Below are 57,671 nucleotides of genomic sequence, written 5' to 3'. Positions count from 1 at the left end.
GAATGTTATCCGGGTTTGGTTGCCCAAAGGCGTCTTCAGGCGCCAGGGTAAAAGATTTTTTATCGCCTTTTTGCAACCCCAATAAACACGCCTCGAAGTTAGGAGTAAGACTTCCGTCCCCCATCACCAGTTTTGCCGGTTTTTTATTTACCCGGGTGCTGTCTGCAGCGGAGCCATCCTCAAGTTTGAGGTCAAAGTGCATTATTACCTCAGAGGCAGCGTTGATTGCAAATTCACTCATCTTATGTTCCTACTTCTTGTCTGTGTTTGATTCAGACCCTGCATCGTGGCCCTGTTTCGACGTGAGCATGTCCCAAATTAACAGTGCCGCACCAATAAATATCGCGCTGTCTGCGAGGTTAAAAGCAGGCCAGTGCCAGTCGCCAACATAAAAATCTAAAAAGTCGATAACGAAACCGTGCATCAACCGGTCATAAACATTACCCAGCGCACCACCGAGAATAAAACAAAAGGCTATGGGCAAGAGCTTTTGCTGTTTGTCTGATTGCTTTAGCCACCACAGAATCACAACACTTACTGTGATGGCAATAGCAGTAAAAAACCACCGTTGCCAACCAGATGCATCATGGAGAAAACTAAATGCTGCCCCGTAGTTTCTCACATAGGTAAAATTAAAAAACGGTAAAACCTGTACAGACTCTGACAAGGTCATACAGCCAATGACTTCATACTTTGACCACAGGTCAAGCACCACTACCACCGCACTGATCCACAAAAAACGCAAACCCGTTTCACTAAACAGTTTAGGCATACTGACGCGTTTCCCCTTCACCATCCACATTGGTCACACACCGACCACAGAGTTGCTCATGGCCTTTATGAGTGCCCACATCTTCACGGTGATGCCAGCAGCGCACACACTTGGTGCCCTTGCTCTTCGTTACTTCGATAAACAACCCGTCGATATCTGTAGCCGCCGCGGTTGCTGGCTTTTTACTTTCCGACACCACATCCACGCCAGACGTGATCAACACAAAGCGCAATTCATCACCCAGTTTTTCAAGGAGTGCTCGCAAGCCGTCGTCGGCATAGAGTTTGACATTCGCTTCCAAAGATCCACCCAACTGACCGTCTTTACGGGCTTGCTCCATTGCCTGGTTAACGGCGTCTTTGACCCGCATAACCTGTTGCCAGTATGCGTCATCAAAACCGTCTTTCGCTTCAAAGCCTGCCAAACCTGCATACCATGATTCAGTAAAGACAAAGGGGCTGCGCGACCCGGGAAGCGCTTCCCAGATTTCCTGAGCAGTAAAACTGGTGATAGGCGCCATCCACCGTACCAACGCCTCTACAATGTGATAGAGCGCCGTTTGACAGGAGCGACGTGCATTGCTATCCCCCTTTGCGGTATATTGACGATCTTTAATAATATCCAGGTAGAAGCTACCTAGCTCAATCGAACAGAAATGAGTTAACTTCTGTGAAACCACAAGCATGTCGTACTTGTTGTACGCATCAACGATTTCTTGTTGTAGTTTCTCCGTGCGTGACACAATCCAACGGTCCAGAGCCACCATATTATCAGGTGCCACGGCATCCTCTTCAGGATTAAAGCCATTCAGGTTGGCCAACAGGAATCGGGCAGTGTTGCGAAGACGACGATAAGCATCAGCTGCGCGTTTTAGGATTTCATCGCTTACCGCAATTTCACCGCGATAATCAGTAGACGCCACCCACAAACGCAGAATATCTGCCCCTAATTTATTGGTTACCTGTTGCGGTGCGACCACGTTACCTACCGACTTGGACATCTTGCGGCCATGGGCATCAACGGTAAATCCGTGGGTCAGCACTTCCTTGTAAGGAGCGTGACCATGCATGGCGGTAGACGTCATGAGAGACGACATAAACCACCCGCGATGTTGATCTGACCCTTCCAGGTACAAATCGGCACTGGCCGGGATATCATCACGACGGTCAACCACAAAATAATGCGTGACCCCTGAATCAAACCACACGTCAAGCGTATCTGTTACTTTGTCATATTGTTGTGCATCGTCACCCAAGATGGCAGCGTCGTCGATGTCCCACCAGGCCTGAATGCCTTTTTGCTCGACAGCCTCTGCAACAGATTCCATAATGCTCTTGGTATTCGGATGAAGTTCTCCTGAAATCCTGTGCACATACAATGGGATTGGCACTCCCCAGGTACGCTGACGGGAGATACACCAGTCCGGTCGGCCTTCCACCATTTTTTCGATACGGTTCTGGCCCCACTCAGGGATCCACGCCGTCTTTTCAATTTGCTCAAGGGAGGCTTTTCTCAACCCTTTTTTGTCCATGCTGATAAACCACTGAGGAGTCGCACGGAATATAATCGGGGTTTTGTGACGCCAGCAGTGGGGATAACTGTGCTCGTAGCTAATATTCAATAGCAAATTGCCCGTTTCTTCCAGCTTGTCAATGATGGTTTGATTCGCTTTGAATACAAATTGCCCGGCAAACAACGGGGTTTCTTCATTATAGACGCCGTTATTGCCGACGGGGTTATATACCTCGATGCCATATTTTTTGCATACGTTGAAATCGTCAACACCGTGGGCGGGCGCCGTATGTACTAAACCAGTACCAGATTCAGTGGTAACGTGCTCACCTAAAATAAGCGGTACGGATTTATCGAGAAAAGGATGGGACACTTTGAGGTTTTCAAGAGCCTGACCAACACAGGAAGCCACCACTCTATACGCGGAAATCTCATAGCGGGACATACAACTTTCCACTAAATCTTCAGCCAGAATAACCCAGTCAGTACCATTCAGTTCCACCAGCGAGTACGTTAGTTCAGGGTGAAGGCTAATGGCCAGGTTTGCTGGCAGCGTCCATGGCGTGGTTGTCCAGATAACCGCTGATGCTTTGTGCGCTGTCAGATCTTGGACAGTAACACCAAACGCCTCCGCGATGGCTGCTAAGTCGACCAAGGGAAAGGTAACATCGATGGCTGGCGATACTTTGTCCTTATATTCAACTTCCGCTTCTGCAAGGGCAGAGCCACAATCTGTACACCAGTGTACGGGTTTGAAGCCTTTTTCCAAATGGCCGGAGTCAACAATTTTACTCAACGCGCGGATGATGTCGGCTTCTGATTTGAAATCCATGGTTTTATAAGGATTATCCCACTCACCAAACACACCAAGACGTTTAAAATCAGCCATTTGGCCATCAATTTGCTTCTGCGCATACTCACGGCACTTCTGACGGAATTCGGCAGCGGTTACCTTTACACCGGGCTTACCTACCTTTTTTTCCACCATCAATTCGATGGGAAGACCGTGACAATCCCAGCCTGGTACATATGGCGCATCAAAATCTGACAGCGTTTTCGCTTTCACGATAATGTCTTTCAGAATTTTGTTTACAGCGTGACCGATATGAATATCACCATTTGCATACGGAGGGCCATCGTGCAAAATAAAAGGCTTTTTACCAGCTTTTGCTTCGCGAATTTGCTTGTACAAGCGCTTTTCCTGCCAGCTTTTAAGCATCGCCGGTTCTCTTTGCGCAAGGTTGCCACGCATAGGGAAAGGCGTTTCCGGTAAATTCAATGTCGGTTTGTAATCGCTCATAAACTCGTTCTTTCCGTCCACCTGCCGTTGTGCAAGATTACACAACGATTAATTAAAGAGTAATTCAGGATGCAAAGAACAAGGTCTTTGCTTCTCGTGCATCCTGTTTGATCTGTTCTTTCAATGCGTCAAATGACGCGAACTTTTTCTCGTCTCGCAGTTTCTTCACCGGCGCTACCGCAATAGGTTCACCATACAGCGAGCCGCTAAAATTGAAGATATGTACTTCCAGTTGCGTTCTCTTTCCGGCAACCGTAGGTCTGCACCCCACATTTGCCACACCAAAATAGCGCTCGCCCTTGACGTCTGCTGTTACTGCAAAAACGCCATTAATGGCGGGTTTGTCTCTTTTAAGCAAAACATTCGCCGTGGGAAAGCCAATGGTACGGCCTTTTTTGTCACCATGCACTACCCGCCCTTCAAATACAAAAGGTCGACCTAGCATATTAGCGGCGCGTTCAAAGTCGCCCTTAGCCAATGCGTCCCTTACAGCTGTTGAACTAATTCGACAATCGTCCACCATAAAGCTCTGGGTACTGGCCACTTCAAAACCCATAGATTCACCAGCGCGTTGCAACATTGAAAAATCGCCTAACCGCTGTCTGCCGAAGCGAAAGTCGTCACCCACAACCAAATAGCGAACTCCAAGGCGTTCTACCAACAAGTCTTCAATAAAAGTACTGGCCGACTGACTGGCAAAGTACTCGTCAAAACGCACACATAACAGGCGGTCGACCCCTTGCGCCTTTAGTAACTCATACTTTTCCCGCAGAGTACTTAGCCGTGCGGGCGCACTAGCCGGGCTAAATAGCTCCTCCGGCTGCGGTTCAAACACCATCACCGTTGACGGCAACGCGAGTTGACGCGTCTTTTCATGCACATTAGCCAATACAGCCTGATGCCCGCGATGTACGCCGTCGAACTTACCGATAGTGAGGACGCACCCCCTGTGTTCCGGGCGCAGATTGTGAAGACCGCGAATTAATTCCACTTGCTACTGTGTCCTGGTGCGTGATTTGCAAAGCTCGCGATTATAAACGACCCGCCACGTAATACCAATCGTTGTGCGAGGATTATCCGCCAATTGCTTTGAAGTGCCTGAGGCGAACGCCAAATAACACTAAAAGGCAACCAAATGTTGCTGCAGCAGCGGCAATGGTAACCGTTACGTGCCTGATTTGTGCCATCAGCGTCAGCTTGTAAAACTCGTCTGCTATATCAAAACAGGCAATAACCACTGCCATCACCGCACTGGCAAAAACAATGCGCAACAGGAACCACACTGTTTCCATCGATGCGCGATACACACCTTTTTTGTGTAGGGTAATGTAAAGCAGCGCAGCATTGAGGGTTGCCGACAAAGACGTGGCGATAGCAAGCCCAATGTAGCCATAAGGGACGGCGAAAATAAGATTGAACACCATGTTCGCTGCCATACACCAAATACCAAATTTCACGGGTGTTTTTGTGTCTTGTCGGGAATAAAACCCCGGTGCAAGAATTTTGACCAGCATAAAGCTCAGTAGACCACAGGCATAAGCGATGAGGGAATAGGAGGCCATTCTCGCTGTGTCTGCAGAAAACGCGCCGCGCTGAAAAATGACCGTAAGAATCGGCTCCGCCATAAAGGCTAGCCCAACCGCAGCAGGGATCCCGAGTACCGATACCATCCTTATCCCCCAATCCATATTGCTGCTGAAAGCCTTAGGATCCTTTGCTACGTGATTGCGCGACAGTGTCGGTAAAATAACTGTAGCGATAGCAATACCGAATAACCCTAGTGGAAACTCCAGAAGCCTGTCGGAATAATACAGCCAGCTGATCGAACCGGTTACCAGAAAGCTGGCGATTAGTGTATCGAGTAATAGATTAATTTGTCCTACAGATACCCCAAATAGCGCAGGGATCATCAGCGTGCGCACCTTCACTACGCTCGGATCATGCCATCCCCATCGGGGCTTGACCAACAACCCTGCACGAAATAAAAAAGGCAGTTGAAATGTCAGTTGTACGATACCGCCAATGAAGACTCCCCAGGCAAGGGCGTAAGCAGGCTGAGATAAAACAGGTGCAAGCAAATACGCACAAGCGATAATGCACACGTTCAACAACACGGGCGTAAACGCCGCCACGGCAAATTTGTTCAGGGTATTGAGAATTGCGCCGGCCAAGCCGGTAAGCGAAATAAATGCAATATAAGGGAAAGTAATTTTAAGCATACTTGACGCAAGCTCAAACTTAGCACCAGCGGGCTCGCCCTGCATCCAGGCAACAAACCAGCCTGTACCGAACAAGGCCGCTACCACCGGCGAAGCAATAACGCCGACGATGGCAACAATAAATACTATGGCGCCAAGTGTACCTGATACCCTGGCAACGAATGCCTTTAACTGTGTTTGATCGTCTTCGTGATGAACTTCCGTAAGCACAGGTATGAACGCTTGGGCAAAAGCCCCTTCTGCAAATAGCCGACGAAGAAAATTGGGGATTTTATTCGCAAAAAAGAACACATCTGCCGCTGCGCCGTCCCCCATGAGTTTGGCCACGACCACATCCCGAACAAGTCCAAGCACGCGGGACAACAATGTCATCACACTGACAATCATACCTGATTTTAAGAGTTTTCCTGACACAAACGTCCTTCAATTGCGACTGCTGTTTTGTGGCACACTATAGCGGAACGGAAGGTGTGGGGGAATCACTGAGAAAAATTTATGACAGATTGATGAATTCCCCTCCTTGGCCTGCTATAATCCGCGCACCTCACGAAGGGGCTGCATTTTATGTGCAATAACGCGCTATTTTCTGCATTTTAAAAGATAAAATAGTTTGACATCTGTTCGTTAGATAAGCATAATCCGCACCCTATTTTTTAGACATGAATTTATTTTGGGAGTTACACCTTGGCTAACATTAAGTCTGCTAAGAAACGTGCAATTCAAGCCGAAAAGCGTCGTCAGCATAATGCCAGCCGTCGCTCCATGACTCGTACAAGCATCAAAAAAGTAGTTGCTGCAATCGCTGCAGGTGATAAAGAAGGTGCGCAATCTGCACTGGCTGCTGCTACGCCGATCCTTGACAGAATGGCTACCAAAGGTTTGATTCACAAAAACAAAGCAGCTCGTCATAAGAGCCGCTTGTCAGCGCAAATTAAAGCGCTGTAAGAGAATCTTTAAAGTAAAAAGCGCCGACGGCGCTTTTTTTATACCTGAAATTTACGCAGGTTGAGCCACCCGGATTTTGTTGCTCCTGCTGTTTTCTCCGTTGTCATGATTCTGTCAAGCAAGTTTCACTAAGCTGTCAAAGGATAGTCACCTGACTGTCAAGTAGCCATTTTATCATTGCCTCCCAGAGTGATTACTTTGGAAACGGTTATGAAGCACACACATTATCGCACCTTGTGGTTATCTGATATCCACCTCGGTAACAAAGACTGCAAAGCGGAATACCTCCTTGATTTTCTCAACACCATTACTGTCGATACCTTATACCTTGTTGGTGATATCGTTGATATGTGGGAAATGTCTCGCCAGTTTCGCTGGCCTGAAGCACATAATCAGGTTCTCCACACCTTCATGCAGATGAGCCGCGACGGCACCAAGGTAATCTACCTGCCCGGAAATCACGACGAACCCCTTCAATCCTATTCCGGCATGCAGTTTGGTGATATTGATATCCAACGGGAATGTGTTCACACCACTGCCGAAGGCAAACAGTATCTGATTTTACACGGCGATCAGTTCGATGCTGATGTCACCATAGGTAAATTTCACGCGTGGATTGGTGATAAGGGCTACGACCTCCTGTTGTTTCTCAACCGCTGGTACAACCGTTTCCGCCAATGGCGAAACAACGACTACTGGTCATTAGCCGGATATATCAAAAAACACATCAAAGGTGCCAATGAAGCCATTGCCCGTTATCGGGAAGCAAGCTGTGCAAGAGCGAGAAAAATGGGGCTGGATGGTGTGATATGTGGGCACATTCATCACCCGGAAAGCGCAATGGTTAAGGGGATCCACTACCTCAATGACGGCGACTGGATCGAAAACTGCTCTGCGCTGTCTGAGGACAATGACGGTAATCTGGTGCTCATAAGTTGGATTGAACACATGAAATCGGCATCTACAATTACCGCACTACCCGCACGCGCGAAAGCGTCCAAAGCAGCCTAGCATGGCTGACCGCACAGATACGCCCCATAAGTAACTGTGCGCTTTTTGCAAAATGCTGTCACTTAACTGACATTAAAGTGTGTGAAAAACGTCATATAGCACTGGTATCTTTCGCACAAAACCTCGGGATTAATTATGTTTACTGTTGATGACGTTCTGGCTCGCCACTATCCGCAAGTTGTGGACAAACCGTGGCTGTTCAAGTCGCTGTCATTTGTACTGCGACACCTGCTTCACGAACAAGAAATGAAAGAATTCAGTGACACATATCCTCACTACGAAGATATCGACTTTGTCGAGCAGGTACTGGAATATTTCAATATCAGCTATTCCACTCGCGATGTAGAAAAAGAGCGCATTCCCACGGAAGGCCGTGTGGTTATCATCGCAAATCACCCCATCGGCACATTGGATGGTTTGGCGCTAATCAAACTGATTAGCGAAGTGCGTCACGACTTAAAAGTAGTTGCTAACGAAATGCTCATGGCAGTTAAACCACTCCACAACATGTTGCTGCCCGTGAACAATATGCACGGTGGAACCCCCAAACAACACCTAAGCGCGATACAAAAACACCTTAATAACGATGGCGCGTTAATTATTTTCCCCGCAGGAGAAGTCTCGCGGTTACGTCCCCAAGGAGTTAGAGACACCCGTTGGCATTCCGGCTTTTTACGCATTGCCCGCCAGACAAAATCTCCTATTTTGCCGGTGTATATCGATGGCAAAAATTCGCCATTATTTTACAGTGTGTCAATGATTTACAAACCTCTGGCCACAGCACTTCTGGTCAAAGAGATGTTTAAGCAGAGGAAAAAACACTTGCCGATGCGAATTGGCGAACTCGTCCCTTGTGAAGCGTATAATCAGCTTGCCTTGCCGCTCAAAGAACAAGTCAAACTATTCAAGCGACATCTTTACCGCATCGGCAACAATCGCAAGGGCGTTTTGGCAACGCAAGCACCTATAGCTATGCCAGAGGATCGCAAGGAACTTACCCGCGCCATTAAGCAATGTGAGCACCTGGGCCATACGACCGACGGCAAACATATTTATTTGTATCAACACAAAGGCTGTTCGCCCGTATTGCGTGAAATTGGCCGGCTTCGGGAAATTGCATTTCGCGCAGTAGGAGAAGGTACCAACCGTCGGCGTGATATTGATCAATACGACGCCCATTACTATCACCTCATTCTGTGGGACGAAAACGATCTTGAGATTGCCGGCGCTTACCGCTTTGGCGATGCGGCCCAACTGACACAAAGCAGTCACCCCACCGGGTTGTATTCTGCCACATTGTTTGACTATTCATCTGACAATACCGCGCTTTTCCAAGAAGGGTTAGAATTGGGTAGAAGCTTCGTACAGCCCCGATACTGGGGCAAACGTAGCTTAGACTACTTGTGGTTTGGTATTGGTGCTTTTTTATCCCGATACCCCAAATACCGCTATCTGTTTGGTGCAGTATCCATCAGTAACGCGTATCCGCAACCGGCTAAAGATCTGTTAGTGTCTTTCTATCGCACGTACTTCCCGGCGAAATTCGGCACAGCTGTATCCCGGATTCCGTACCCTGTGTCTGCTGATGTATCTGCTCTGTTTACCGGCAACGACTACAAAAAAGAATTTACCCAGCTTAAACATCTTCTGGCAAACATGGGGGTAAATGTGCCGACACTTTACAAACAGTATACCGAAGTGACCACAGCAGGCGGCGTTGCCTTCCTCGATTTCAACGTTGACCCCGACTTCGCCGACTGTATCGATGGGTTAGTGGTAGTAGACCTAAACTGCCTTACCGACAAAAAACGCAAACGTTACTTGCAAGAAACCGGTCTATGTAAATCGGCATAAATCGCAATATCGCCTTGCGGTTACTCGTAAGGCGATGTCCAGCGCAATATCGCCTTGCGGTTACTCGTAAGGCGATGTCCAGCGCCATAGCGTCATATCGGCCTTGTATTTTAGTGCCTCAACTCACTAACGAGCAAGCTGGACAAGCATATCGGCATAAATATCTTCTAACGTAAGCAAATCGGAAAGATGAATGGATTCGTTGATTTGGTGAATGGTGGTGTTTGGAACACCAAGCTCTACGACTTGCGTTTCCTCGGTAGCAAAAAAACGCCCGTCAGAAGTTCCGCCCGATGTACTCAACAACGGGTACCGACCAGTAGCGCGATAAATAGCGGCTTCTGCCATCGCAATCAAGCAATCACCTTCCCTAGCGTGACTTTGATAAGCCTCGCAGGGTCGTGACCAACGAATAGTCGCATCGTTGTCTGCGCTCAACACTCGTTCTAAAACCGCAGCTTTTAGTGTTGTGAGTGTATAAGTAGCATCAAAACGCACATTGAATTCAATTTGACATTTTCCGGGAGCAATATTGTCGGTAAATGTCCCCGAGTCTATATGGGTAATCTGCAACGACGTACCCGGGAAGTCAAGGTCACCGCCATCCCACCCCAAGTCCAGCAACCCTTGCACAATACGGCTCGCACGATGAATTGCATTGTCGCAACTATGAGGGTACGCGACATGCCCTTGCTTACCCGCTACGTCAATAGTACCTGACAACGCGCCCCGGCGACCTATCTTGATGGTGTCACCAGTAGCAGATGAAGCAGTCGGTTCACCTATTAAACACATATCAAGATGAACGCCGCGCTCGTCCAACACCTGCTTTATCCATTTTGACCCCCATTGAGCGTCACCTTCTTCGTCACTGGTGATAAGCCACCAAAACGTGAAATCATCCTGGTTTAGCCCGGGCAGCACGCGCTGACATGCCCCGAGCATGGCCGCAAGCCCGGTTTTCATATCCGCGGCCCCCCTACCGTATAACTGGCTATTTTCTATATGGGCCTCAAACGGCGGATAACGCCAGTGTGACAAGGGTCCCGGTGATACCACATCGGTGTGTCCACAAAATGCAACATGTCTTGCTCCCTGCCCCCACCGAGCGATTAGATTCGACACTCCGTGAATCACAACATGCTCGCAAGTGAATCCCAGCGCTTGCAAATATGTCGCCAGGTAATATTGACACCCGTTATCGTTTGGCGTCACGGTATGTTTGTTTATAAGGGCCTTAGCATGAGTAAGGCAATACGTCAGACTGGTGTTGGAAGGCAAAATAAAGGGGCGTATTGTCATCGGTCCACCAAAGGATCCACATCTGCTTTAACCTGCGGCTATTTAATCGTGCCACAATGACAAAACGATAACAGAATTGCTGCACAACGATGACACAGAGACACAACTTCTGCTTTGGTTACCCGCTAACGTCAGCGATCTCTCTGCTAGTAGATAAAACGCGAATAATCTTGCCGTCGATATCCATAGAAATTATTCCGGTATCGCCGTCGCCATGAAACACGTCTTCCTGCCTGAAAATCGCATAGTCTGGAAGGGTACCGGGTTTCACAGTCCGTAGCCACTTAACCGGCAACCCATTGAACTCTGTCTGAGCACTGCGAGACGACGTATCCGGTCCGTCATTGCGTTCAACGTTAATACCGTGCCCGCGATCTGCGGCAACGGTGAGGCCGATGGGAAATCCGAGGCAAACCACTATACTCAGGCTTTTTATTGTTCGTTTCACCAGTAATTACCACACTTGCTCTACTTTTGGGTAACATCGGATAAGCAATACTCAAACCATAAACAAAAAATACTTATTATTCATATTGATACAATTAACTAACGGGTTTAAGTAGACGTCATCGTGAAATTTTCGCATCATATTTGCGACAGTTAAGGAAAATTTATCGTGATCAAATTTATTGTTCTTATCCCTCTCGTCCTCTGTTTACTCTGGTTTGGATACCTGAAGATGAACAACTGGACTGCCGCAGAGGGAAAACAAGGCTTCATATATATACTGGTACTCTCAACAGCCCTCGCCCTGTTTTATTTCACCATGATGTTATTGCAATCGCTGTAGTGGCGATTAACGCCATTTTTAACCGGCCTTGGTAAAACGGTGAGTATAGGTGAGGGGAAAGCATTACCAGCAATATACTATCGGCGATAACCGACATTAGCACTTCCCAGATATAACACATTAAAAAAAACCGGAGTCATCGGACTCCGGTTTTTATAAAGACAAAGCAGCACGTTTAACGGACAGTTTTAATCTCGATATCAGCGCCTTCCCGAAGCCCTTCGACATAGGCTTGATAAGACATTTGACTGTTCATGGCGGCTAAGCGTTCGGCGATCGCATCGATGGCCGTTTCATTCGCTTCCTCAGCTGCATTTACGCCGGTCAATTCAACCAGGGCAACATCACCATTTAACAGCGTCACTACGTGTTTTGACCTGTCTCCCGATGGAGCTAGAGTAAACAGCGTATCTACAATTCCTCTTGGTAATTGTGCATCTGCGCGGTTCACATTTTCTGCTGTCTCCCAACTGACGTCACGAGACGCCAATTGATCGTCGATACTCTCACCTTGATTCAGTAAAGCAAGCTGTTCTTCTGCCCAGCTCTGGGCTGCTTGCTGGGCTTTTTCTGCGCGTAGAGAAACCGCAATGTCATCTTTTACTTCATCTAGCGCTTTAGTGCGTTGAGGCTCGTGTTCACTCACGCGCACTACGATCACTGTCTCGCCGTCTAGTTCGATAAGATCGCTATTGACACCTTCTTCAATAAGCTCAACAGAAAAAACACTACTTACCACCTGGGGGAAATCGATCTCGGAAGGTACATTACCTCTGGAAAACAACGCCGTGGTTTCGACAGGCTGTTCAGCAATAGCAGCAACCTCATCCAAGGTATCTGGCACTTCAAAAGCAACTTCCGCCATGCGGGACTGAATCTCGTAAAAACGCTCTGTCGCTTTATCAGCAACGAGGTTTTCGCTAATTTCGTCTGTGACTTCAGCCAAACTCTGCACCTTTTCAGGTTGTAAGTCAGTCAATTTAATAATGTGGTACCCATATTCAGACTGAATTACCTCAGATAATTCACCCACTGAAGAAAGCGCAAATGCTGCGCGTTCGAACGCATCATCCATCATACCCGGCGCAATATAATCAAGATCACCCCCGTTTTCTGCAGAGAACGTGTCATCTGAATTTTCTTCTGCCAATTCAGCAAAATCAGCGCCGCTGCGAAGCTCTGACAACAGCGCTTCAGCTTTACTCTTTGCTGCAGCATCGTCTTCACCACTTTCAATAAGTATATGGGATACCCGGCGCTGCTCTTCAGTAATAAATTGATCTTTATTCTCTTCGTACCACTGCGCAATATCTTCAGGTGTTACCGTAACGTCTGCTGTTAAATCGTCTACAGTCAGAGTTACATAGGAAACCGCCACTTTTTCTTCAGTATCGAAATCAGAAATATTCGCGTCATAATAACCTTGGATATCTGTATCACTTACCACTATATCATCCGCAAACTGCGCTGACTTTACCACGGCATACCGAGCATTTCGGGTTTGAGCCTGAAGTGCAAACACCGCTTTAGCCTCTCCGGGCAATGCAAAATCAGATACTCCGAGAGATCTGGCAAGTTGCTCACGGGTTAACTGTACTCGCAAATATTCTCGAAAATCACTTGGCTGAAAACCGTTTTGCCGTAAAATTGACAAGTAGCGTTCGTTGTTAAATTGGCCGCTGAGTTGAAACTCCTGCATATTTAAAATGGTTTCGCGAATCTGATTGTCACTTATCCGCAAACCCAGTTCCCGCGCTTTTTGTTCAACCAATGCTTCGTTGATTAGGTTGTCTAGTACACCCTGACGAAATTGTTTTAGATAGGCTTCGTCGGAAAACATAGCCGAAATGCTCTCGCCGTATTGCGCTTCCATTCTGCCGCGCTGTGCCTGATAAGCTCGCTCAAGTTCATTTAAACTAATTTCTTCACCATTCACGGTAGCCGCAACGGTTTGGCCTGAACTATTGAGGTAGCTGCCGACGCCGGCAAAAACGAAGCTCAGTACCACAAGCCCAATGATTATCATTGCCCAAGGGCCCTGAGAACCTTCTCTGATTCTTTCTAACATGACTTAATTTCAACTCCATTGCTTACTGCTTCCCCGTGAAGCGTTAACCGGACACGAGAAAATAAGGCAAGATTATATCGGCTCCGCTACCTAAACGCGACAGTTTGAATGGTGTTTTTCCGGTAAACAAACCCATGGCATGCAATGTTTGGTAGCGGACAGGTAAAATGAGCAGAAATAAAAAAGGCGATGGAAGCCCATCGCCTTTTTTTCGAATTTATAGCGCTTAGTTACACGCGTCTTTCAATGCTTTACCAGCTTTAAAAGATGGTACTTTAGCAGCTGCGATTTGGATCGTGTCACCAGTCTGAGGATTACGGCCACTGCGCGCAGAGCGCTCACGTACCGCAAATGTACCAAAACCTACCAGCGCAACCTGATCACCCTCTTTCAGTGCTTCAGTCACTGCACCTGTAAATGCATCGAGTGCGCGGCCTGCAGCAGCTTTAGAAATATCTGCTCCAGCAGCGATTTGGTCGATGAGTTGAGACTTGTTCACAATTATAATCCCCTTCGATTGTTATTATACTCTTGTCCAAAAACAAAACGTTGTCTTCAGAACGTTATAACAAGCTTGATTATCACAATCAAGCATCTGTCACAATTATTTAACGTTTAATGATTCGCTGCAATCCCTTTAGACACAAGGCTTCAAGCGAGTACGTATGTAAAGGTAACACAACTTCTGATACTTGAAAGCCCTATTTTAAAAAAAATTGATGAAATCAGGCTTTCTGCGACTACTTTTTGACCGAAAGCAACAAAAAAGGCTGTATCCCCCGAATTTACTGAGATCCAGCCTCTCCCATCCGTCACTAATTAGCGACGACTTCAAAAGACTCTACCGGCTCCTGAAGTGCAATATCCAATACGTCATCAATCCACTTCACCGGATGAATATCCAAATCGGCTTTCACGTTGTCTGGAATCTCTTCTAAATCGCGTTCGTTGTCTTTTGGAATGACTACGGTTTTAATTCCCCCGCGGTGCGCGGCGAGTAACTTCTCTTTCAGTCCGCCAATGGCCAGAACTTCACCTCGCAGCGTGATTTCACCCGTCATAGCAACTTCACACTTCACCGGGTTCCCGGTCAGCGTTGACACCAACGCAGTGCACATGGCGATACCCGCACTGGGGCCATCTTTGGGTGTTGCTCCCTCGGGTACGTGAACATGTATATCCCGCTTTTCATAAAAATCGCTGTTGATGCGCAATTTTTCTGCTCGGCTTCGCACTACTGTCATCGCAGCCTGAATAGACTCTTGCATCACATCGCCCAATGAACCGGTAGAGGTCATTTTGCCCTTGCCGGGTACAGCCGTGGTCTCGATGGTAAGGAGATCGCCGCCCACTTGAGTCCAAGCAAGTCCGGTAACCTGGCCAATCTGATTGTCCTTATCAGCTTTACCATAGTCAAAGCGCTGTACACCCAAGTAATCTTTGAGGTTATCCTGAGTAACAATGACCTTCTCTTTGCTCTTGCTAAGAAGAATATCTTTCACTGCTTTGCGACACACCTTAGAAATTTCTCTTTCGAGACTACGCACTCCTGCTTCACGGGTGTAATAGCGAATCATGCCGATAATGGCAGACTCTCTGATATCCAACTCTTTGTCTTTTAAACCGTTTCGCTCCATCTGCTTGGAGATGAGGTGCCGCGTAGCAATATTGAGTTTTTCGTCTTCTGTGTATCCCGATAGACGAATGACTTCCATTCTGTCCAACAAAGGGCCCGGAATGTTCATACTATTGGACGTTGCGACAAACATAACGTCAGAGAGATCGTAATCCACTTCCAGATAATGGTCACTGAAGCTGCTATTTTGCTCCGGATCTAATACTTCCAACAACGCAGACGACGGATCTCCTCGCATGTCAGATGACATCTTGTCGATTTCATCTAACAAAAACAATGGGTTCTTCACGCCTACTTTGGCCATTTTCTGAATAAGTTTACCCGGTAGTGAGCCAATATATGTACGTCGGTGCCCGCGAATTTCCGCTTCGTCTCGCACGCCCCCTAGTGCCATTCGCACATATTTTCGGCCTGTGGCTTTGGCAATTGATTGCCCCAAAGAGGTTTTACCCACTCCCGGTGGTCCAACCAAACACAAAATGGGTCCTTTGAGTTTTTTCACCCGCTTTTGAACGGCGAGGTATTCCACAATCCGTTCTTTGACTTTCTCCAAACCATAATGGTCTGAATCCAGCACCTTCTCTGCAAGGGATAAATCTTTTTTCACCGCGCTGCGTTTATGCCAAGGAACATTCGTCAACCATTCGATATAACTTCTGACCACTGTAGCTTCTGCTGACATGGGAGACATCATTTTTAGCTTTTGAAGCTCACCCTTGGCTTTCTCTTCAGCGTCCTTAGGCATTTTCGCTTCTTCAATTTTCTTACTCAGCGCTTCAAACTCATCCGGAGCATCATCCAGTTCACCGAGTTCTTTCTGAATGGCTTTCATTTGCTCATTCAGGTAGTACTCGCGCTGACTTTTCTCCATTTGCTTCTTCACGCGGGTGCGAATTTTCTTCTCGACCTGAAGTAAGTCAATTTCTCCTTCCATAAGTGCCATCAGGTACTCAAGGCGCTCATTCACCTTTTTCATTTCGAGTACTTTTTGCTTTTCCGCCAGCTTAAGCGGCATATGGGCCGCCATGGTATCGGCCAAGCGAGCTGCGTCGTCTATACCATTTAGTGATGTGAGGACTTCCGGTGGTATCTTTTTGTTGAGTTTTACATACCCTTCAAATTGCGAAACCGCAGAGCGAATAAGTACTTCCTGCTCACTTTCCGGTAACGTTTCGTCAGTAACCGAACTAACTTGTGCCACGAAAAAAGGCTCAGCTTGTTCATACTGGTGAATTTCACCGCGAACGTTGCCCTCTACCAGTACCTTAACTGTGCCGTCGGGCAACTTTAGCAACTGTAAAATAGTCGCAAGTGTACCAACCTGAAAAATATCATCAGCATCGGGTTCATCTATACTGGCATCTTTCTGGGCAACTAAAAAAATCTGTTTATCGTTCTCCATGGCTGCTTCAAGGCAACGAATGGATTTTTCCCTACCGACAAAAAGCGGTATTACCATGTGGGGGTAAACTACTACATCCCGTAACGCAAGTACGGGGATCTCAATGCGATCTTCACGCTCAACTGTCATACGTGTTCTCAGTCTTGTTCATATTGTGGATTGATATGGGGATGCGCAGGTAAAGTTCAATTGAAAACCTGCTTTTACGTCAACCTTTATCGATTTTACAACTCGGTGCAACCTTTTTCTGATGACCTTGCTGATAGAATTGACCCAGTGGAGAAACACTTTGCCTTATCAGGACAATAAGCCCAACCTCCGTACCACCAAATCTGTATAAAAAAAGGCCCGTAAGGGCCTTTTTCAAATTCATTTAAAACGACACTCATTCAGATGCCGCTTTTTTCTCCTCGCTCTTGTACATCAAGATTGGTTTTGATTCGCCTTTTATCACAGACTCATCAATAACCACTTTACTCACGTTATCCATCGATGGGAGATCGTACATAGTATCAAGCAACACAGCTTCTACGATTGAACGCAAACCACGCGCACCGGTTTTCCGTTGCATAGCCTTACGTGCAATAGCATGTAAGGCGTCTTCGCGGAATTCTAGCTCGGTGTCTTCCATGGCAAACAGCGCTCCATACTGTTTAGTAATTGCGTTTTTCGGCTCTCGAAGAATTTGAATTAACGCCGCTTCACTGAGCTCTTCCAAACTAGTGACTACCGGTAAACGACCAATAAATTCAGGAATAAGGCCGTACTTCACCAAGTCTTCTGGCTCTACCTGCTTAAACAGATCGCTAAGTTGCGGTTTGTTGTCCTTGGATTTCACCGACGCGCCAAAACCGATTCCCGTGTCTTTGTTTGCCCGCTGCTCGATAACTTTATCAAGGCCGGCAAACGCACCGCCGCAGATAAACAAAATTTTAGACGTATCAACCTGCAGAAATTCCTGCTGAGGGTGCTTCCGTCCTCCCTGTGGCGGCACCGATGCCACAGTACCTTCGATGAGCTTCAACAGCGCCTGCTGTACCCCTTCTCCGGAGACATCTCGGGTGATAGACGGGTTGTCTGACTTTCTAGAAATTTTGTCAATTTCGTCGATATAGACGATACCGCGCTGGGCTTTTTCAACGTCGTAATCACACTTCTGCAATAACTTCTGAATAATATTCTCGACGTCTTCACCCACATAGCCTGCTTCCGTCAGCGTGGTAGCATCAGCCATGGTAAAGGGTACATCCAGTAACCTGGCAAGGGTTTCCGCCAACAAGGTCTTACCGCTTCCCGTTGGCCCAATGAGCAAAATGTTACTTTTGCCCAACTCAACACCTTCGTGGACGTCACCATTACGAAGGCGCTTGTAGTGGTTGTACACCGCCACAGACAATACTTTCTTCGCGTGTTCCTGCCCAATAACATAGTCGTCCAAATGGGCGTGAATTTCCTGTGGTTTCGGAAGCGCATCCTGTTTTTGCTTTGGTGCAATTTCTTTGATTTCTTCGCGAATAATGTCGTTACACAACTCAACACACTCATCGCAAATAAAAACGGACGGACCCGCTATCAACTTCCTGACTTCGTGCTGGCTTTTGCCGCAGAAGGAACAGTAGAGAAGTTTGTTATCTCCGTCGCCGCTCTGTTTATCACTCATTTCTTTCTGCCTCTGCCTTGCCTGAATGAAGAAAAACGTATCACATCACTTTCAGGCTTTAACTAACTATACTACTTCGTGGCGGCTGCGTCAGATCGATTTGTTAAAATCTGATCAATTAAGCCATACTCCTTGGCCTCTGATGCACTCAGGAAGTTATCCCTGTCAGTATCACGTGCAACGGTTTCGTAGTCTTGTCCGGTATGCTCTGCCATTAAGCGATTTAGTTTCTCTTTAATAGACAGAATTTCTTTCGCATGAATTTCAAAATCTGATGCCTGTCCTTGGAACCCACCAAGTGGCTGGTGAATCATCACCCGAGAATTAGGCAAGCAAAACCGCTTCCCCTTTGTCCCACCTGATAACAAAAAGGCACCCATGCTGGCAGCCTGACCAATACAAACAGTGCTGACATCGGGTTTAATAAAATTCATGGTATCGTAAATGGCCATGCCAGCGGTTACAGAACCACCGGGAGAATTGATATACAGGAATATATCTTTATCGGGATTCTCTGCTTCCAGAAAAAGCATTTGTGCGACAATCAGGTTAGCCATGTGGTCTTCAACCTGACCCACCAAGAAAATCACATTTTCTTTGAGTAGACGGGAATATATGTCGTAGGAACGTTCACCTTTAGACGTCTGTTCGACGACCATAGGTACCAATGCATCTTGAGGTTCAAATGGGTTTATCATATCTACCTTGATTTCTTAGCGTTAAAAACAAAAATGCTCGGAAGGCTCCGAGCATTTAAGCAGTAGCTGACGGGTTAAGTCAATCAGAGGGTAAAAAATTACGCCTGTTTGTTCATAACCTCATCAAAAGCTTTGGTGACATCCTGAGTTTTGGCATTTGCCAGTACCCATTCAATCGCCTGCTCTTCCAGTGCGACGTTGCGCATCTGGTTCATCAGTTCTTCGTTACCCTTATAATAGTCGATAACTTCTTGAGGATCTTCATAAGCTGACGCAGAAGTCTCAATTAATTCTAAAACTTTCGCGTCATCGGCTTTCAATTCATTCTGTTTGATGATTTCACCGAGCAACAAACCAATGCGAACGCGGCGAACTGCATTGTCTTTAAACAATTCAGCTGGAAGCTCCGGCATGTTCTGTGCGCCGCCGGATTGCTGACTGAAACGCTGCTTAGCCTGCTCGCGAAGTGCGTCGATTTCCTGGTCGACCAATGCCGCAGGTACATCGAATTCGTTCTTCTCAATCAGCTTGCTGATCACGTCTTCTTTTACTGACGTTTTCAGTGTTTGGCTCAGCTCTCGTTCCATATTTTTGCGAACTTCGGCCTTCAGCGCATCAACACCACCGTCTTCAACACCAAATAACTTGGCAAATTCGTCGTCCACGTCTGGCAACTGCTGACCTTCAACTTTCTTAACAGTCACGTCGAACACAGCGTCTTTGCCCTTCAGCGTTTCTGAGTGGTAATCTTCAGGGAACGTAACTTCAACAGTCACTTCTTCGCCCTTCTTCGCACCTACTAAAGGTTCTTCAAAGCCTGGGATCATACGCCCCTTGCCCAGTTCCAGCGTAAAGTCTTCCGCTTTGCCGCCTTCGAATTCTTCGCCGTCTACCTTACCTACAAAGTCGATAACCACACGGTCGTCTTTCTTCGCTTTGCGACGAACTTCTTTCCACGTGGCATGTTGTTTTTGCAACGTCTCCATCATGTTATCGAGGTCAGCGTCAGTAATTTCAACCACTGGCTTCTCAATTTCGATGTCTGCTACACCGTTAACTTCAACTTCCGGGTACACTTCAAACGCCGCAACAAATTCTAAATCCTGGCCTTTTTCATCTTTTACCAGTTCAAACTTAGGCATACCAGCAGGATTAATTTTTTCCTGTACGATGGCCTGATAAAAATTTTGCTGCATGACATCACCAGCGACTTCCTGGCGAACAGCGGCACCGAAGCGTTTCTGTATGACACTTACTGGCACTTTACCTGGGCGAAAGCCGTTAATGCGTTGCGTTTTTGCTAATTGTTGAAGACGCGACTTAACTGCAGTATCTACTGAATCCGCAGGAACGGTAATAGTAAGACGGCGTTCTAAACCCTGGGTCGTCTCGACTGAAACTTGCATTATGTTACCTCAACTGTGCGTCTTAAAGTGACGCTTTGCTTGATTCCCCTTTCCCGTCCTTGCCAACAAGGCGTTGTACGCCCGGGTTAGAGGTGATTATTCAACAGTGCTAAACCGTTGTTTAAACACATTGGTTAAAAAAAGACGCGGTAGTATACTAGGAGGCTTTAACAGAGTCGAGAGGGAAACGCAGACAATTCGCAGGAAATTACAGACGAAAGGTACTTTTTTGAATGTTTACGAAATTATTGCGAATAAATGGTCGGTGAGACAGGATTTGAACCTGCGACCCCTTGGACCCAAACCAAGTGCGCTACCAAACTGCGCCACTCACCGAGATAAGTTCGAAGACGTCGGACAGGCGTCAAAGAATGTCTAACTGATAAAGCTGAAGATGGTTAGCATTACATTTCTCGACAGAGAAGTGGGGTGGACGATGGGACTTGAACCCACGACAACCGGAATCACAATCCGGGGCTCTACCAACTGAGCTACGCCCACCACTGTGTAATGCATTGTAAGCCTATTGTACGATATCAGTATGCCGATGTCAGTACTTATTGCCGACTCGCCGATGGCGCGTCCGGCAGGATTCGAACCTGCGACCCACGGCTTAGAAGGCCGTTGCTCTATCCAGCTGAGCTACGGACGCCCGACGAATCGAAGCTTACAAAAAAGTGGTCGGTGAGACAGGATTTGAACCTGCGACCCCTTGGACCCAAACCAAGTGCGCTACCAAACTGCGCCACTCACCGACTGTGTAAGGCAAGCAATGTTCCCTGCCGTTACGGGGTGCGAATACTATAGCCAACATCCCATCTCGTCAAACACTTTTTTCAACAAAAACACTGACCGCTCAGAATACGTGCAATCTTCTGAAATTTTGACCAACTCTAATGTAAAACACCTGTATTTTCACTTTGGCAAGGCATGAGAAGTTGTGAAACAATATATACAACAACGTAATAACATGAGAACAATACATTCATGAGCGCCCATCTGATTGACGGCAAAGTAATTGCCAAACAAGTTCGCCAGCACGTTTCTGTATACGTAGATTCACTAAAAGAAGCGGGAAAACGCTGTCCTGGGTTAGCCGTGGTACTGGTTGGCAGTGATGCTGCCTCGCAGGTGTATGTCGCCAATAAGCGAAAAGCCTGCGAAGAGGTCGGTTTTGTGTCCCGTTCCTTTGACTTACCCGCGGAAACGACCCAAGGAGATTTACTCGCCCTGATAGATTCACTTAATGAAGACAGTGAAATCGACGGTATACTGGTACAACTGCCGCTGCCTGCCGGTTTAAATGCAGAGCTTATTCTCGAACGAATTAAACCTCAAAAAGATGTAGACGGCTTCCACCCCTACAACATCGGTAGATTGGCCCAACGGATACCCGCCCTGCGCCCTTGTACTCCCAAAGGCATCATGACGATGATCGAGGCTACCAAACGCCCTGTAAAGGGGCTCGATGCAGTCATCGTAGGTGCAAGCAACATTGTGGGGCGTCCTATGGCTCTTGAACTTCTCCTGGCTGGTTGCACGGTGACAACCTGCCACAAGTTCACTCAGGATCTGAAATCCCATGTGAGTCGTGCAGATTTACTGGTTGTGGCGGTGGGTAAACCCAACTTCATTCCCGGCGAGTGGATTAAACCCGGCGCTATCGTGATTGACGTCGGTATCAATCGTCTTAGCGATGGTACTTTAGTAGGTGATGTGGCGTTCGAAAAAGCGAAGGAACAGGCAGGGTGGATTACGCCTGTACCTGGCGGTGTAGGACCAATGACCGTCGCCAGCCTAATAGAGAATACGCTGGAAGCATACGTGAAGTACCACTCATGATCGCAACTGAACGGGTGGTAGACGCCACCCGCGCATGGTTAGAACGGGTTGTAATCGGCTATCAATTTTGCCCGTTCGCAAAACCCGTTCACGAAATAAACGCCATACGCTACACTCCCGTTGTAGCGACAGATTTCGCTCACGCCTTAGAAGCGGTTTACCAAGAGTGTCTTTATTTAAGCGCCCACCCTGACACCGCAACCACGTTGGTTATTTTTCCCAACGGATTCGATGATTTCAACACCTATCTTGACTTACTGGCGATGGCAGAGCAACTGATGACTCAAAACAGAATGAATGGCGAGTTTCAACTGGCCAGTTTCCATCCAGACTACCTGTTTGACGGTGAACCTGCTGACGCGCCGAGCCACTTTACCAACCGCAGTCCTTATCCCGTGATTCATATTATTCGCGAAGACGATATTGAAAAGGCCATGAAAGGGAAAGATGATGCGTCCGCGATATTCGAACGCAATATGGCCAAAGCTAACAAGTTAGGCCGGGAACATTTTGTGAAACTGCTACAAGCAATTCGGCACACATCTGCCGATGACAATGCGCCTCTTTGATTTATAGTTGAGTGTTAAATAGCAAAGGCAATGCCTGATATTCAGTCAGACCAAATTCCCACTCGGTAAACCACTCTGCATTCGTTTCGGTTGTAACCCGCATTTGAATGTATTCATCGCCGTGACTATTTGTCATCAACAATGTCAGCACCTCTGCACCGCGCCCCTCAATGTCGATTCGAGTGATAATATCGGCATCTTGCCACTGTTGAGGTAGATAAGGGCTCACTGAACTGAACTGAAAGGCTAACACCTCCTGAACGCGTCGCGCAGAAACGTGGGAGTCCGCTTGTGATTCTGTTTGCACTTGCCAGTCCGCAGATTGCACCCCAGGATTATTTAATTCCAAAGGAGGCCTACCCGGTTTGTGAACGGTAATACGCCTGACATTGTCTGCCCCCCAGGGCAACACTCGACGACTTAGCCAAGAGGCATTTTGCTCTGGCAAACTAAATGACTTATCGACCAACAAACTCATGGCTTCCTCAGGCTGCCTGACGTAAGTGCCTGTTCCATTATCGGCACGCCGACCTATCAACAACGAGAATACATCCTGAGATCCGCCCAGTTCAATGAGCACCGATTGCGCACCACTGTCTCTTACACTCTCGACACCTAAGCGGGTATATCTGTCTGGGTTAGACGTTTTCGTTTCTACAACGCGCATTTGCACAAGCTGGTTAACGAGCTCTGCCAGTTTATTTGTATCAGCCGGAAATGTCGTGATGGTATCAAGATGAGTAGCCAGCCATCTTTCAGAGTCTCTTACGGCAGAAAACAGGACGCCGTTCTGATCTTCAATTTTCACTCTTTGAACACCGGAAGTCGTGTCAATAATATCAGCTAAAAGCTGTTGTTCAGTACTGTGCTGTTGTGATTGTGCAGCCCCCCGTTGATGCAACCACCAACTAACACCACCAGTGCTAATCGCTATCAACAGCAGTGCCGCCATTCGTCTGATCATGCGCTGTCCTCACCGGTATATTGCTTGCCCGGACGCCGTTTGAGCAAAATTGAAAACAGGTACAATAAACTCAACAAAACCGCAGGGGCAATGACGATATTGGCGATCTTTAATTCTTCCCCCAAGCGATCAATTTCACGTTCCAGTTCATACCTCACTTTTCGCAATTTCTGACGAATGGCAACGCGTTTCTGTACCTGCGCTTCAATAGCCAACTGCTGCTGTTCGCTAAAAACAATTGCTCCTCCGTGCCCTTGTTGCGCTTGCAACTCTTGCAACGTTTCTTCCACGGCTACCAGTTCCAGTTGCAAACGACGCTCTTGTTCACGGAATTTTTCTTCTGCCTTTACCTCCAACTCGTTCACCCGTCTGAAAGGCCGCGCAAACGACCCTCTCGCGCGAATGCTTATCAGTGCATTACTGCCAATGAGATTTTCGACACTGTTGACAAGAAAGTCACCGTTGTTCGCAAAGGGCGTCAGCAAGGTATCGCCATAAAACGAGGACTTTTGAATCCAGTATTTGTCTGAAAGCAAATCGGCGTCCATCACTACGATAAGATTCAGGTCATCGGTTTTCTCCACGTACCGAGCAGCCGGACCTTCTGACGCCGGACGCTCAAAATAAGAACGCGCACTCCCACTGTAGCGAGCGGCTAAGATGTACGCTGTGGTATTGCCGCCAAATCCACGCTGAAGCGATACCGGCTCCTGTGTCATAGCATAGTCGTTCGCATTGGTAAGGCCCGCATTCATTGAAGATTGCATAAGGGGTTCCATCACCAGACCCGACTTACTGACGGGATAAAGCACACCAAAGCCACTTCCGTTTATAGAATCCAAATTGGCTGTGGTGACGTCATTGCGATCAAGCTGATTCGCCGTAAGGCCAATTAATCCGAAGTGCTTCGTCACCGTTCCATCCTGACTTCTTACATCCAGACCTAGCTGCGCATCGAGAACCACGTCAGATACCCCCACTTGCACACCCCAGGCTTTCAACAGGGGAAATGTCGACGCATTGGCACGCCGATCTGGAAGAAGAGCATAAGGGTCTGCTTCGTAGTGCGGATCAAGGAATGCCAGCACACTACCACCGTGCATAGCAAACTGATCAATGCTGTACAGCAGGCTGTCTGACAATTCCTGAGGATGTAACAACATAACCAAGTCTGTGTCCTCGGGCAGAATTTTGTCTTCACGAGACACTATGTGAATGTTGTAAAGCTGAGCCAATTGCTGATAAAAAACCATTGGCCCGGTGTATTGGCCCGTAATAGGATCTTGCCCACCAGCCACAGGCAAATCAGTAATCAGAGCCAACGTCATGGTATCCGGTTCACTCAGCTGATAAACCAATTTACTGATATCATATTCCAAAAATTGTTCATTTTTTTGGTCAAAGAATGGTATTGAGAAGGTGTCATCCACCAAATTGGTACCAGCCAGCCCAAAGTAAATATCTTCACCCAGATGGCCAATAGCGGCGCCAGTTAACCCAAATTGATTCGCCAGATCTTCCGCCTCCGAAAAGGGAACAGGATCTATGACTTTCAGGTTTACTTGCCCATTAGAAGCCTGGACGTATTCGTTCAACAAACTTTCTATGCGACTGGCGTAGTTTCGCAACTTCGTCATTCCCGTGGTTGACGAATTAGAAAAGAAAAAATAAAGCGTAATGGGTTCTTCTAGTCCCATGAGCACTTTTTTTGACCCTGGGGAGAGTGAATAAACTGCGTTTTCAGTGAGATCTACACGATACCGGCTGGCTAGCTGATTGTTAATAAACACCAAAAAAACGAATGAAACAAAAAGTAAAAACAAACTGAATAAAACGGTAACTTTTCGCATCATACCGCCTTATTTTCGTCGAGAATAATAACGCCTGCGTAAAGCCAACCGATTATCACCAAAAGAAAATAGAGTATATCATTGGCCGCCAACACGCCTTTTGACATGGCATCAAAGTGGGTCATAAAACTGAAGGATGCAATAGTATCCACCACGTCATTTGTTGCCCAGTTCTTAAATACATCGAGCACTATTTCCGAACCACTGACCACAAATAAAAAACACAACACCACTGCGACAATAAATGCCACCACCTGGCTTTGCGTTAACGTTGATACACATAAACTAACCGCTAAAAACGCGCCTGACATCAACCAACTGCCAGTATACGCAGCTATAATAATGCCATTATCCGGCACACCGAGATAGTTTACCGTGAACCACAGCGGCATAGTCATCGCCAACGCCAGAGCCAGAATAAACCAGTATGCGATAAATTTACCAATAACAGCTTCTGCAACCGATACAGGCAACGTGAGAAGTAGCTCTATACTGCCGGATTTTCGTTCTTCAGCCCAACTGCGCATGGCAATAGCGGGAACGAGAAACAAATACAGCCAGGGATGAAAACTGAAGAAAGGCAATAAATCAGCTTGCCCGCGATCGTAAAAATCACCGAGAAAAAACGTAAATACACTGGTCAATACTAAAAATATTGCCAAATAAACATAAGCTACTGGCGTAGTGAAAAAACTGCCGACCTCCCTTCGTGCAATAACTAAACTCCGCCCCATTACACCCCTACCTCTGCAGTGCTGCCCGTGGTTATCTCTCTGAACACGTCGTCTAGTCGTCCGCTTTCAATTGTGAATTTGTCCACCGGTAACCGGTAGTGGCTGACGTGTTCCGTAACCGGTGCCATAATCAGTTTGCCGGCCTCGGGAAAGAGTGTTACATCACCGGTGTGTCGATTTACAACCATTTCGTCTACCCCCTCTATCTCGGCGAGACCGGAAATATCCGCTGCGTAACTAAAGTGCAGTGTAATGGCTTGATGATAACGCGAACGATGTTGTAGCTCCGAAGGTGTACCATCAAAGCACAGTTTGCCATTGGCAATAATCATGGCTCGATTACACACAGCCGTAACCTCTTCCAGTATATGGGTAGAAATAATCACTATTTTGTCGCTGGACAAGGCGCGGATAAGCTCCCTGACCTCGTGCTTTTGATTTGGATCCAGGCCATCTGTAGGCTCATCAAGAATAAGAATATCCGGGTCGTGTATAATGGCTTGCGCGAGTCCTATTCGATGCCGGAACCCTTTGGACAATTTTTCGATTTGCCGGTTTAACACGCCTTGCAATGCCACTTTCTTTATCACATGAGTCAAGCGAGCTTTGCGCTGTTTTCCCCGCAAGCCTCGAACACCAGCAATGAAATGCAAAAACTGAAACACCGTCATATCGTTATAAAGGGGCGCGCCTTCCGGCAAGTAGCCAATGCGCTGCTGTAACGTTTTGGTATGTTTTTCCATTGACAGACCGTCGATGGATATTTGACCTTCAGTTGGCGTGAGAAAACCGGTCAACATTTTCATGGTTGTGGATTTCCCAGCACCATTCGGCCCAAGAAACCCTACAATTTCTCCGGGCTGAATAGTGAACGTCAGTTCATCTACCGCGGTAATTCGGTTAAATCGTCGACTTAATTTTTCTACTGCGATCATAGCGTTCCATCGGCTATTAGTTAGTCAGTTGTATGCAACCTTATACGGACACTTCTGGCTCTCTGACAAATCCGGTATCATTATAGTGACATATTTACCAGCATCAATCACCGTTTTTAGCCTTCCCTTTCGCTGCAACCAAACCCGAGAAGTACCAAGCAGTAGACAAAAAAAGCCCTGCAAAAAGCAGGGCAAGAAGAAACTGGGATCCAGGGAACCAGAGGTGTGCCCAGCCACAACCTCCTTGTAAATTCGAGTCGTATCATAGCCGCGATTTATGAGATAATTATGACAATAGAGAAAAATTGACATCGTCTTTCACTTGAGCTCAAACGTCGTGAATATACAGCCCATAGGTGTTATCGCTACGCCATTCAAACAAAAGTTTGCCATTCCCCGTCAACCCAATCTGGCCAATGCATCCGGACGTGTTACGTTCGACACGCCTTTTGATGACCCACAGGCGTTTAAGGGGCTGGAAGGCTTCAGCCATGTGTGGTTATTATTTCATTTTCACGCTACTGCCAGGCGCGGATGGAAACTTCAGGTAAAAGCACCTCGGCTAGGTGGCAACAACACCTTAGGGGTATTCGCCACCAGAAGCACACACCGGCCCAATGGCATAGGCATGTCGGTGGTAAAAAACGAAGGTCTTCACACAGTTAATGGACGGATCTGTCTCGACGTTAGTGGCGTTGATCTGCTTGACCAAACCCCCATCGTTGATATCAAGCCATACCTGCCCTATGCTGATCGGGTCGACAACGCCACAGACCGACTGACCGAATATCAACCTATTCCGGAGCGCACTGTCCACTTTTCTCCAATGGCTAATTTGGAACTTGACGCGCTGTGTGTCAGCTATCCTGACGCTCGTACATTCATCAGAAGCATACTCTCCCAAGACCCGCGTCCTGCCTACAAACAGCACCTGGATGACGACGCAAAAATATACCGTGTAGCGCTATTTGAAAAAGACATCAGCTGGTGTGTGAGACAAGGAGAAATCTGTGTGCTAGCCATTGAAAACCTGCCGTAGAATAACGTCGAAAAGAAGGAATTGAAAAAACGGCTTTTTTGACTTTTTCTATACTGCTAGAATGACGCGGTTTTTTTATTCTTTGCTAAAGGACGTAACCCGTAATGCGCACAAGCCAATATCTGCTGTCAACGCAAAAAGAGACACCTGCAGATGCAGAAGTTATCAGCCACCAGCTCATGATTCGAGCGGGTATGATCCGCAAACTCGCGGCTGGCTTATATACCTGGTTGCCCAGCGGCCTGCGGGTATTGAACAAGGTAGCCAGCATCGTTCGCGACGAAATGAACAAAGCGGGGGCGATTGAAGTGTTGATGCCAGTCGTGCAGCCAGCCGATTTATGGGAAGAATCGGGTCGATGGGAAGAATACGGGCCCGAATTGCTGCGTATTAAAGACCGTCATCAGCGGGATTTTGTCCTGGGCCCCACTCACGAGGAAGTCATTACATCCCTGGTGCGAAATGAAATCAGTAGCTACAAACAGTTGCCTGTAAACTTATATCAGATTCAGACTAAATTTCGCGATGAAGTGCGTCCCCGCTTTGGCATTATGCGCGGCCGTGAATTTACCATGAAAGACGCCTACAGTTTTCATCTCGACGACGCGTCACTGCAACAAACCTACGATGTCATGTTCCAAGCGTACAGCAACATCTTCACCCGACTGGGCCTTGATTTTCGAGCGGTTATTGCTGACTCGGGCGCCATCGGCGGAGCGGTATCACACGAATTTCACGTACTTGCCGACTCAGGCGAAGATGCTATTGCATTCTCTACAGAATCAGATTATGCAGCGAACGTAGAAATGGCCGAAGCCGTAGCGCCGGTAACAAAAGAGGTACCCAGCGGGGCCGTTGAAACAGAAATCGCCGTTGCTGATGATGCCTCACCAGACAGCTTGATTGCAAAGGGTGAACTCAGTGAAGCTAACACCTTACAAGTTGTAGTGGTAAAAGCAGTTAGCGATGACGATACTGACAAATGGGTAGCCTTAGTTTTGCGCAAAGACCACGAACTAAACACAGTAAAAGCTGAGAAGCACCCGCTAGTAGCAACACCATTGGCCATCGCAAGTCCGGAAAAGGCTGAAGCGGTGTTGGGTTGTCCCGCCGTATATGCAGACCCCCGACATCTCCCGATAGCCAGTGTCGTCGATCACAGTGCGGCGGCTTTGGCTGATTTCACCTGCGGTGCCGGTAAAAAAGGTTCTCTACTCACGAATGCCAATTGGCTAACAGCGCCAGAAAGCACGGATATCCGCAACGTGGTAGCCGGTGATCCTTCGCCGTGTGGAAAAGGAGTCCTGGATATTAAACGAGGTATTGAAGTAGGCCATATTTTTCAGTTGGGTGACAAATACTCAAAAGCGATGAACTGCGGCGTGCTCAGTGAAACAGGTAAACATCAGACACTCACAATGGGATGCTACGGTATTGGTGTATCGCGCATAGTTGCAGCCGCTATAGAACAAAACCACGATAAGTTTGGGATAAAATGGCCGATGTCTATTGCGCCTTTCACCCTTGCCCTTATTCCTATGAACATGCACAAGTCTCAACGTATTAGAGAAACGGCGGAAGCATTGTACGAAGATCTCAAAAAGCAAGATGTCGACGTCCTGTTTGACGACAGGAAGGAACGTCCGGGAGTCATGTTTAACGACATGGAGCTGGTGGGCATTCCTCACAGTATTGTTATCGGTGAGAGAAACCTCGACAATCGACAGGTCGAATACAAGAATCGCATTACCGGTGAAAAAACGTTGTTAGACATCGATAAAGTTGGCGAGTTTATTTCGACGTTATAGACTTATCAGAGAAGCTGGGGTATTACATACCCCGGCGATGTTGCGTCAGGAGAAACCATGCAGCTAACCTTTTATGGTGTCCGAGGTTCAATTCCCACCCCTGGGCGGGATTATGTCAGATACGGCGGTAACACGGCGTGTGTACACCTGAGTCTCGCCGATGGTACAGACATCATCCTTGATGCAGGTACCGGTATTCGCGAACTCGGTAATCTCTTAATAAAAAAGCAAACCCCCATTCATTTATTGTTATCTCACAATCACTGGGACCACATACAGGGCTTTCCATTTTTTGCTCCTATCTACCAGCCAAACAGGGAAATCAACATCACTCCCGGCATGACGACAATGCCGGAGTTCGATCAAATTCTTCAACAAATGCAAGGTTCGGTATTCCCCGTTCCCGCCAGCGCCCTAACATCTCAGATATCAATAAAACCGATCCCCGAATCAATAGACAGTTGGCAAATTGGCGGGGCCACTATCACCCGTCTGGCGATGAATCACCCGGGAAAAGGCAGTGCATACACCATTGAAGCTGATGGTGCTAAAGTTGCCTATATCACGGATAATGAACTCTACCCTCCCTACAAAAAGGAAACCGACTTCCTCACGTTTGTGGAGTTTGCCAGAGATGCAGACGTGATCATCCACGACGCGCAGTACATGTTGTCTGATATGCCTGCCAAATCGGGCTGGGGGCATTCTGTTGCAGAAGAAGCTGTCAAGCTCGCCATGGCGTCAAATGCAAAGCAACTGGCATTGTATAGCCATGACCCGGAAAGAACTGATGATGACATAGACGCTGTGGTAGCTCACTGCAATGAATATACTGCGATAGCGGAATCCAGCGTGTCTGTATTTGCTGCCGCAGAGGGGCAGTCCCTCAAATTCAACTAACAGGTACTCAAGTGACCAAATTCCAGATCCTGACTGTCGGATTGCTTTTCAATGCCTTTTCTTTGCATTCCAACGCCCAGTCGCAAGAAGAAACACCCGTTGTAGAAAGTCAACAGCCCGCTCCTGCGATCCTTAGTTCCCGCGTTGAGGCTGACAAACAAGCGCTGGGTAATTTGTTTTCCATCACTCAATATCATCCCAATTACCTGTTGCCCATCACCTATGTCACTAACCCAAACGCATCGGGCAACCAGGATTTAACGCCAGAAAATGTAGATAACGCAGAAGCCAAATTTCAGCTCAGCGTTAAACTGCCACTGTACTTAAGAGAAAGCTCCGCCGATGGCCTGTACTTTGGCTTTACACTGACATCATTCTGGCAATTGTATAATAGCGAAGTATCGAAGCCCTTCCGAGAAACCAACTACCAGCCGGAAATTTTCTACCAACAAGACGCCGATATCACGTTGTTAGGGTACGATTTTAATGCGTTTCAAATAGGTTTCAACCACATGTCGAATGGTCAAAGTGGTGAGCGTTCCAGAAGCTGGAATAGAATTTACGCCTCAGTCCTATTTAGTGATTACGATGATATCTATTATCTCAAAACCTGGTACCGACTTCCGGAAGATGAAAAAACAGACCCATTGGACCCAACAGGGGATGACAACCCGGATATCAATGATTACTACGGCAGAATGGAGTTTGGATACGGCACTCGTATGGGGCAGTTCAAGTTACTGGCTTTAGTGCGAAACAATCTCAATATCAATAATAACCGGGGGAGTATTCAGTTAGATATCACCTACCCTATTTCCAATCGCTATGAAGTTTTACTCCAGTATTTCAATGGATATGGCGACTCCCTAATTGACTACAACCGAAGTCAGGAGCGCATAGGCTTAGGCTTCCAACTTACCTTTCTTTAAGCTACTACACCTGCGGCCCGAAAAAGCTGCAGGTGTACGTTTACCAATGCGCCAATGTCACGCTGATAACCACCTCCAATCACACAGGCCACGGGTATGCCTTCTCGCTGACACCAATCAAGCACTAATTTATCCCGCTCGTAAACACCCTGGGTGGAAACGTTGAGTAGACCAAGATCATCATCCTCATGCACATCGACACCGGCATCATAGATGACAAAATCTGGTGCACATTGTCTGAATGCCAAAATAAGCGCTTGCTCAAGGGTTTCCAAATACTCCGCATCCGTCGTGCCTTTTTCCAGGCCTATATCTACATCTGACTGCTGTTTGCGATGGGGGAAATTTCTTTCGCAGTGAACAGAAAGCGTAAATATCCGCGCGTCATTCTCTGCCAGCTTGGCCGTTCCATCTCCTTGATGCACATCGCAGTCGATTACCATCACTCTGTCTACGGCGATGCGTTTGAGCATTTGCTGTGCTGCGAAATACAAATCATTGAAAAGACAAAAACCCGATCCAAAATCGCGGAACCCGTGATGATATCCGCCGGTGAGGTTAAGCGCTATGCCATGCTCAGCCGCCAAATGAGCGGTTTGACATGTCCCTCCTACCGCAGTTAAGGAACGCTGAATCAGTTGGGAAGACCAGGGAAAGCCAATGCGTCGCATGGCTTTTTCGTCCAACTGACCATGGCACAGTGCGCGAACATACTGTGGGCAAAACACTTCAGCCAGTTGTTGCTCTGTTACCGCTTTGGGTTGAGAAAATGCGGCAGAAGATACGCCTTTTTTCAGCAGTGCGTCGTAAATTCCCTGGTATTTTTGGATGGGAAACCGGTGCCGTACCGGTAGGTTTAGCTGACTGTAAATAGGATGGAAAACTAATGGCTTCACATTACAACTCCGTGAAAACGCGCATATTGCTTATGATGCCACAAAAATCATTTGTTTGGTTTAGCCTGTTAGTGACGCAACCACTTTTCGAACGTTTGCTGCCATTTGTTTCATGGTATCGGAAATATCTTGTCGCTGTGACAACGCGAGATAGCGTTCTGACGACTTAATCGAGGCGCCCGTCACATCTTCAACCTGTTTTAAAACCAGCGCTTGCTGATCAGCAGCTCTGTTGAGTTCAACCACTACACCCGCCGTTTCCTGGATATCGCAAACCACATCGTTCAAAGTATCTAGCGCAAGAGCTGCCTCCCTGGCATTATCATCTGCCAGTCTCTTTCCCGACTGCATCGCAATGACAGCTCCTTTCGCTTCTGATTCAAAACCAGACAAAATTTCGTTAATTTCACGGGTAGATTGCTGTGTTTTAGCAGCCAGTGCTCTGACTTCATCGGCCACTACCGCAAATCCTCGTCCGTGCTCGCCAGCTCTGGCTGCCTCTATTGCAGCATTTAATGCGAGTAGATTGGTTTGATCCGCGATTTCATTGATGACGTTAACCACTTTGAGTATATTTGCACTTCGACACTGCAAAGCACTAACAATGTCACTGGAAGCATTTACAGTTTCAGCAAGCTGTTTAAATCCATCATTAGCTTTTGTAAAAGTAGAGAAACACGCTTCGACATTACTCTCAGACTTGTTGGTCGCTACGGCCACCTGATCAGTAATAGTAACCAAACTCTGTACGATTTGTCTGAGCTCATCTGTACTGCCGTCTAATAAGCGACTGTTGTTTTGTTGCTCTTGTGCACCAGACAAAATAGCGTGACTTACCTCTTGCAAACGCTGAACCGATTCAACAACCCGGCTCTCGGCATCGGAAAGTAAAGCAACAGAGCTTTTGAGCTTCCTTTGTAGTGCTCGAGCGGAATCTGCCAATACACCTAACTCGTGCCTGCGCTCATAGGACAACGAATAATCATAGCGACTGTTAGCCAAACCTGAAATACAATTAGCAATATGTCTGATAGGATGGATTACTTCTTTTCGCAACCTATAGATAAGGTAATAAACGGAGACAAAGGACAACATTACCGCAGTACCCAGCACACTCCACAGCATACGACGAGTATTGCTTTGCAACATGGCAAACGCGTCAGCGGATTGCCGGGCAATTTCTTCAGCCACCTGCGCCAACAGCACAGCCGGTTCTCTGTCCATTCCCTTTACGTAAGCATCAGCCACCTTTGGATCATACCCGGATTGAACAAAGGCTTCATAACCTTCCCGATACTTAGACGCCATGAGCCTGTGGGCATCTAAAAATCGCTTTATATCCCCTCTTGCCTGGTCGTTTAAACTATCATTGGAAAGTAATTTCTCAAAGCTTAGACGCACGTCAGCTTCCCGTTGCTGAAATCGTTGCCAGTACTTTTCCCTATTGCTCTTATCATGCCCCCTTAAAAGGGTATTTTTCCATTCCTGAACCTGGGTTTTAAAAGTGTTCAGTATGGCGGTAACTTCGCGTTCTGACTGTATTAATGTGTGTTCGAGTTCATCAAAGTGTTGTAACAATGAAAATGATTTATACAGTGACGCGATGTTCAACGCCACAAGTACAAATACGGTGGCCATGACAGGCGTCATTACTAGCCGACTGATACTGGAGTAATTAAACACGGCAAATCCTGAAGACCACGAATTAAGACGAAAGTATTAGAAAATAGGATTATTACAACAACATGACATTCCATTTCCCTTTTTCTCTTTTTGTCGTCATTGTCTTCTCGCTGTGCAATACCGGATACAGCATGCCAAGCTTTGCTGCATGGCATTAATAGCATAGTGTTAACAGGTTAATAACAAAAACAGATTGCTGTAATCGAAATAACCCATTTCCCAAACCGGGGCGCGTAGAGCATATTTCAGAGGCTTGAAGTTACACTACACCACTCGCTAAAGGAAAAATTCATGAAAATACTACTCCTTCCCGTTGTAGCCGCCGTCGCCATGGCTATATCACCGGGAGCCACGTCATCCACCGTGGGTCACGATGCGAACAACGTTGTCGACGAAGCCCCAAAAAGCAATACATTCTGGTGGCCTGAACAACTCGATCTATCACAACTACGGGCACACAGCGTAGAGTCCAACCCCTATGGTGACAATTTTAACTACGCAGACAAGTTTGAAAGCCTGGATTTAAACGCCGTTAAAACTGATATAAGAGAGGTACTGACCTCTTCACAACCCTGGTGGCCGGCAGACTACGGTCATTACGGACCGTTTTTCATTCGCATGGCGTGGCACGCAGCGGGCACATACCGCACTATCGATGGGCGCGGCGGCGCTGGCGGTGGGCAGCAACGCTTTGATCCATTGAACAGTTGGCCTGATAACGCCAATCTCGACAAAGCTCGACGATTGCTCTGGCCAGTTAAGCAAAAATACGGCCGCAGTATTTCCTGGGGAGATCTTATCGCCCTTACCGGCAATGTGGCACTAGAAGACATGGGCTTTACAACCTTTGGTTTTGCCGGTGGTCGGGCAGATGACTGGGAGCCAGACAACGTGTATTGGGGCCCTGAAGAAGAAATGCTCACCGATCAGCGACGCGATGGAAAAGGCAATTTAAAAGGACCATTGGCAGCAGTGGAAATGGGTTTGATTTACGTCAACCCCGTTGGACCTCACGGTAACCCCGACCCGCTGCTGGCAGCAAAAGACATCCGTATGTCCTTTGGCCGAATGGCAATGAACGACGAAGAAATTGTAGCGCTTATTGCAGGTGGCCACACGTTTGGTAAAGCGCACGGTGCGAAAAAAGCGGATTGCCTAGGTAAAGAGCCCGCCGCTGCCGCACTGGAAGATCAAGGTTTAGGCTGGAAAAACAAATGCGGAAAAGGGAACGCTGAAGACACTATGACAAGTGGCCTTGAGGGCGCCTGGACGGTTACACCCACGCAGTGGACAACCAACTATCTAGACAACTTGTTTAGCTTCGAATGGAAACAAACAAAAAGTCCTGCAGGCGCCATTCAGTGGGTCCCAACATCGGACGCAGCAGCCAGTATGGTCCCCGACGCTCATGTCAAAGGCAAGCGCCACGCGCCAATTATGTTTACCACTGACTTAGCGCTGAAGGAAGATCCTGCTTTCAGGGAAATTGCACAGCGATTCCACAACGATCCAAAAGCGTTTGAGTTAGCCTTCGCCAAAGCCTGGTTTAAGTTAAACCACCGCGATCTCGGTCCCAAAGCCCGTTATCTGGGCAACGAAATTCCGGATGAGGACTTAATTTGGCAAGATCCCATCCCTGAGGTAGACCACCCATTGATTTCTGTTGAGCAAGCATCATCCTTGAAAAAAACTATTCTGGATAGCAAGCTCACGGTTCAGGAATTGGTTCGGGTAGCATGGGCAGCGGCAGCCAGTTATCGCGATACAGATATGCGCGGCGGCGTAAATGGTGCACGTATTGCGCTGGCACCTCAAAAAGACTGGAAGATCAATAATCCAAAAGAAGTTCAAAAAGTGCTTTCTGTACTTAAAGACGTTCAACAGGACTTCAATAGCCGCTCTTCTAAGGCCAAAGTATCTTTGGCTGATATGATTGTATTAGGTGGCGCGGCAGCCATCGAAAAAGCCGCTTCTGATGCTGGCGTTAGCATAACCGTTCCGTTTGCACCGGGCAGAGCCGACACCACCCAAGCGATGACAGACATTGACTCATTCGCTGTACTTGAACCAACGGCCGATGCATTCAGAAATTACTATACGCGAAACGCGTATCGTTCACCTGCTGTAATGATGGTTGATCAAGCCGACAAGCTGGCACTGACGGTTCCCGAAATGACAGTTTTACTCGGCGGAATGCGGGCGTTAAATGTCAATGCGGACGGCTCCGCTCACGGTGTCTTAACCACTCAGCCTGGTAAGCTGACCAACGATTTTTTTGTGAACTTGCTTGACATGTCTACACAGTGGAGAAAATCTGACAACAGTATTGGATTGTACGAAGGTGTAGACAGAGCATCAGGAAAAATTCGCTGGACCGCAACACCGGTTGATCTCATCTACGGTTCAAATACAGAACTCCGTGCTGTAGCTGAAGTTTATGGCGCAGCCGATGCGCAAAACAAATTCGTCAACGATTTTGTTACCGCGTGGGTAAAAGTGATGAGAAATGACCGCTTCGATCTGAAGTGATCTAAACAAAGAGAAATAGGGGATTTCGATGTAAGTGAAGTAAAAAAACCCGATAAACGCATTTATCGGGTTTCTTATTTGTTATTTGCCTCTTACTTTTTGCGACGTGCAACAAAAAGACCACCTAAGGCTATGAGCATTAACGAGAAAGAATGTGGTAACGGCACACTGACATCGATATCACCTACTTGTCCAAAACGGATATTATCAATCGCGAAGCCAGCTGGTTCCGCGCCTACCAGATCCAAAAATACACCGGCAATTGAAGCAGTATTGTCATCTGTGGCTAAGCCTAGGAATTCTATTCCAGTTATCGTATTTGCGACGGAACCAATCAGACTACCATCACGGGCGAATGCCGTAATTGCCGTAGAACCCACGGCATCAAAAAAGCCACCGTCAAAACCTACGCCAAATTGATCAGTACTGAACAACACTGCGATACCGCCGTTAAACGTAGGTGTTCCGCTCAATACGGGAGAAGTCGGGTTTGCGCCATCGGAAACGATTGCCGTGTCTGGGGCTGAGGGATCGAGCATCAACGGAGAATCAGGCATACCCACAATACACGCAGTTGCCGATGCTCCAGGACAATCGGTTGCAGGATCAAGACTTAGTGATTGCCCCATAAACCACCCGTCAAAAGACACATCAGGAGCATCCGCAGCACCGCCATAGTCAGCCGCGGTGTAAAATGGATTAACCGTTCCCACCGCAAACTCAGAAAACGTGATTTGACCCGCAGACGCATTAAAGTTAGTTTCGCTTAATGTCACAATACCAGCATTGGCCGTGCCGCATAATAACAAGGTCGATAGTAGTAATCTTTTCATTTTTAAACTCCGTTTAAACCGTGTATGAACTGCTTATTATTTTTCTGCAACCCATTCAAAGCATTAAACAGGCCATGATTTTATTTTATTAATAACAATAACTTAAAAATATAGCGATACAAAAATGTAAACTTTTAAAACACAAAATAAATATCTAGTTTAAAAAAATAACACTTTAGTACTAATAAAATCATTCATCTTTGGAGCAAGCTTAGATTCTACATATCACTGGTTTAACTAATGATGCGCACTAGCCACCACAATGTGTGAATGTGCAGTACAGTGAAAAGCCGAAAGCGCCATTATGAACGTTAGATTCGGCACCGGATTTCCTAATTCAAAACCCAAAAACATGTAACACGTCAATTTCCTGCATGACGCTTTGCCTTACCTAGCCTCCCATTAACCGAAAACGCTTTTAAGTACGGTTGAAATTTCATTTGCCAATCATTATTTTTGCACACGTGTTGGTCTCGCCCAGGTTCAATACATTTTCTTACAGGAGCTTGGGTGAACACTAACCCTTTTTATTGAACTTTCATCATGCGGACGTGGTACCGGCGAGCTAAAATTGATGACTTATGAATAGAATAAATCCTACCTGTGTTAATTCTTTTTGTGTTCCTGCAACACGCTGTAACCTCGTCATTAACACCCAAGCTATTCAGCTGTCTGCAATTCAGTCCTGCCCGCGTCTTACCAAAAGTTCATTCACCGCCCCAACTGGCGTGGGCATGCGAGTGTATTCACAAAAAATGTAAAATGCTAACTTAGGAGAAACTCCATGATTCAGGTAAAACACCTGGAACGTCGTTACGGCAAATTTCGTGCAGTTAACGATGTTAGCTTTAATATCGCGCGTGGCGAAATTGTCGGACTACTGGGTCACAACGGTGCTGGTAAGACCAGTATTATGAAAATGCTTACTGGCTACCTTGAGCCCACCGCTGGCATCATACAAGTTGACGGCCTTGCCATTGGAAAACAAACCAAGGAAATTCAAAAAAAAATGGGATATTTGCCGGAAAATTGTCCGGTATGGCCCGAAATGACTGTCATCGACTACCTCGATTACCAAGCGGCGCTGCATAATATACCTCCAACAAAGCGTACAGCGGCTATTGCCAAAGCCATTGCCCGTACAGCCCTTAAAGATAAGGCCACCGCCCCTATCCAGACACTCTCTCGCGGCTATAGACAGCGCGTAGGTGTGGCCCAGGCAATATTGCATGAGCCTGAAATTGTGATCTTAGATGAGCCCACCAATGGTTTGGATCCCACTCAAATTCGTCACATGCGAACCTTAATACAGGAGTTGGCAAAAACCGCCACGGTAATTGTATCAACCCACATTTTGCAAGAAGTACAGGCCGTATGTGAACGGGTACTAATACTGCGGGGAGGTCGTCTTGTTGTCGATGCGAAACTCGCAGAACTGCAAAAAGAAGATGCCCTATTGCTGACAGTTAGCCAGGATATGAAGCAGAAATTACTTAGCCTTCCCAAGGTGAAAGATGTCACCGTACTGCCTGCACCACCAAAGCGTATTCGCTATCGCGTTGTTGCAGATCCTGACATCTCTCCTGCCATTGCGCGTGCCGTGATTGACGCAGGGCATCAACTATATGAACTGACTGGCGAGCGACATGATCTTGAAACCCTGTTTGCACAGATAAATGAAGAGGTACACCATGGCTAATTTTTCTTCTATTTTCATGCAAATCACCCGCAAAGAATTCCGTAGCTTCTTTTCAACGCCCGCGGCATACCTGTTTTTAGGTGGTTTTGTGGCGGCCACATTATTTGTATTTTTCTGGGTTGAAACATTTTTCGCCCGTAATATTGCCGATGTCAGACCCCTTTTCCAATGGCTGCCACTGTTACTGATCTTTCTTGTGGCGGCCTTGACCATGCGGGCTTGGTCTGAAGAACGCCGAGCTGGCACACTAGAAAGCTTGCTCACCTCACCAGTGTCGCCGCTACAATTAATTTGGGGCAAGTTTGCTGCCACATTAGCCCTTGTGGCCCTGGCCCTCGTTCTTACCCTGCCTTTGCCCATCACAGTATCTCTATTAGGGCCCTTGGATTGGGGGCTGGTTATTGGTGGCTACGTGGCGACCCTATTTTTAGCTGCTGCGTATATCTCTATTGGGCTTTACACCAGTGGCCGTACGGACAACCCTGTGGTCGCCCTTATTTTAACCGCAATGGTATGCGGACTATTCTATTTTATCGGCTCTTCCACACTGACTGACCTCTTCGGTGGACAGATAAGCCAGCTGCTGTCACTTGCGGGCACAGGCAGTCGATTTGAATCCATTACCCGGGGCGTAGTAGATATTCGGGATCTCTACTACTACGTTTCAATAATAGGCATCTTTTTAGCCTTAAACCTGCTTTCTCTGGAGCGTTTTCGCTGGGCAGGCAACCCTATTTGCAAGAAACATCGGCTGTATCAATGGGCTGTAGGGCTCACCATTGCCAATTTCATTGTGGCAAATTGTTGGTTAAATACCATTACTTGGGCCAGGGCGGATATAACCGAAGGACAACAGTATTCATTGTCTGACGCTACAGAAAGTCAACTTGTGTCACTTCAGGAGCCGTTAGTTATCCGCGGCTACTTTTCTGCTAAAACCCATCCATTGCTGGCGCCCTTAGTTCCCCAACTCGAGGACTTATTAAAAGAATATGCGGTTACCAGCGACGGACGTGTTAGCGTTGAGCTTATCGACCCCACACAAGACCGTGAAGCAGAAGAGGAAGCGGCCTCTCGCTTTGGCATTAAACCGGTACCTTTCCAAACGGCTGACCGCTACCAATCCGCTGTTGTCAGTTCGTATTTTGATCTGGTTATCTCCTATGGCGATCAATTTGAGACCTTGGGTTTCCGTGATCTTATCGAGGTAAAATCTCAAACAGGGCAAGATTTAGACGTAGTACTAAAAAACCCTGAATACGCCATTACCCGGGCAATACGTAAAGTTGCAGGTAGCTATCAAGCCGGAGCCAATCCCTTTGCCATGCTGACAAATAACGTCACCTTTAATGGCTATATCTCGCCTAGCAACCAGCTCCCAGAATCCTTGCAAAACCTGCGCAACGATCTTGATTCCCTGCTGGATGAATGGAAAAAACAAGCCGGTGACAAGCTTACCCTCAACTTCGCTGATCCAGGTGCAAATAACGGCGAACTGGCCAGCGAACTTAAGCAAAATTTTGGCTTTAGTCCACAGGTAGCCAGTTTGTTTGATCCCCAGCCTTTCTGGTTCTACATGGTACTGGAGAGTAACAGTGAAACGGTGCAGGTGCCGCTACCGGAAAACCTCGACAAAGCTGCCCTCAAACGGTCTCTGGATAGTGCCTTGCATCGCCTGACACCGGGTATATTAAAAACCGTGTCGGTGGTCAAACCTGTGGCCTATGGACCTAACGCCCAAGGATATAATTCTTTGGAACAAGTGCTTAAAGAAAATGTCCGGGTAAAAGAAGAAGACCTCAGCGATGGTCAGGTCGCCGAAGACAGCGACCTATTGCTGGTGCTTGCGCCCCAGAATTTAAATGACAAACAACGCTTCGCCGTTGATCAGTTTTTAATGCAAGGGGGAAGCGTGGTGCTGATGACCTCCCCCTTTAATGTACAGGCGGCCCAAAGCCTCACCGCCAGCAAACACACCTCGGGATTGGAAGACTGGTTAGCCCATTATGGCGTCAAGATTGATGAAACCATGGTGCTTGACCCACAAAATACCGCCCTTCCGGTACCGGTACAGCGCTATATCGGCGGTCTTCCTATTCAGGAGATCCGCATGCTTCCCTACCCCCACTTCCCGGATTTACGGGGGGACAGTCTTAATGGCGATAACCCTATTACGGCATCCTTGGAGCAACTCACCCTTAACTGGGCATCACCGATTCACATTGATGATGAAAAAAATAAAGATAGGCAGGTTACCAAACTTCTCAGCAGTTCAAAAAACAGCTGGACGTCGGATGATCTCAACCTCATCCCCAACTATGAACGCTATCCCGATTCAGGATTTGCCCCTGCCGATGAACACGATGCCTATCTCCTAGGCGTGGCCATTGAGGGACGTTTTACCTCCTTCTATAAAGATAAGTCCTCGCCACTTCTCAGTAGCGATGAGGAGCCAGACAATGACAAGGAGACAGATAAGTCGGAGCCAGATAAGTCGGAGACAGCAGATGATAAGGAGCCCCCATCGGCCATTGGCAGTGTCATCACGCGGTCGCCCTCTTCTGCCCGACTCACAGTGGTTGCAAGCAATACCTTTGCCTCGGATGCGGCGGTGAGCCTGGTATCGCAAAGTTTAAATACCTACTACACCAAGCCCTTGGATTTTGTACAAAACACCATTGATTGGTCCTTAGAAGACCGGGGATTACTTGCCCTTAGAGGACAAACCCAACTCGCCCGCACCCTGCTCCCCATGTCACCGGATGAACAACGTTGGTGGGAGTGGGCTAACTATGGACTGGCCATACTGGCTCTCATCCTAATTTGGGCATGGCGTCATAGTGTCGCGGCGGCAGATAGCCGTAAATACAATGCAATTTTGGCGGAGGTAAAGTAAATGAAGAACACCGTTAATTTGCTCGTTGCCTTGCTGGTTGTTCAGCTCATTCTGGTTGCGGGCATAGGTCTGACCAAGCGAGATGTCACAGCAAAAGCCGATCCCGTTGCTTTTGTTCAATTTGAACAAGACAGCATCGATGATATTGTTTTAGAAGGCGCTGATGAAGATGAAAAAGTCCATTTGCGTAAACAGGATAACCAGTGGGTACTGCCCCAACTGGATAATTTTCCAGCGAATAAAACAAAAATCACTGAGCTATTGAATAAATTGGCAACAGTGCAGGTCACCCGTCCGGTAGCCACCAGTACCAGCGCCCAGGAACGCTTTGAAGTGTCTGACAATAAATTTGAACGACGCATTACCTTGGCATCGAAGGGTGAGAACCTGGCACGGATCTATTTAGGAACCTCTCCGAGTATGCGAATTATTCATGCGAGGGAAGAAAAGAGTGATGATATTCATACCATCGAGATGGCTTCTTATGAGGTATCCGTTGATAAAACCGGTTGGGAAGATAAATCACTCCTTAACATCGATAAATCTTCCATTGCCCAAATTGCCGTTAATGGCTTAACGGTGCAACCTGTAGCCAGTGACAACGACAACAAGGATGACCCATCCAGCGATGCCACTCCTTCCACTCGTTGGGAGGGCGTGGATCTCGCCGATGGCACCTACCTCGATAGTGATGCGGTGAATAACCTGGCCGATACCCTTGCCAGTATCCAATACGAAAGCGTCATGGGTACAGAGGATAAGCCAGAATACAAACTCTCAGAACCCGTGCTGTCCATTCGTGTCACCACCCAAACCGATGACACCATCACCTATCAAATAGGAAAACAGGATACCGGTGGCTACATACTTAAAAGCTCTTTACGCCCTGAGTATTTCAAACTGGCCAACTATCGGGCAACGGCGTTAATTGACGACGCCAAACTTGAAACCCTAACGCCAGATAAACAAAAAGAGGAGGCTCCTCAGGACACGCAGCAAACTGAAGATGAACAGTAATTAACCTTTTTTACTAATATGACATACTGGCTTCACCCTGAAGCCAGTATGTTATTATTTTAGCCCTAACAATACCGGTTCTACGTTCCTGCCTACCCTACGGCCGTGGTAACCACCTCCACGTTGTCCCCCTAGTCATTCCCTTAAAATACAGTGCCATTGAACAAGTCTTAAGGCTTGCAGAAAACAAAATGATACGATAATGTTGTTACTAACAACATAAGTCAGTAGCACCCAAATGGACACAAAACTCAAGCGCGCAGAAGCGCTTTACGAAACCGTTAATCAGCTGATCCGCGTACACCAATTTCGCGATCGTGAAAGCATATGCTGCCATAACGTGTCGGTGGCTCAGTGCTACGCCCTGGAAACCTTGGTAAAACGTGGCCCCTTAAGGCTAAAAGCCTTAGCGGAAGAAATGTGCCTAGATAAGAGCACCACAAGCCGTGTGGTTGATGCCTTACTTCGTAAAGGTTATGTGCAAAAGACCTTAGATCCCCATGATCAACGCGCAGTTCAGCTATCGCTCACCAACGAAGGCCAGGCACTCTATGCAACCATACGCAAAAGCCTGATTGCAGAAGAGGCATCAATGATCGCAGATATTCCTGATGATGTGGTGGATGCCGCCCTTGCATTGCTGAACAAATTAACTGTGGCAGCCCGCGCCCGACTCGGCGCGTAAGCTATTTTTTTAACCATATAGTTGTTACCAACAACATCCTGGAGGACTATTTATGTCATGTAATGTGGAAAACTTGCCCATCGCTGTCATCGGTGCCGGCCCCATCGGGCTTAGCGCCGCGGTGAACTTACTCGACGCGGGGCTAACCCCCATTGTGTTTGAATCCGGTGACTGTGCCGGTTCCAACATTGCAAACTGGGCTCATGTGCGCATGTTTTCGCCTTGGGCATACAATATGGATCCTACCGCGATATCGTTACTTAAAGAAACGGGCTGGACCGAACCGGCGCTCACCGATTTTCCAACGGGAAGGGAATTGCTTGATCGCTATGTGCTTCCTTTGGCATCCCATGAAAAGATTGCGCCACACCTGCATTTAAATACCCGTGTTGACAACATCAGCCGCCAATATCACGATGTTTTGCGCAACGACGGACGGGAAGACGCCGCCTTCGTGGTCCGAGTTTCCAATGCTGACGGTGAGCGCGACATCCTTGTTCGGGCCATCATTGATGCATCGGGTACCTATCAGACTCCCAATTGGCTTGGCGCCCATGGTATTCCCGCTATCGGCGAGCTTGCGGCTTCCTCATCAATTAGTTACGGGGTACCGAATATTCTGGGTGCTCGTCGTGAGCAATTTGCAGGCAAAACCGTACTGGTCATCGGTGGCGGCCATTCGGCCTATAACGCATTGCAAGATCTTGTCAAACTGTCTGAACAAGCACAAGACACACGTATTTTATGGGGGATCCGTCAAGCAACTGTGGATAATATCGTGCGCTCTCCAAAAAACGATGAGCTACAAGAACGCAGAAGGCTCGAAGTGCATATTCAAACACTATTGGAAGAGGGTAAAATCGAAGTATTTACCCATATCGCCATCGAAAAAATTCAAAGTGATAATGGCAAACTGGTGGTACACAGCCATTCAAAGGCGTTGCCCCCAGTAGATGAAATCATTGCCGCCACTGGATTTCGCCCCAACCTTGCGTTACTAAGTGAGCTGCGCATCGCCATTGATCCTGCCACACAAAGTCCGGTTAACCTCGGCCCCCTGATTGATCCCAACCTGCACACTTGTGGCTCTGTGCCTGAGCATGGCGTAGCTGAGCTTTCTCACCCTGAGTCTGGACTTTATGTTGTTGGTATTAAAAGCTATGGCCGGGCACCCACGTTTCTGCTGAAAACCGGCTATAAACAGGTTAAGTCAGTCACGTCATTATTAGCGAATCAGGGTGACATCGAGTCGGCGGTTGCGAATAGTCCGTTGTCTTGTGATGCACGTGTCCCTGGTTCGTGTTGCTCAAAATAAGCCTCTGCCCCTCTAATCAGCAGGTTTTGAATGACCTTAAGGGTTAATGAGGGGCGGTTTCTTTTATCGAATAGGGTGAAGGCATGACAGTTTTTATTCAACGTCATCCATTATTCGTTGTCGTGCTAGCTCAGCTATGTGGCACGTCCCTTTGGTTCTCCATCAATGGCGTGGGCTTGGCCCTCATTGCCGATGTGGGGCTAAGTGAAAAAGATCTGGGATGGCTAACCCTTACCGTCCAAGCAGGGTTCATTATTGGTACACTCTTTATTGCCACCACAGGGTTGGCGGACCGAATGCGTGCCAGCCGTATTTTTGCCCTTTCCTGCCTAGCCGGCGCGCTGGCAAATGCCGGCTTTGTCATTGTGGCAGCCCACCTGCCCTTGGCGTTGTTATTACGGTTTCTTACCGGTTTGTGCCTCGCTGGCATCTACCCACTTGGCATGAAGTTAGTGATTGGCTGGATACCTAAATATGTGGGCGCCGCACTGGCATGGCTAGTGGGCATGTTAACCCTAGGCACTGCCCTGCCTCATCTGCTGCGTGGCGCCACCCTCGCGTTACCTTGGCAATGGACACTACTGAGCGCGTCGCTGTTAGCATTGCTGGGTGGCGCGGCTATTTTCGTTCTCGGTGATGGCCCCCATTTACCCCCCTCTAGTGGTAAGGCACGATTACAAGACGGGCTCGTGGCCTTACGGGAACCCCGTTTTCGCGCTGTGGCAATGGGCTACTTTGGTCACAGTTGGGAGTTGTATGCATTGTGGACCCTAGTGCCCTTTATGGTGGCCCGGGAAATAGGGCGACTACACACACAAGGTTTCTCTGCGTCATTAGTGGCCTTTACTATCATCGCTCTGGGTTTGATGGGTTGTATAGGCGGCGGAGCGCTGAGCCGACCATTAGGAAGTCTATTCGTGGCGCGCCTGGCCCTTGGCTGTTCCGGGCTTATTTGTCTGCTTTACCCCCTGGTTGCCTTTTTGTCCCCCACGGTGATGCTCGTTTTACTCGCTTTGTGGGGCCTGACCGTCATTGCCGATTCGCCGCAATTTTCAGCCCTGGCCGCAGAAACCGCCCCCAAAGAACGCATCGGCTCAACCTTGGCCATGTTAAATGCCATCGGCTTTGCGCTCACCATTCCATCCATCGCATTAACCACTGCGCTGTGGCAATGGCAAGGATTGTGGGTGGTCTGGTGGTTACTCCCCGGCCCAGTGATAGGGCTTTGGGCAATGCGCAAACTTAGCCGACAATAAAAAATGCCAGTCACAAAACTGACTGGCATTGTATTTTTTAAAAAGCGGATTAGCTATTTACAACTAGCTCTACTCCCACTCAATGGTGGCCGGTGGCTTACCGGAAATATCATATACCACCCGGGAAATACCGTCGATTTCATTGATAATACGGTTAGATACTTTACCCAAGAAATCATAAGGCAGGTGGGCCCAATGGGCGGTCATAAAGTCGATGGTTTCAACGGCACGTAAGGAAACCACCCAATCGTATTTACGGGCATCCCCCATCACACCGACTGAACGCACCGGCAAGAATACGGTGAAGGCCTGGCTCACTTTGTGGTAAAGATCGGCATTGTGCAGCTCTTCAATGAAGATGGCATCGGCGCGACGGAGTAAATCACAATACTCTTTTTTGATTTCGCCCAATACCCGCACCCCTAAACCCGGGCCAGGGAACGGATGACGGTACAACATATCGTAGGGCAAACCCAACTCTAAACCGATTTTGCGAACTTCGTCTTTAAACAGTTCCCGCAAGGGTTCAACTAGCCCCATCTTCATGTCTTCCGGCAAGCCCCCCACATTGTGGTGAGATTTAATCACATGGGCTTTACCGGTGGCGGAACCGGCAGACTCAATCACATCAGGGTAAATAGTCCCTTGGGCCAACCACTTGGCATTGGATAATTTTGACGCTTCTTCGTCGAATACCGCGACAAATTCATTACCAATGATTTTACGTTTTTTCTCGGGATCTTCTTCTCCTGCCAAACGGGCTAGGAAGCGCTCTTCGGCATCGATCTTAATGATATTTAAACCAAAATGATCACCGAACATATCCATGACTTGCTGGCCTTCATTTAAGCGCAGCAGACCATTATCCACAAACACACAGGTTAGCTTATCACCAATGGCGCGATGAATAAGCATGGCGACCACAGAGGAATCCACACCGCCAGACAGTCCTAAAATCACTTCATCATCGCCCACTTTCTCTTTAATGCGGGCAATGGCATCTTCGATGATGGCATCGGCGGTCCAGAGTTTTTCACAACCACACACATCCATGACGAACTGACGTAAAATTCGCATTCCCTGACGAGTATGGGTAACTTCCGGATGGAACTGCACGCCGTAAAAACGTTTTTCAGGATTATGCATAGCCGCGTGAGGGCAGGAAGGCGTTTGGGCAATGGTCTCAAAACCAGCGGGAATTTGAGCCACTTTATCACCATGACTCATCCATACATCCAGTAACCCATTGCCATTGTCGCCAATGTGATCCTCGATGGTCTCTAACAGCGGGCTTGATTTAATCACCTCGACCTGGGCATAACCAAATTCACGCTTATTAGAGCCTTGCACGCTACCGCCGAGTTGTTCAGCCATGGTTTGCATGCCATAACATACCCCCAGAACTGGCACGCCTGCGGCAAAGACGTATTCTGGCGCACGGGGCGAATTCAATTCAGTAACCGACTCCGGTCCACCAGACAAAATAATACCGTCTGGGTTGAATTCCCGAATTTGTTCTTCTGTGACATCCCAGGCCCACAGCTCACAATAAACGCCAATTTCACGTACTCGACGTGCAATTAATTGTGTGTATTGAGAGCCAAAATCCAATATAAGTATGCGCTGGCTGTGAATATTCGTGGTCATGTTTTTACCCGTAAAATAAAACAGAAAGGCTGGTAGAAATACCAGCCTAAACAAACTACTAATTTATCGGCGATTAGCCCAAGCGGTAGTTGGGCGCTTCCTTAGTAATGCTAACGTCGTGCACGTGAGATTCCCCCATACCCGCAGAGGTTACCCGCACAAACTGTGCTTTAGTATTTAACGTGGGAATATCGGCACAACCAGTAAGACCCATTGCAGAACGAAGACCGCCCATTTGCTGGTGGATAATGGTTGCAATTGGCCCTTTGTAAGCCACCCGGCCTTCGATGCCTTCGGGCACCAGTTTTTCCGCATTGTCCGACGCCTGGAAATAGCGATCAGACGAACCGTGACGCTGATTCATGGCCCCAAGGGAGCCCATACCACGATAGGACTTATAATATCTGCCCTGATATAGCTCAACCTCACCTGGTGCTTCTTCGGTACCTGCCAGCATGCTGCCGACCATGACACAACTTGCACCAGCGGCTAACGCTTTAGCAATATCACCAGAAAAACGAATACCGCCATCAGCAATAACCGGAATACCAGTACCTTCCAGGGCATCCACAGCATCTGCAATGGCCGTGATCTGCGGCACACCACAACCGGTAACAATGCGCGTAGTACAAATAGACCCCGGACCAATACCCACTTTAACACCATCAACGCCGGCATCAGCGAGGGCTTTTGCCCCATCAGCCGTTGCCACATTCCCGGCGATAATCTGTAAATCAGGATAAGCGCCACGAATTCGGGAAACCTGGTCAATAACCCCTTGCGAATGACCATGGGAAGTATCAATTAATAGTACATCTACACCCGCATCAACCAAGCCTGCAATGCGTTCGTCTGTACCGGCTCCAACACCCACCGCTGCACCTACGCGCAAACGGCCCAGAGAATCTTTACACGCATTGGGTTTGTTTTCAGCTTTCTGAAAGTCTTTTACGGTGATCAAGCCTTTGAGCTTGAAACCATCGTCGACGACAAGAATTTTTTCAATGCGATTAGCATGCATCAGATCCAGCACTTCGTCGGGGTTAGCCCCTTCTTTTACCGTAACGAGTTTCTCTTTTGGCGTCATCACCTGGCTCACCGGTAAATCAAGGCGGTTTTGAAAGCGCATATCCCGGCCAGTTACGATTCCAATCAGGTTGTTATCTTTGTCAATTACGGGAAAGCCGGAATATCCCAGATTTTTACTCATCGTCAAAACTTCACCAATGGCGGTTGTTTGTTCAACTGTCACTGGATCGGAAACCACACCTGATTCGTATTTTTTCACTTCACGAACGTGCTTTGCCTGCTCCGCGGGCTCCATGTTTTTGTGAATAAAGCCAATGCCGCCTTCCTGAGCAAGGGCGATCGCCAGACGCGCTTCCGTTACCGTATCCATCGACGCAGATACCATAGGGATATTCAGCGACACGCCACGAGTCAGTTTAGTCTGGAGGTTTGCTGTATGAGGGAGGACTGTAGAGTGCCCGGGTACCAGCAATACATCATCAAAGGTAAGAGCTTCTTGAATGATTCTGAGCATGCAATAACACCTGAATAAGTGGATAGTTAATTGCGGCGCAATTGTAGTGTTTTTTCATAATCAGGTAAACTCTAATCGTATTAAACCTGAATATTTTTTATCTATGATTTTCAACACTCCGTCGTCATCCCGTCAAATTTTGACGGTTACCAAGCTGAATCGCCTGGCAAGAACCGTACTTGAAGGTGAAATCGGGCTTATTTGGCTATCAGCCGAAATATCTAATTTTGTCTGTGCCGCATCCGGACACTGGTATTTCACGCTAAAAGACAATAAAGCCCAAGTAAAGGCGGCCATGTTTAAAAACACGAACCGCTACTGTAAGCAACGGCCCAAAGAAGGAGATAAAGTGCTTGTTCGCGCCTCTGTCGGTCTTTACGAGCCTCGCGGAGACTATCAACTGGTAGCAGAACACCTTGAGCCCGATGGCGAAGGGCACCTGAAACAAGCATTTGAAGCATTAAAGTCGAAACTACAGCGCGACGGTTTATTCGACGCCGACGCCAAACGTCCCCTACCCTTGGTAATCAAGCGCATAGGCGTAATCACATCACCTTCCGGCGCAGCCCTTCACGACGTACTCACCGTATTAAAAAGACGAAGTCCATCTACCGAAGTAATTGTGTATCCTACAATGGTACAGGGCGAACAGGCGCATTTTCATATCATTAAAGCACTTGAAACCGCCTATCGTCGCAATGAAGTTGATGTGATACTACTCACCCGGGGCGGGGGGGCACTGGAGGACCTGTGGTGCTTTAACAATGAAAGCCTGGCTCACTGTATCTCTGCTTCGCCGATACCGGTTGTCAGCGCGGTGGGTCACGAAGTTGACGTAACCATTGCCGATTTTGTCGCCGACGTGCGCGCCCCAACCCCCTCAGCTGGCGCGGAATTACTGAGTCAGGACTGGGAAAGCCAGCAAATTACATGCCGCGACAAAGAAAAACAATTGATTCGAGCGTGGATGCAACAATTACGCGAACACAAACACAAAATGCTCTTATTGTGTGCTCGCCTTAAAGCTGTACACCCATCTAGAAAACTGGAACACCAGGCGCAAACGTTAGATCGACTTGCACTCTCTTTGACCCACGCAATGACAGCGCGCTTGTCTCAGGAACGGCGTACACTCAGCCAGTGGCAAAACAAGCTGGAGCAAATGACACCCGTAAACCGCATCTTACGGGCAAAAGATCGCCAAGCTTCGTTACAAAAGGCACTAAATCGCGCGTGTTTGCAAACACTCAAAGACAAACAGCGCGCACTCGCCAGCGCCGCTGGCGTGCTTCACAGCGTCAGCCCACTAAGCACACTGAGCCGAGGATATTCTATCTCAATGGTGAACAATATCCCCCTTACTCACTCCGGAAATGTCAATACCGGCGATATTTTAGAAACCCGGCTAGCAGAAGGTGCGATTACCAGTAAAGTTATCTCTGTTGATACAAAAAGCTAAAATAAAAATTGCAAAGTGGCTTGAGCAACGCCGACGCTTGGGTCACACTACGCCCTCTATCATCACAGGATGTACCGTGAATAAGGTGTGTATTGTGCTGCTGTCTGCCTTTTTTTACGGTTGTCAGCACGTTCCGTCTCCTCAGCCAGCTAATGAATCATTTCTCCCTGAATACAGGGTGATGGCGCCTATCTCTCTTTATGGCACCTACCCCAGCGAGACGCTGCAACGCATGTGCCACCAGGCTCACGTAAACGGTGCGGCATGCGTGGAAGATGCGTTAAGCGGCAACTTGTTTGTCACCACCTTGCAGCAACGCGGGTGGTTTGAGAACGTATTTCCCGCGTCCAGTGAAGCAGATTATGAACTTCTTATAGCCTCATTGGGCACAGCGCCATCTTCAGAGGACAAACAAACAACGCATCCCGAGCCTTTGAATGGTATCGCAAGCACACGGTATTTCACCGAACTTACCATTCAGTGGCGGGGCGTTGAAATTGACAGCGCCATATTTACCTCCACAGAGGCTCACAATAAAGACAAGCCTGCGATTGTCAACGATGTACTAGAGCACTGGTGGTTACAAGTCGTTGCCAAAGAGGTCTTCTCGGCGGCGTATCTGTTTGAGAAGCTTGGGGCCAGTAACTACCTGTCTGAAATGTCAGTCCCTGAGTATATTGATAATTTCACCCGCTTGGATACACAACTGTATCCCGACCCGTTTAAAGGGGTGATTACCCGCTATGTACACCCCGAATACGATGACGCACTGCTGGACGTGACAGTGGCACCTGTATTAAACCTTAATACTGGAAGTAAAGCGGTTCGTTTGCAGCAGGCTCTGCAGATGAACCTCAATGAAGCCAGACAAATGGCAGAAGCGCAATCAATGACACTATATATTGATGAACCGGTTGCGGCATTTGATACCCCCGGCAGTGATGGTAGTGTATATGAAGGCTATCGCATGGCAGTTCATGCCATCCTGGCTGAGGCCGAACCCATTTACGCCACGACCTATGCATTTGAAATGAAAGACAAGCTGGTGACCATCTCAACCACCTTTCCTCCCAGGGTGGCAGACAGACTCGTTGCCCTTGCTTTGCCGCAAATCACGGTACCAGGGCCATCCCCCCTGATGGAAAGCATTCGCCGCATCCAGGCAGAGGCTGACAACCCGTAAAGCTACTTTTTCTTTTTGTGAAAAGCCATCATGCGTCTGCGCTTTCGCTGTTGCGCTAACGTTAACTGGTTTTTCTTTCCCTCAAATGGGTTTGCGCCTTCACGGAACTCAATTTTAATAGGCGTGCCCATTACCTGCAGCGACTTTCTGAAATAGTTCATCAGATACCGTTTGTACGCGCCCGGTAAATCGTTGACCTGGTTCCCGTGAATAACCACCACGGGCGGGTTGTATCCGCCTGCGTGGGCGTACTTCATTTTAACCCGGCGACCTCGCACTAATGGCGGCTGGTGCTCTTCTTGCGCCATTTCCATTATCTGGGTTAACAACGCAGTACTCACCCGTTTTGTCGCACTTTGATAAGCTTCAATCACGGATTCAAACAGGTTACCGACACCAGAGCCATGTAATGCGGAAATGAAGTGCAAACGGGCAAAATCGATAAACCCAAGCCGTCTGTCCAATTCCCGCTTGATGTCGTCTTTCACGTCGGTATCCAACCCATCCCACTTATTCACGGCTATCACCAATGACCGGCCGGAGTTTAAAATGTAACCCAACAAGCTTAAATCCTGATCGGCAATCCCTTCTCTTGCATCGACCACCAGCAATACCACGTTGGCTTCTTCAATAGCCTGCAGCGTTTTTACAATAGAAAATTTCTCTACGGCATCGGCAACTTTTCTGCGTTTTCTCACACCTGCGGTATCGATGAGTATATATTCACGCTCATCACGCTCCAGTGGAATATAAACACTATCCCGTGTGGTACCAGGCATGTCATAAACCACGACCCGTTCTTCCCCTAAGATACGATTGGTTAGTGTTGATTTACCCACATTGGGTTTCCCCACTATTGCAAGTTTTATGGGCAGCCCCTGTAAGCGTTCCAACTGTGCCTCGGCGTCCAGCTCTTCTTCCTCAGCTTTTGGCTCGACCTGCATATCGGGAAATGCTTCTGCGAGGGGAACGAGTGCATGGGCTAACAGTGCTGATACCCCCCGTCCATGAGCCGCAGCAATTTGATGTACCTGACCCATACCAAGGGTATAAAAATCAGCTGTCTCACTGTCCCCGTCGATCCCATCCACTTTGTTTGCAACGACAAACATGTTTTTGTTTATTTTGCGCAGGTGGTCTGCGATACCAATATCGGCTGGCAACAAACCAGCTCTGGCATCAACAAGGAATAACACCACATCAGCTTCATCAATAGCACGCAACGACTGTTGTGCCATTTCGGCATCAATACCGTCTTCGTCGCCCGTTATGCCCCCTGTATCAACAACGATAAATTGCTTTTGCTCGTACGTCGCCTGACCGTACTTTCTGTCCCTTGTTAAACCAGGGAAGTCTGCAACTAGTGCATCTCGGGTGTTGGTCAGTCGATTAAACAGTGTGGATTTCCCCACGTTGGGACGGCCCACGAGGGCAACTACAGGCAACATGCTTGAAGTCCTAAATTGAGTAATGAGAGATAAGCAGTGGCCGCGTTATCGGCGCAGCCACAATTGAATCGCAGGATTATAACCTGATTTAGAGGAGTCGTCAGCACAAGGCTGACGTATCACTCTTTACTGAGGAAAAGAAAATGACGCGACGTCACCTTCCCTTGTGACAGCGATGATGTTGCCATTCACATTCAGAGGAGATACATAAACAGATTCGTCTTCATCGTCCCCTCCAAGATCGTAGCGGGCTACCATTTCACCGGTGGATTTATCAAGCCAATGAATCAAACCCCATTTGTCACCCACAACAATGTAATCGCCCACGGGTTCTGCTGCTGTCAATGAGCGCTTCTTCAAGCCGCTCTGCGACCAAAGCTCGACCCCGTTGCGGCGATCTAACGCATAAACATACGAGTCATTGTCTACCACGAACAAGGTAGTGCCGTCCATGGTAACATTGCGGTATGAACCGTACTCGCGCTTCCAAATCACACGACCTGAACGCAACTCTACTGCAGCAAGTGTGCCGTTGTAGGAAATGACGTAAATGGTGCCACCGAACATCAAGGGCGCGGCATCAACATCAACAATACGCTCGAGTTCCGTAGCGCCTGCAGGTGACGTAACAGCGGTTTCCCATGCCACCAAACCAGAGTCAATGATATTAACCTGTACTTTCCCAGTAGGCGTTCCAACAATCACCCCACCATTACTGATAGCCGGTGTTGATATACCTCTTAGTGACAATGGAGGAACATCTCCCTCGTGTTGCCACGCAGGTTCGCCAGTGCGTAAATCAAACGCAAAAAGCGTACCCGCACCGGTATTTACGACCACTTTGTTTTCGCCAGTAGCCGGCGCTGCCAGAATTTCGCCAGGCACAGTTTGCGACCACTCTAACGCGCCTGATTCAGCATTCAGCGCCATGAGTATGCCATCTTCAGTGCCGACCAGCACGAAATCTCCATCGACAGCCAACCCTGCGATTTTTGCGGACTGACCACTCGCCCATAAGCGCCGTACAGACGCCATCATGCCTTCATCGGTGAAGATAGCAAAATCTTGTTCCCAAATAACGCGCCCTGTATCAGGACTTAGCGCCGCCACCACTCCGTGGCGATCAGCCATGTATAACTTGTCGTTAGCAAAAACCGGGCGCAGGCGGGAAAAATAATCATCAATGCCATCACCAACTTCAGTTTCCCAATTAACAACTGGGGTAAACTTTGCATCCAGTGGCGCGATGCGACGAATTTCCAACTCTTCCTCATCTGCGAACCAATCTGTGATGGTTGTGCATCCTGATAGCGTGGCGGACAGCACCGCGGCAACACCTAATGCACGTGTAATTCGACCAATGCGGTCACACGTTGTTGATAACAAATCCGATACCTCTGTTGTCATTAATTACTGGCTAAAGCCGGTAAATTGTCGAGTTTCATTTCAAGTAACACGTTGCCCGCAGCCTTTTCAAGGGCCTGGCTGTACGCAAGACGTGCGTCATCAAATTTTTCCTGTGCTACATATGCATCGCCTTTTACTTCGCTGATTTTAGCTGCAAAAGCATTGTCGTTGAGGGCTGAAAGCGTATTGAGGGCATCAGAAACTTCACCCAACTCAATTTGAACCCGGGCGAGCCGAATCCCAGCCATCGTTGCCAGGTGTGGATCAGCCGTCGTGGACTGTACTTCTGACAAGCGCATTTTCGCCAGGTCTAAATCACCGGCGTTTACGGCTTGTTGCGCTGCCACAAGTCCACCTATGGTGGCATAACCCGTATTTTCTGTTTGCGCTATGAAGTTATCGAGCTTTTCTGTATTACCGTCAGCTTCAATGGCCTGCACAGCAGCCTGATAAGCGGCAGACGCTTCTTCCTTGGCGACGCGTTGAGTATCGGAATAATAGCGCCAGCCCCACAGTCCGCCCAACCCTAACACCGCACCAATAACAATGGCTGCGCCATTGTCTTTCATAAATTTCTTTATCGCTTCAACTTGTTGTTCTTCTGTGGCGAATTGTTCCATGTATATGACCTCTAAAACCCGTTTCCTGCTACTCAATCAGGTAGCGATTAATCCATCTGTGCTTTTAACACATCGGCCAAATTTGCTAATGACACGGTTTGTTGTTCACCTTCACCGCGCAAAGGTTTAACCGTGGCCTGCTTGTTTTCAGCCTCTTCTGAGCCCAGCAAAACAGCCACTGCTGCGCCGCTTTTATCTGCTCGCTTCAATTGCTTTTTAAAGTTACCGCCACCGCAGTGCATCATCACCTTTAGCGATGGCAACGCATCGCGCAGGGATTCAGCCACTTCAAGCGCGTATGCATCAGCCCCTAAAGACGTGACATAGACATCGGCGGCTATATTATCTTGTCCGGTGGCTTGCAACGTAGTTAACAGCAACACCAACCGCTCCATACCCATGGCAAAACCAACTGCAGGTGTAGCCTTTCCGCCGAGCTGCTCAACCAGCCCGTCGTAACGCCCTCCTGCACACACGGTGCCCTGCGCTCCCAAACTCTCCGTTACCCACTCAAAAACAGTGCGGTTGTAGTAGTCCAGACCGCGAACTAAGCGTGGATTAACCTCGTATTGGATACCCGCTTGTGACAATCGTTCACATAAATTTGAAAAATGTGCTTGTGATTCATCGTCCAAGTAATCAAGTAACGATGGCGCGTCCTGAATTGCTGCCTGCACATCCGGATTTTTGGAGTCTAATACCCGCAGCGGATTTGTCTCTAGTCGACGCAGAGAATCTTCATCTAACTGAGCGGAACGCACCTTAAGGTAATCAATCAATGCGTCGCGATAACGCTGGCGTGCATCGTTAGAGCCGAGAGAATTGATTTGCAAAGTAACCTGATCACTGATTCCAAATGCTTTCCATATACGGGCGCTTAGCAGGATAACTTCTACATCGATATCCGGTCCTTCGAGCCCATACGTTTCAACGCCAAACTGATGAAACTGACGATACCGTCCTTTTTGCGGCCGTTCGTGCCTGAACATTGGCCCCATGTACCACAGTCTTTGCTGCTGGTTATACAACAAACCGTGCTCGTTGCCGGCTCTGACACAACTAGCCGTACCTTCCGGTCGCAGTGTGAGGCTGTCACCGTTGCGATCTTCAAAGGTATACATTTCCTTTTCCACAATATCAGTGACTTCACCAATAGAACGTTTAAACAGGTCAGTACTTTCAACAATAGGAGTTCGTATCTCCTGATAACCGTAATTTGCCACGACCTGTCGTAACGTTGACTCAACACGTTGCCATGTTCCGGACACCTCCGGCAGGCAGTCGTTCATGCCCCGAATCGCCTGAATAGTTTTAGCCACCTGAAATTCTCATTATCCTGATAAATAAAAGCCCCGCATTATAGGGGCTTTACCGTTAAACAACAATCGTCCTGGCACTTGAAAACAGATT

The 57,671-nt window shown here is 47.9% G+C and carries 45 protein-coding genes and 4 tRNA genes (2 of these 49 cut by a window edge); 18 read left to right on the top strand and 31 right to left on the bottom strand.

What is annotated here, in order from left to right; all coding sequences use genetic code 11:
• From fkpB to murJ, 5 genes are all read right to left on the bottom strand, one after another.
• A protein-coding gene (fkpB, locus tag KO518_RS08490; protein ID WP_216025378.1) for an FKBP-type peptidyl-prolyl cis-trans isomerase crosses the window boundary here: on the bottom strand, positions 1 to 241 show its 5' portion. 218 nt of this gene lie to the left of the window's left edge; the window shows 241 of its 459 coding nt (coding positions 1-241); its start codon is at positions 239 to 241; the stop codon falls past the left edge of the window.
• A gap of 9 nt (positions 242 to 250) precedes the next feature.
• On the bottom strand, positions 251 to 772 hold the full coding sequence (gene lspA / locus KO518_RS08485) for a signal peptidase II (protein ID WP_216025377.1): 522 nt from the start codon (positions 770 to 772) through the stop codon (positions 251 to 253).
• The gene (gene ileS / locus KO518_RS08480) at positions 765 to 3,584 is read right to left on the bottom strand and encodes an isoleucine--tRNA ligase (protein ID WP_216025376.1); all 2,820 of its coding nucleotides are present in this window, start codon (positions 3,582 to 3,584) and stop codon (positions 765 to 767) included. Before ileS ends, lspA begins: the two co-directional genes overlap by 8 nt.
• Before the next feature lie 64 nt (positions 3,585 to 3,648).
• A complete protein-coding gene (gene ribF / locus KO518_RS08475) occupies positions 3,649 to 4,575 on the bottom strand; it encodes a bifunctional riboflavin kinase/FAD synthetase (protein ID WP_216025375.1) in 927 nt (308 codons plus the stop codon).
• A gap of 82 nt (positions 4,576 to 4,657) precedes the next feature.
• Entirely contained in the window at positions 4,658 to 6,217 is a 1,560-nt protein-coding gene (murJ, locus tag KO518_RS08470; RefSeq protein WP_216025374.1) for a murein biosynthesis integral membrane protein MurJ, read from the bottom strand.
• 270 nt (positions 6,218 to 6,487) lie between these two features.
• Here murJ and rpsT point away from each other — a divergent pair, with 270 nt between their 5' ends.
• From rpsT to KO518_RS08455, 3 genes are all read left to right on the top strand, one after another.
• On the top strand, positions 6,488 to 6,748 hold the full coding sequence (gene rpsT, locus KO518_RS08465) for a 30S ribosomal protein S20 (RefSeq protein ID WP_216025373.1): 261 nt from the start codon (positions 6,488 to 6,490) through the stop codon (positions 6,746 to 6,748).
• A 210-nt stretch (positions 6,749 to 6,958) separates the two neighbouring features.
• A complete protein-coding gene (locus KO518_RS08460; protein ID WP_216025372.1) occupies positions 6,959 to 7,759 on the top strand; it encodes a UDP-2,3-diacylglucosamine diphosphatase in 801 nt (266 codons plus the stop codon).
• Positions 7,760 to 7,894: 135 nt separating this feature from the next.
• Complete coding sequence (locus KO518_RS08455; RefSeq protein WP_216025371.1) at positions 7,895 to 9,613, top strand: lysophospholipid acyltransferase family protein; 1,719 nt, start codon at positions 7,895 to 7,897, stop codon at positions 9,611 to 9,613.
• 126 nt (positions 9,614 to 9,739) lie between these two features.
• On the opposite strand, the gene dapE is transcribed toward KO518_RS08455, so the two are convergent.
• From dapE to KO518_RS08395, 12 genes are all read right to left on the bottom strand, one after another.
• Positions 9,740 to 10,915 (bottom strand): succinyl-diaminopimelate desuccinylase, encoded by a 1,176-nt coding sequence (dapE, locus tag KO518_RS08450; RefSeq protein WP_216025370.1) that lies wholly within the window; start codon positions 10,913 to 10,915, stop codon positions 9,740 to 9,742.
• Positions 10,916 to 11,033: 118 nt separating this feature from the next.
• Positions 11,034 to 11,363, bottom strand: a complete 330-nt coding sequence (locus tag KO518_RS08445) for a hypothetical protein (protein WP_216025369.1) — start codon at positions 11,361 to 11,363, stop codon at positions 11,034 to 11,036.
• Between the two features lie 517 nt (positions 11,364 to 11,880).
• Positions 11,881 to 13,773, bottom strand: coding sequence for a peptidylprolyl isomerase (gene ppiD, locus KO518_RS08440; RefSeq protein ID WP_216025368.1), 1,893 nt, complete (start codon positions 13,771 to 13,773; stop codon positions 11,881 to 11,883).
• Between the two features lie 226 nt (positions 13,774 to 13,999).
• Entirely contained in the window at positions 14,000 to 14,272 is a 273-nt protein-coding gene (gene hupB, locus KO518_RS08435) for a nucleoid-associated protein HU-beta (RefSeq protein WP_216025367.1), read from the bottom strand.
• Positions 14,273 to 14,588: 316 nt separating this feature from the next.
• Complete coding sequence (gene lon / locus KO518_RS08430; RefSeq protein ID WP_216025366.1) at positions 14,589 to 16,940, bottom strand: endopeptidase La; 2,352 nt, start codon at positions 16,938 to 16,940, stop codon at positions 14,589 to 14,591.
• A 256-nt stretch (positions 16,941 to 17,196) separates the two neighbouring features.
• The gene (gene clpX / locus KO518_RS08425) at positions 17,197 to 18,471 is read right to left on the bottom strand and encodes an ATP-dependent protease ATP-binding subunit ClpX (protein ID WP_216025365.1); all 1,275 of its coding nucleotides are present in this window, start codon (positions 18,469 to 18,471) and stop codon (positions 17,197 to 17,199) included.
• A 71-nt stretch (positions 18,472 to 18,542) separates the two neighbouring features.
• Positions 18,543 to 19,169, bottom strand: coding sequence for an ATP-dependent Clp endopeptidase proteolytic subunit ClpP (gene clpP, locus KO518_RS08420; protein WP_216025364.1), 627 nt, complete (start codon positions 19,167 to 19,169; stop codon positions 18,543 to 18,545).
• A gap of 98 nt (positions 19,170 to 19,267) precedes the next feature.
• The gene (gene tig / locus KO518_RS08415; RefSeq protein WP_216025363.1) at positions 19,268 to 20,575 is read right to left on the bottom strand and encodes a trigger factor; all 1,308 of its coding nucleotides are present in this window, start codon (positions 20,573 to 20,575) and stop codon (positions 19,268 to 19,270) included.
• Positions 20,576 to 20,834: 259 nt separating this feature from the next.
• Positions 20,835 to 20,911: transfer RNA gene (locus KO518_RS08410), tRNA-Pro, on the bottom strand.
• 89 nt (positions 20,912 to 21,000) lie between these two features.
• Positions 21,001 to 21,076 (bottom strand) — tRNA-His (locus KO518_RS08405).
• Positions 21,077 to 21,150: 74 nt separating this feature from the next.
• A tRNA-Arg gene (locus tag KO518_RS08400) sits at positions 21,151 to 21,227 on the bottom strand.
• Positions 21,228 to 21,253: 26 nt separating this feature from the next.
• Positions 21,254 to 21,330, bottom strand: a tRNA-Pro gene (locus tag KO518_RS08395).
• Positions 21,331 to 21,562: 232 nt separating this feature from the next.
• Here KO518_RS08395 and folD point away from each other — a divergent pair.
• Both folD and KO518_RS08385 read left to right on the top strand, forming a co-directional pair.
• Positions 21,563 to 22,417: a bifunctional methylenetetrahydrofolate dehydrogenase/methenyltetrahydrofolate cyclohydrolase FolD gene (gene folD / locus KO518_RS08390; protein WP_216025362.1), complete on the top strand. Its 855-nt coding sequence runs from the start codon at positions 21,563 to 21,565 to the stop codon at positions 22,415 to 22,417.
• Positions 22,414 to 22,986, top strand: a complete 573-nt coding sequence (locus KO518_RS08385) for a DUF1415 domain-containing protein (RefSeq protein ID WP_216025361.1) — start codon at positions 22,414 to 22,416, stop codon at positions 22,984 to 22,986. Before folD ends, KO518_RS08385 begins: the two co-directional genes overlap by 4 nt.
• Position 22,987: 1 nt before the next feature.
• On the opposite strand, the gene KO518_RS08380 is transcribed toward KO518_RS08385, so the two are convergent.
• The 4 genes from KO518_RS08380 to KO518_RS08365 are packed head-to-tail and all read right to left on the bottom strand — an operon-like array spanning position 22,988 to position 27,469.
• Positions 22,988 to 23,950 carry a DUF4340 domain-containing protein gene (locus tag KO518_RS08380; RefSeq protein WP_216025360.1) on the bottom strand — a complete coding sequence of 321 codons (963 nt, stop codon included), beginning with the start codon at positions 23,948 to 23,950 and terminating at the stop codon, positions 22,988 to 22,990.
• Positions 23,947 to 25,803 (bottom strand): Gldg family protein, encoded by a 1,857-nt coding sequence (locus KO518_RS08375; protein ID WP_252736020.1) that lies wholly within the window; start codon positions 25,801 to 25,803, stop codon positions 23,947 to 23,949. Before KO518_RS08375 ends, KO518_RS08380 begins: the two co-directional genes overlap by 4 nt.
• Positions 25,800 to 26,534: an ABC transporter permease subunit gene (locus KO518_RS08370; RefSeq protein WP_216025359.1), complete on the bottom strand. Its 735-nt coding sequence runs from the start codon at positions 26,532 to 26,534 to the stop codon at positions 25,800 to 25,802. The genes KO518_RS08375 and KO518_RS08370 overlap by 4 nt, the downstream gene beginning before the upstream one ends.
• Complete coding sequence (locus KO518_RS08365; RefSeq protein WP_216025358.1) at positions 26,534 to 27,469, bottom strand: ABC transporter ATP-binding protein; 936 nt, start codon at positions 27,467 to 27,469, stop codon at positions 26,534 to 26,536. Before KO518_RS08365 ends, KO518_RS08370 begins: the two co-directional genes overlap by 1 nt.
• A 337-nt stretch (positions 27,470 to 27,806) precedes the next feature.
• On the opposite strand from KO518_RS08365, the gene tsaA reads away from it, so the two are divergent.
• The 4 genes from tsaA to KO518_RS08345 all read left to right on the top strand — a co-directional run bounded on the left by tsaA (position 27,807) and on the right by KO518_RS08345 (position 32,145).
• Positions 27,807 to 28,508 carry a tRNA (N6-threonylcarbamoyladenosine(37)-N6)-methyltransferase TrmO gene (tsaA, locus tag KO518_RS08360; protein ID WP_371742274.1) on the top strand — a complete coding sequence of 234 codons (702 nt, stop codon included), beginning with the start codon at positions 27,807 to 27,809 and terminating at the stop codon, positions 28,506 to 28,508.
• Positions 28,509 to 28,612: 104 nt separating this feature from the next.
• Positions 28,613 to 30,316 carry a proline--tRNA ligase gene (locus KO518_RS08355; protein WP_216025356.1) on the top strand — a complete coding sequence of 568 codons (1,704 nt, stop codon included), beginning with the start codon at positions 28,613 to 28,615 and terminating at the stop codon, positions 30,314 to 30,316.
• 57 nt (positions 30,317 to 30,373) lie between these two features.
• Positions 30,374 to 31,216 carry an MBL fold metallo-hydrolase gene (locus KO518_RS08350; protein ID WP_216025355.1) on the top strand — a complete coding sequence of 281 codons (843 nt, stop codon included), beginning with the start codon at positions 30,374 to 30,376 and terminating at the stop codon, positions 31,214 to 31,216.
• Between the two features lie 11 nt (positions 31,217 to 31,227).
• Positions 31,228 to 32,145, top strand: a complete 918-nt coding sequence (locus KO518_RS08345; RefSeq protein WP_371742273.1) for a phospholipase A — start codon at positions 31,228 to 31,230, stop codon at positions 32,143 to 32,145.
• On the opposite strand, the gene KO518_RS08340 is transcribed toward KO518_RS08345, so the two are convergent.
• Both KO518_RS08340 and KO518_RS08335 read right to left on the bottom strand, forming a co-directional pair.
• A complete protein-coding gene (locus KO518_RS08340; protein ID WP_216025354.1) occupies positions 32,142 to 33,041 on the bottom strand; it encodes a histone deacetylase in 900 nt (299 codons plus the stop codon). The two genes, KO518_RS08345 and KO518_RS08340, sit on opposite strands and share 4 nt — an antisense overlap.
• A gap of 60 nt (positions 33,042 to 33,101) precedes the next feature.
• Positions 33,102 to 34,724 (bottom strand): methyl-accepting chemotaxis protein, encoded by a 1,623-nt coding sequence (locus KO518_RS08335; RefSeq protein ID WP_216025353.1) that lies wholly within the window; start codon positions 34,722 to 34,724, stop codon positions 33,102 to 33,104.
• A 291-nt stretch (positions 34,725 to 35,015) separates the two neighbouring features.
• Here KO518_RS08335 and katG point away from each other — a divergent pair, with 291 nt between their 5' ends.
• A complete protein-coding gene (gene katG, locus KO518_RS08330) occupies positions 35,016 to 37,253 on the top strand; it encodes a catalase/peroxidase HPI (RefSeq protein ID WP_216025352.1) in 2,238 nt (745 codons plus the stop codon).
• Positions 37,254 to 37,345: 92 nt separating this feature from the next.
• On the opposite strand, the gene KO518_RS08325 is transcribed toward katG, so the two are convergent.
• Complete coding sequence (locus KO518_RS08325) at positions 37,346 to 38,086, bottom strand: PEP-CTERM sorting domain-containing protein (protein ID WP_216025351.1); 741 nt, start codon at positions 38,084 to 38,086, stop codon at positions 37,346 to 37,348.
• A 784-nt stretch (positions 38,087 to 38,870) separates the two neighbouring features.
• Between KO518_RS08325 and KO518_RS08320 the strand changes: the two genes are divergently transcribed.
• The 6 genes from KO518_RS08320 to KO518_RS08295 all read left to right on the top strand — a co-directional run bounded on the left by KO518_RS08320 (position 38,871) and on the right by KO518_RS08295 (position 46,954).
• Positions 38,871 to 39,785, top strand: coding sequence for an ABC transporter ATP-binding protein (locus tag KO518_RS08320; RefSeq protein ID WP_216025350.1), 915 nt, complete (start codon positions 38,871 to 38,873; stop codon positions 39,783 to 39,785).
• Entirely contained in the window at positions 39,778 to 42,681 is a 2,904-nt protein-coding gene (locus KO518_RS08315) for a Gldg family protein (protein WP_252736019.1), read from the top strand. Before KO518_RS08320 ends, KO518_RS08315 begins: the two co-directional genes overlap by 8 nt.
• Positions 42,682 to 43,698, top strand: a complete 1,017-nt coding sequence (locus KO518_RS08310; protein ID WP_216025349.1) for a DUF4340 domain-containing protein — start codon at positions 42,682 to 42,684, stop codon at positions 43,696 to 43,698.
• Positions 43,699 to 43,936: 238 nt separating this feature from the next.
• Positions 43,937 to 44,383, top strand: coding sequence for a MarR family winged helix-turn-helix transcriptional regulator (locus tag KO518_RS08305; protein WP_216025348.1), 447 nt, complete (start codon positions 43,937 to 43,939; stop codon positions 44,381 to 44,383).
• Positions 44,384 to 44,435: 52 nt separating this feature from the next.
• Positions 44,436 to 45,698 (top strand): NAD(P)-binding domain-containing protein, encoded by a 1,263-nt coding sequence (locus KO518_RS08300; protein WP_216025347.1) that lies wholly within the window; start codon positions 44,436 to 44,438, stop codon positions 45,696 to 45,698.
• An 83-nt stretch (positions 45,699 to 45,781) separates the two neighbouring features.
• The gene (locus KO518_RS08295; RefSeq protein WP_216025346.1) at positions 45,782 to 46,954 is read left to right on the top strand and encodes an MFS transporter; all 1,173 of its coding nucleotides are present in this window, start codon (positions 45,782 to 45,784) and stop codon (positions 46,952 to 46,954) included.
• 69 nt (positions 46,955 to 47,023) lie between these two features.
• Here the strand turns inward: KO518_RS08295 and guaA are convergent, their stop codons facing one another.
• Together guaA and guaB are read right to left on the bottom strand one after the other, a co-directional pair.
• Positions 47,024 to 48,601: a glutamine-hydrolyzing GMP synthase gene (gene guaA / locus KO518_RS08290; RefSeq protein WP_216025345.1), complete on the bottom strand. Its 1,578-nt coding sequence runs from the start codon at positions 48,599 to 48,601 to the stop codon at positions 47,024 to 47,026.
• 73 nt (positions 48,602 to 48,674) lie between these two features.
• A complete protein-coding gene (guaB, locus tag KO518_RS08285) occupies positions 48,675 to 50,144 on the bottom strand; it encodes an IMP dehydrogenase (RefSeq protein ID WP_216025344.1) in 1,470 nt (489 codons plus the stop codon).
• Positions 50,145 to 50,247: 103 nt separating this feature from the next.
• On the opposite strand from guaB, the gene xseA reads away from it, so the two are divergent.
• A complete protein-coding gene (gene xseA / locus KO518_RS08280) occupies positions 50,248 to 51,603 on the top strand; it encodes an exodeoxyribonuclease VII large subunit (protein WP_216025343.1) in 1,356 nt (451 codons plus the stop codon).
• A gap of 76 nt (positions 51,604 to 51,679) precedes the next feature.
• Positions 51,680 to 52,786 (top strand): hypothetical protein, encoded by a 1,107-nt coding sequence (locus KO518_RS08275; protein ID WP_216025342.1) that lies wholly within the window; start codon positions 51,680 to 51,682, stop codon positions 52,784 to 52,786.
• Positions 52,787 to 52,788: 2 nt separating this feature from the next.
• Here the strand turns inward: KO518_RS08275 and der are convergent, their stop codons facing one another.
• From der to ispG, 5 genes are all read right to left on the bottom strand, one after another.
• A complete protein-coding gene (gene der / locus KO518_RS08270) occupies positions 52,789 to 54,234 on the bottom strand; it encodes a ribosome biogenesis GTPase Der (RefSeq protein ID WP_216025341.1) in 1,446 nt (481 codons plus the stop codon).
• 126 nt (positions 54,235 to 54,360) lie between these two features.
• Positions 54,361 to 55,620 (bottom strand): outer membrane protein assembly factor BamB, encoded by a 1,260-nt coding sequence (gene bamB / locus KO518_RS08265; RefSeq protein ID WP_371742281.1) that lies wholly within the window; start codon positions 55,618 to 55,620, stop codon positions 54,361 to 54,363.
• A gap of 20 nt (positions 55,621 to 55,640) precedes the next feature.
• The gene (locus KO518_RS08260) at positions 55,641 to 56,261 is read right to left on the bottom strand and encodes a tetratricopeptide repeat protein (RefSeq protein ID WP_216025339.1); all 621 of its coding nucleotides are present in this window, start codon (positions 56,259 to 56,261) and stop codon (positions 55,641 to 55,643) included.
• 47 nt (positions 56,262 to 56,308) lie between these two features.
• The gene (hisS, locus tag KO518_RS08255) at positions 56,309 to 57,580 is read right to left on the bottom strand and encodes a histidine--tRNA ligase (RefSeq protein ID WP_216025338.1); all 1,272 of its coding nucleotides are present in this window, start codon (positions 57,578 to 57,580) and stop codon (positions 56,309 to 56,311) included.
• A gap of 89 nt (positions 57,581 to 57,669) precedes the next feature.
• Positions 57,670 to 57,671: a 2-nt sliver of a flavodoxin-dependent (E)-4-hydroxy-3-methylbut-2-enyl-diphosphate synthase gene (gene ispG / locus KO518_RS08250; RefSeq protein WP_216025337.1), read on the bottom strand. The gene runs 1,120 nt beyond the window's last position; a 2-nt sliver of its 1,122-nt coding sequence is all that appears in the window; its start codon lies off the right edge, out of view; its stop codon straddles the right edge of the window (only 2 of its three bases are visible, at positions 57,670 to 57,671).

The sequence above is a fragment of the Aestuariibacter sp. A3R04 genome (genome assembly GCF_018860805.1).
In the GTDB taxonomy this organism is placed as follows: Bacteria; Pseudomonadota; Gammaproteobacteria; order Enterobacterales; family Alteromonadaceae; genus Alteromonas.
The sequence above is the reverse complement of the archived record's forward strand: the minus strand, read 5'-3'. Positions and strand labels throughout refer to the sequence as shown.

Excerpts from the sequence above, each read along its gene's own strand:
- KO518_RS08375 (WP_252736020.1), bottom strand. The coding sequence starts at position 25,803 with ATGATGCGAAAAGTTACCGTTTTATTCAGTTTGTTTTTACTTTTTGTT.
- clpX (WP_216025365.1), bottom strand. The coding sequence starts at position 18,471 with ATGAGTGATAAACAGAGCGGCGACGGAGATAACAAACTTCTCTACTGT.
- guaB (WP_216025344.1), bottom strand. The coding sequence starts at position 50,144 with ATGCTCAGAATCATTCAAGAAGCTCTTACCTTTGATGATGTATTGCTG.
- ileS (WP_216025376.1), bottom strand. The coding sequence starts at position 3,584 with ATGAGCGATTACAAACCGACATTGAATTTACCGGAAACGCCTTTCCCT.
- KO518_RS08380 (WP_216025360.1), bottom strand. The coding sequence starts at position 23,950 with ATGATCAGACGAATGGCGGCACTGCTGTTGATAGCGATTAGCACTGGT.
- xseA (WP_216025343.1), top strand. The coding sequence starts at position 50,248 with ATGATTTTCAACACTCCGTCGTCATCCCGTCAAATTTTGACGGTTACC.
- KO518_RS08260 (WP_216025339.1), bottom strand. The coding sequence starts at position 56,261 with ATGGAACAATTCGCCACAGAAGAACAACAAGTTGAAGCGATAAAGAAA.
- guaA (WP_216025345.1), bottom strand. The coding sequence starts at position 48,601 with ATGACCACGAATATTCACAGCCAGCGCATACTTATATTGGATTTTGGC.
- katG (WP_216025352.1), top strand. The coding sequence starts at position 35,016 with ATGAAAATACTACTCCTTCCCGTTGTAGCCGCCGTCGCCATGGCTATA.
- KO518_RS08300 (WP_216025347.1), top strand. The coding sequence starts at position 44,436 with ATGTCATGTAATGTGGAAAACTTGCCCATCGCTGTCATCGGTGCCGGC.
- ppiD (WP_216025368.1), bottom strand. The coding sequence starts at position 13,773 with ATGTTAGAAAGAATCAGAGAAGGTTCTCAGGGCCCTTGGGCAATGATA.
- KO518_RS08315 (WP_252736019.1), top strand. The coding sequence starts at position 39,778 with ATGGCTAATTTTTCTTCTATTTTCATGCAAATCACCCGCAAAGAATTC.
- KO518_RS08325 (WP_216025351.1), bottom strand. The coding sequence starts at position 38,086 with ATGAAAAGATTACTACTATCGACCTTGTTATTATGCGGCACGGCCAAT.
- clpP (WP_216025364.1), bottom strand. The coding sequence starts at position 19,169 with ATGATAAACCCATTTGAACCTCAAGATGCATTGGTACCTATGGTCGTC.
- lspA (WP_216025377.1), bottom strand. The coding sequence starts at position 772 with ATGCCTAAACTGTTTAGTGAAACGGGTTTGCGTTTTTTGTGGATCAGT.
- KO518_RS08355 (WP_216025356.1), top strand. The coding sequence starts at position 28,613 with ATGCGCACAAGCCAATATCTGCTGTCAACGCAAAAAGAGACACCTGCA.
- KO518_RS08365 (WP_216025358.1), bottom strand. The coding sequence starts at position 27,469 with ATGATCGCAGTAGAAAAATTAAGTCGACGATTTAACCGAATTACCGCG.
- KO518_RS08460 (WP_216025372.1), top strand. The coding sequence starts at position 6,959 with ATGAAGCACACACATTATCGCACCTTGTGGTTATCTGATATCCACCTC.
- KO518_RS08320 (WP_216025350.1), top strand. The coding sequence starts at position 38,871 with ATGATTCAGGTAAAACACCTGGAACGTCGTTACGGCAAATTTCGTGCA.
- folD (WP_216025362.1), top strand. The coding sequence starts at position 21,563 with ATGAGCGCCCATCTGATTGACGGCAAAGTAATTGCCAAACAAGTTCGC.
- der (WP_216025341.1), bottom strand. The coding sequence starts at position 54,234 with ATGTTGCCTGTAGTTGCCCTCGTGGGCCGTCCCAACGTGGGGAAATCC.
- lon (WP_216025366.1), bottom strand. The coding sequence starts at position 16,940 with ATGACAGTTGAGCGTGAAGATCGCATTGAGATCCCCGTACTTGCGTTA.
- dapE (WP_216025370.1), bottom strand. The coding sequence starts at position 10,915 with ATGACAATACGCCCCTTTATTTTGCCTTCCAACACCAGTCTGACGTAT.
- KO518_RS08350 (WP_216025355.1), top strand. The coding sequence starts at position 30,374 with ATGCAGCTAACCTTTTATGGTGTCCGAGGTTCAATTCCCACCCCTGGG.
- KO518_RS08310 (WP_216025349.1), top strand. The coding sequence starts at position 42,682 with ATGAAGAACACCGTTAATTTGCTCGTTGCCTTGCTGGTTGTTCAGCTC.
- tig (WP_216025363.1), bottom strand. The coding sequence starts at position 20,575 with ATGCAAGTTTCAGTCGAGACGACCCAGGGTTTAGAACGCCGTCTTACT.
- KO518_RS08370 (WP_216025359.1), bottom strand. The coding sequence starts at position 26,534 with ATGGGGCGGAGTTTAGTTATTGCACGAAGGGAGGTCGGCAGTTTTTTC.
- KO518_RS08305 (WP_216025348.1), top strand. The coding sequence starts at position 43,937 with ATGGACACAAAACTCAAGCGCGCAGAAGCGCTTTACGAAACCGTTAAT.
- KO518_RS08455 (WP_216025371.1), top strand. The coding sequence starts at position 7,895 with ATGTTTACTGTTGATGACGTTCTGGCTCGCCACTATCCGCAAGTTGTG.
- KO518_RS08295 (WP_216025346.1), top strand. The coding sequence starts at position 45,782 with ATGACAGTTTTTATTCAACGTCATCCATTATTCGTTGTCGTGCTAGCT.
- KO518_RS08385 (WP_216025361.1), top strand. The coding sequence starts at position 22,414 with ATGATCGCAACTGAACGGGTGGTAGACGCCACCCGCGCATGGTTAGAA.